At 71.1% G+C, this 56115-nt stretch carries 51 protein-coding genes and 1 pseudogene (1 of these 52 only partly in view); 24 read left to right on the plus strand and 28 right to left on the minus strand.

The genetic code is table 11. The annotated features are described in order from the left end of the window. Positions 1-46 precede the first annotated feature (46 nt). Positions 47-2842 (minus strand): phosphoenolpyruvate carboxylase, encoded by a 2796-nt coding sequence (gene ppc, locus ACFWU9_RS15850; protein ID WP_384318560.1) that lies wholly within the window; start codon positions 2840-2842, stop codon positions 47-49. Positions 2843-3066: 224 nt separating this feature from the next. Between ppc and ACFWU9_RS15855 the strand changes: the two genes are divergently transcribed. Both ACFWU9_RS15855 and ACFWU9_RS15860 read left to right on the plus strand, forming a co-directional pair. Next, positions 3067-4077, plus strand: coding sequence for an acyl-CoA desaturase (locus ACFWU9_RS15855; protein ID WP_384318562.1), 1011 nt, complete (start codon positions 3067-3069; stop codon positions 4075-4077). Beyond that, on the plus strand, positions 4074-4766 hold the full coding sequence (locus ACFWU9_RS15860) for a TetR family transcriptional regulator (RefSeq protein WP_384318564.1): 693 nt from the start codon (positions 4074-4076) through the stop codon (positions 4764-4766). The genes ACFWU9_RS15855 and ACFWU9_RS15860 overlap by 4 nt, the downstream gene beginning before the upstream one ends. Positions 4767-4900: 134 nt before the next feature. Here the strand turns inward: ACFWU9_RS15860 and ACFWU9_RS15865 are convergent, their stop codons facing one another. After that, complete coding sequence (locus ACFWU9_RS15865) at positions 4901-5770, minus strand: trans-aconitate 2-methyltransferase (protein ID WP_384318566.1); 870 nt, start codon at positions 5768-5770, stop codon at positions 4901-4903. Positions 5771-5901: 131 nt separating this feature from the next. Between ACFWU9_RS15865 and ACFWU9_RS15870 the strand changes: the two genes are divergently transcribed. After that, positions 5902-6399: a MarR family winged helix-turn-helix transcriptional regulator gene (locus tag ACFWU9_RS15870; protein ID WP_189109571.1), complete on the plus strand. Its 498-nt coding sequence runs from the start codon at positions 5902-5904 to the stop codon at positions 6397-6399. A 22-nt stretch (positions 6400-6421) separates the two neighbouring features. Here the strand turns inward: ACFWU9_RS15870 and ACFWU9_RS15875 are convergent, their stop codons facing one another. Further along, the gene (locus ACFWU9_RS15875; protein WP_384318569.1) at positions 6422-7198 is read right to left on the minus strand and encodes a LuxR C-terminal-related transcriptional regulator; all 777 of its coding nucleotides are present in this window, start codon (positions 7196-7198) and stop codon (positions 6422-6424) included. Positions 7199-7458: 260 nt separating this feature from the next. Between ACFWU9_RS15875 and ACFWU9_RS15880 the strand changes: the two genes are divergently transcribed. Further along, positions 7459-7902 (plus strand): GNAT family N-acetyltransferase, encoded by a 444-nt coding sequence (locus ACFWU9_RS15880; protein WP_384318571.1) that lies wholly within the window; start codon positions 7459-7461, stop codon positions 7900-7902. A 55-nt stretch (positions 7903-7957) separates the two neighbouring features. Here the strand turns inward: ACFWU9_RS15880 and galK are convergent, their stop codons facing one another. The 3 genes from galK to galT are packed head-to-tail and all read right to left on the minus strand — an operon-like array spanning position 7958 to position 11150. Then, the gene (gene galK, locus ACFWU9_RS15885) at positions 7958-9142 is read right to left on the minus strand and encodes a galactokinase (RefSeq protein WP_384318573.1); all 1185 of its coding nucleotides are present in this window, start codon (positions 9140-9142) and stop codon (positions 7958-7960) included. Continuing rightward, the gene (gene galE, locus ACFWU9_RS15890) at positions 9139-10107 is read right to left on the minus strand and encodes a UDP-glucose 4-epimerase GalE (RefSeq protein ID WP_384318575.1); all 969 of its coding nucleotides are present in this window, start codon (positions 10105-10107) and stop codon (positions 9139-9141) included. Before galE ends, galK begins: the two co-directional genes overlap by 4 nt. After that, positions 10104-11150, minus strand: coding sequence for a galactose-1-phosphate uridylyltransferase (gene galT, locus ACFWU9_RS15895; protein ID WP_384318577.1), 1047 nt, complete (start codon positions 11148-11150; stop codon positions 10104-10106). Before galT ends, galE begins: the two co-directional genes overlap by 4 nt. A gap of 234 nt (positions 11151-11384) precedes the next feature. On the opposite strand from galT, the gene ACFWU9_RS15900 reads away from it, so the two are divergent. Further along, a complete protein-coding gene (locus ACFWU9_RS15900) occupies positions 11385-13067 on the plus strand; it encodes a sodium:solute symporter family protein (protein WP_384318579.1) in 1683 nt (560 codons plus the stop codon). Positions 13068-13087: 20 nt separating this feature from the next. Further along, on the plus strand, positions 13088-13387 hold the full coding sequence (locus ACFWU9_RS15905) for a hypothetical protein (protein ID WP_384318581.1): 300 nt from the start codon (positions 13088-13090) through the stop codon (positions 13385-13387). A 77-nt stretch (positions 13388-13464) separates the two neighbouring features. Here the strand turns inward: ACFWU9_RS15905 and ACFWU9_RS15910 are convergent, their stop codons facing one another. The 4 genes from ACFWU9_RS15910 to ACFWU9_RS15925 all read right to left on the minus strand — a co-directional run bounded on the left by ACFWU9_RS15910 (position 13465) and on the right by ACFWU9_RS15925 (position 20258). Beyond that, on the minus strand, positions 13465-14187 hold the full coding sequence (locus ACFWU9_RS15910) for a LuxR C-terminal-related transcriptional regulator (RefSeq protein ID WP_384318583.1): 723 nt from the start codon (positions 14185-14187) through the stop codon (positions 13465-13467). 247 nt (positions 14188-14434) lie between these two features. Next, complete coding sequence (locus tag ACFWU9_RS15915) at positions 14435-16264, minus strand: PQQ-binding-like beta-propeller repeat protein (RefSeq protein WP_384318585.1); 1830 nt, start codon at positions 16262-16264, stop codon at positions 14435-14437. A 96-nt stretch (positions 16265-16360) separates the two neighbouring features. Then, positions 16361-18178 carry a PQQ-binding-like beta-propeller repeat protein gene (locus ACFWU9_RS15920; RefSeq protein WP_384318587.1) on the minus strand — a complete coding sequence of 606 codons (1818 nt, stop codon included), beginning with the start codon at positions 18176-18178 and terminating at the stop codon, positions 16361-16363. Between the two features lie 259 nt (positions 18179-18437). Continuing rightward, entirely contained in the window at positions 18438-20258 is a 1821-nt protein-coding gene (locus ACFWU9_RS15925) for an ABC-F family ATP-binding cassette domain-containing protein (RefSeq protein ID WP_384318589.1), read from the minus strand. Between the two features lie 287 nt (positions 20259-20545). Between ACFWU9_RS15925 and ACFWU9_RS15930 the strand changes: the two genes are divergently transcribed. From ACFWU9_RS15930 to ACFWU9_RS15945, 4 genes are all read left to right on the plus strand, one after another. Next, the gene (locus ACFWU9_RS15930; RefSeq protein ID WP_384318591.1) at positions 20546-21685 is read left to right on the plus strand and encodes a PQQ-dependent sugar dehydrogenase; all 1140 of its coding nucleotides are present in this window, start codon (positions 20546-20548) and stop codon (positions 21683-21685) included. A gap of 447 nt (positions 21686-22132) precedes the next feature. Beyond that, positions 22133-22333, plus strand: a complete 201-nt coding sequence (locus tag ACFWU9_RS15935) for a DUF397 domain-containing protein (protein WP_384318593.1) — start codon at positions 22133-22135, stop codon at positions 22331-22333. A gap of 119 nt (positions 22334-22452) precedes the next feature. Continuing rightward, on the plus strand, positions 22453-22872 hold the full coding sequence (locus ACFWU9_RS15940) for a YciI family protein (protein ID WP_384318595.1): 420 nt from the start codon (positions 22453-22455) through the stop codon (positions 22870-22872). Then, entirely contained in the window at positions 22869-24011 is a 1143-nt protein-coding gene (locus ACFWU9_RS15945; protein ID WP_384318597.1) for an RNA polymerase sigma factor, read from the plus strand. Before ACFWU9_RS15940 ends, ACFWU9_RS15945 begins: the two co-directional genes overlap by 4 nt. Positions 24012-24213: 202 nt before the next feature. Here the strand turns inward: ACFWU9_RS15945 and ACFWU9_RS15950 are convergent, their stop codons facing one another. Then, a complete protein-coding gene (locus tag ACFWU9_RS15950; RefSeq protein ID WP_384318599.1) occupies positions 24214-24756 on the minus strand; it encodes a YciI family protein in 543 nt (180 codons plus the stop codon). Positions 24757-24864: 108 nt separating this feature from the next. Then, positions 24865-25233, minus strand: a complete 369-nt coding sequence (locus tag ACFWU9_RS15955; protein ID WP_384318602.1) for a nuclear transport factor 2 family protein — start codon at positions 25231-25233, stop codon at positions 24865-24867. Between the two features lie 88 nt (positions 25234-25321). On the opposite strand from ACFWU9_RS15955, the gene ACFWU9_RS15960 reads away from it, so the two are divergent. Beyond that, positions 25322-26113 carry a helix-turn-helix domain-containing protein gene (locus ACFWU9_RS15960; protein ID WP_384318604.1) on the plus strand — a complete coding sequence of 264 codons (792 nt, stop codon included), beginning with the start codon at positions 25322-25324 and terminating at the stop codon, positions 26111-26113. 65 nt (positions 26114-26178) lie between these two features. Here ACFWU9_RS15960 and ACFWU9_RS15965 read toward each other — a convergent pair whose 3' ends face one another. Beyond that, complete coding sequence (locus ACFWU9_RS15965; protein WP_384318606.1) at positions 26179-26880, minus strand: alpha/beta fold hydrolase; 702 nt, start codon at positions 26878-26880, stop codon at positions 26179-26181. Between the two features lie 125 nt (positions 26881-27005). On the opposite strand from ACFWU9_RS15965, the gene ACFWU9_RS15970 reads away from it, so the two are divergent. Then, positions 27006-27542, plus strand: a complete 537-nt coding sequence (locus tag ACFWU9_RS15970) for a GNAT family N-acetyltransferase (protein WP_384318608.1) — start codon at positions 27006-27008, stop codon at positions 27540-27542. Between the two features lie 69 nt (positions 27543-27611). Here the strand turns inward: ACFWU9_RS15970 and ACFWU9_RS15975 are convergent, their stop codons facing one another. The 6 genes from ACFWU9_RS15975 to rsmI form a co-directional block, all read right to left on the minus strand. Next, the gene (locus ACFWU9_RS15975; protein WP_384318610.1) at positions 27612-28562 is read right to left on the minus strand and encodes a 4-(cytidine 5'-diphospho)-2-C-methyl-D-erythritol kinase; all 951 of its coding nucleotides are present in this window, start codon (positions 28560-28562) and stop codon (positions 27612-27614) included. After that, a complete protein-coding gene (gene rsmA, locus ACFWU9_RS15980; protein ID WP_384318805.1) occupies positions 28559-29386 on the minus strand; it encodes a 16S rRNA (adenine(1518)-N(6)/adenine(1519)-N(6))-dimethyltransferase RsmA in 828 nt (275 codons plus the stop codon). The genes ACFWU9_RS15975 and rsmA overlap by 4 nt, the downstream gene beginning before the upstream one ends. A 104-nt stretch (positions 29387-29490) precedes the next feature. Then, on the minus strand, positions 29491-30780 hold the full coding sequence (locus ACFWU9_RS15985) for a ubiquitin-like domain-containing protein (RefSeq protein ID WP_384318612.1): 1290 nt from the start codon (positions 30778-30780) through the stop codon (positions 29491-29493). A 160-nt stretch (positions 30781-30940) separates the two neighbouring features. Continuing rightward, complete coding sequence (locus tag ACFWU9_RS15990; protein ID WP_384318614.1) at positions 30941-31825, minus strand: TatD family hydrolase; 885 nt, start codon at positions 31823-31825, stop codon at positions 30941-30943. 90 nt (positions 31826-31915) lie between these two features. Then, on the minus strand, positions 31916-32398 hold the full coding sequence (locus ACFWU9_RS15995; RefSeq protein ID WP_384318616.1) for a hypothetical protein: 483 nt from the start codon (positions 32396-32398) through the stop codon (positions 31916-31918). 129 nt (positions 32399-32527) lie between these two features. Beyond that, positions 32528-33442 (minus strand): 16S rRNA (cytidine(1402)-2'-O)-methyltransferase, encoded by a 915-nt coding sequence (gene rsmI / locus ACFWU9_RS16000; RefSeq protein ID WP_384318618.1) that lies wholly within the window; start codon positions 33440-33442, stop codon positions 32528-32530. Between the two features lie 97 nt (positions 33443-33539). Here rsmI and ACFWU9_RS16005 point away from each other — a divergent pair, with 97 nt between their 5' ends. Both ACFWU9_RS16005 and ACFWU9_RS16010 read left to right on the plus strand, forming a co-directional pair. After that, on the plus strand, positions 33540-35261 hold the full coding sequence (locus tag ACFWU9_RS16005; RefSeq protein ID WP_384318620.1) for a dolichyl-phosphate-mannose--protein mannosyltransferase: 1722 nt from the start codon (positions 33540-33542) through the stop codon (positions 35259-35261). Positions 35262-35466: 205 nt separating this feature from the next. Next, positions 35467-37107, plus strand: coding sequence for a penicillin-binding transpeptidase domain-containing protein (locus ACFWU9_RS16010; RefSeq protein ID WP_384318622.1), 1641 nt, complete (start codon positions 35467-35469; stop codon positions 37105-37107). 28 nt (positions 37108-37135) lie between these two features. Here ACFWU9_RS16010 and ACFWU9_RS16015 read toward each other — a convergent pair whose 3' ends face one another. Then, positions 37136-38314 carry an epoxide hydrolase family protein gene (locus tag ACFWU9_RS16015; protein WP_384318624.1) on the minus strand — a complete coding sequence of 393 codons (1179 nt, stop codon included), beginning with the start codon at positions 38312-38314 and terminating at the stop codon, positions 37136-37138. A gap of 121 nt (positions 38315-38435) precedes the next feature. Continuing rightward, positions 38436-38897 carry a VOC family protein gene (locus ACFWU9_RS16020; protein WP_384318626.1) on the minus strand — a complete coding sequence of 154 codons (462 nt, stop codon included), beginning with the start codon at positions 38895-38897 and terminating at the stop codon, positions 38436-38438. Between the two features lie 190 nt (positions 38898-39087). On the opposite strand from ACFWU9_RS16020, the gene ACFWU9_RS16025 reads away from it, so the two are divergent. The 4 genes from ACFWU9_RS16025 (at position 39088) to ACFWU9_RS16040 (ending at position 41993) form a co-directional block, all read left to right on the plus strand. After that, entirely contained in the window at positions 39088-39576 is a 489-nt protein-coding gene (locus ACFWU9_RS16025; RefSeq protein ID WP_384318628.1) for a MerR family transcriptional regulator, read from the plus strand. Next, positions 39542-40534 carry an aldo/keto reductase gene (locus ACFWU9_RS16030; protein ID WP_384318630.1) on the plus strand — a complete coding sequence of 331 codons (993 nt, stop codon included), beginning with the start codon at positions 39542-39544 and terminating at the stop codon, positions 40532-40534. The genes ACFWU9_RS16025 and ACFWU9_RS16030 overlap by 35 nt, the downstream gene beginning before the upstream one ends. A 101-nt stretch (positions 40535-40635) precedes the next feature. Next, positions 40636-41145, plus strand: coding sequence for a YbaK/EbsC family protein (locus tag ACFWU9_RS16035; RefSeq protein ID WP_384318633.1), 510 nt, complete (start codon positions 40636-40638; stop codon positions 41143-41145). After that, positions 41142-41993: an EamA family transporter gene (locus ACFWU9_RS16040; RefSeq protein ID WP_384318635.1), complete on the plus strand. Its 852-nt coding sequence runs from the start codon at positions 41142-41144 to the stop codon at positions 41991-41993. Before ACFWU9_RS16035 ends, ACFWU9_RS16040 begins: the two co-directional genes overlap by 4 nt. A 644-nt stretch (positions 41994-42637) precedes the next feature. Here ACFWU9_RS16040 and ACFWU9_RS16045 read toward each other — a convergent pair. Next, positions 42638-43039 carry a hypothetical protein gene (locus ACFWU9_RS16045; RefSeq protein ID WP_384318637.1) on the minus strand — a complete coding sequence of 134 codons (402 nt, stop codon included), beginning with the start codon at positions 43037-43039 and terminating at the stop codon, positions 42638-42640. A 495-nt stretch (positions 43040-43534) separates the two neighbouring features. Here ACFWU9_RS16045 and ACFWU9_RS16050 point away from each other — a divergent pair, with 495 nt between their 5' ends. Further along, a complete protein-coding gene (locus ACFWU9_RS16050) occupies positions 43535-44908 on the plus strand; it encodes a sporulation protein (protein WP_384318639.1) in 1374 nt (457 codons plus the stop codon). A 6-nt stretch (positions 44909-44914) separates the two neighbouring features. Here the strand turns inward: ACFWU9_RS16050 and ACFWU9_RS16055 are convergent, their stop codons facing one another. Then, on the minus strand, positions 44915-45835 hold the full coding sequence (locus ACFWU9_RS16055) for a phosphotransferase enzyme family protein (RefSeq protein WP_384318807.1): 921 nt from the start codon (positions 45833-45835) through the stop codon (positions 44915-44917). A 120-nt stretch (positions 45836-45955) separates the two neighbouring features. Between ACFWU9_RS16055 and ACFWU9_RS16060 the strand changes: the two genes are divergently transcribed. After that, positions 45956-46366: an ankyrin repeat domain-containing protein gene (locus ACFWU9_RS16060; RefSeq protein WP_384318641.1), complete on the plus strand. Its 411-nt coding sequence runs from the start codon at positions 45956-45958 to the stop codon at positions 46364-46366. 13 nt (positions 46367-46379) lie between these two features. On the opposite strand, the gene ACFWU9_RS16065 is transcribed toward ACFWU9_RS16060, so the two are convergent. The 3 genes from ACFWU9_RS16065 to ACFWU9_RS16075 form a co-directional block, all read right to left on the minus strand. After that, positions 46380-47330, minus strand: a complete 951-nt coding sequence (locus ACFWU9_RS16065) for an SDR family NAD(P)-dependent oxidoreductase (protein WP_384318643.1) — start codon at positions 47328-47330, stop codon at positions 46380-46382. Between the two features lie 133 nt (positions 47331-47463). Then, positions 47464-48180 carry a hypothetical protein gene (locus tag ACFWU9_RS16070; RefSeq protein WP_384318645.1) on the minus strand — a complete coding sequence of 239 codons (717 nt, stop codon included), beginning with the start codon at positions 48178-48180 and terminating at the stop codon, positions 47464-47466. Between the two features lie 2 nt (positions 48181-48182). Beyond that, positions 48183-48398: a hypothetical protein gene (locus ACFWU9_RS16075; protein ID WP_384318647.1), complete on the minus strand. Its 216-nt coding sequence runs from the start codon at positions 48396-48398 to the stop codon at positions 48183-48185. 279 nt (positions 48399-48677) lie between these two features. On the opposite strand from ACFWU9_RS16075, the gene ACFWU9_RS16080 reads away from it, so the two are divergent. From ACFWU9_RS16080 to ACFWU9_RS16095, 4 genes are all read left to right on the plus strand, one after another. Next, positions 48678-49727, plus strand: coding sequence for an aldo/keto reductase (locus tag ACFWU9_RS16080; RefSeq protein WP_384318649.1), 1050 nt, complete (start codon positions 48678-48680; stop codon positions 49725-49727). A gap of 364 nt (positions 49728-50091) precedes the next feature. Next, positions 50092-51750, plus strand: a complete 1659-nt coding sequence (locus tag ACFWU9_RS16085; RefSeq protein WP_384318809.1) for a lyase family protein — start codon at positions 50092-50094, stop codon at positions 51748-51750. A 262-nt stretch (positions 51751-52012) separates the two neighbouring features. Next, the gene (locus ACFWU9_RS16090) at positions 52013-53623 is read left to right on the plus strand and encodes an MFS transporter (protein ID WP_384318651.1); all 1611 of its coding nucleotides are present in this window, start codon (positions 52013-52015) and stop codon (positions 53621-53623) included. A 64-nt stretch (positions 53624-53687) separates the two neighbouring features. Continuing rightward, positions 53688-54923, plus strand: coding sequence for a PP2C family protein-serine/threonine phosphatase (locus ACFWU9_RS16095; protein ID WP_384318653.1), 1236 nt, complete (start codon positions 53688-53690; stop codon positions 54921-54923). A gap of 131 nt (positions 54924-55054) precedes the next feature. Here ACFWU9_RS16095 and ACFWU9_RS16100 read toward each other — a convergent pair. Next, positions 55055-55813: pseudogene (locus ACFWU9_RS16100) on the minus strand (SDR family NAD(P)-dependent oxidoreductase); the annotation flags it as partial. Positions 55814-55820: 7 nt separating this feature from the next. Further along, positions 55821-56115, minus strand: partial view of a serine hydrolase domain-containing protein gene (locus ACFWU9_RS16105; protein WP_384318655.1) — the end only. The gene runs 908 nt beyond the window's last position; only the last 295 of its 1203 coding nucleotides appear in the window; the start codon falls outside the window, past its right edge; it ends in the stop codon at positions 55821-55823.

Below are 56115 nucleotides of genomic sequence, written 5' to 3' on the forward strand. Positions count from 1 at the left end.
GGTCCCGGGGACCTGTCCGGCGCTCGTACGTTGTACGGACTCCCGGTCAGCCGGTGTTGCGCAGCCCCGCCGCCACCCCGTTCACGGTCAGCAGCAGCGCCCGCGAGAGCAGCGGGTCCGGTGCCTCCGCGCGGGCCGCCGCCGCGCGCTGGCGCGCGAGCAGCGAGACCTGGAGGTAGGAGATCGGGTCGAGGTAGGCGTCGCGGATGGCGAACGTCTGCCGCAGCACCGGGTTGGAGCCGAGGAGCTTCTCGTTCCCGGTGATGCGCAGGACCTCCTGCACCGTCAGCGCGTGCTCGGTCTCGATGGCGGTGAAGACGTGCTTGAGCTCGTCGGGCACGAGGGTGTCGACGTAGTGCCTGGCGATCCGCAGGTCGGTCTTGGCGAGGGTCATCTCGACGTTGGACAGGAAGTTCTGGAAGAAGTGCCAGTGCTCGTGCATCTCGTCCAGGACCGGGTCGAGACCGGACTCGCGCAGCGCCTTGAGGCCGGAGCCGACCCCGTACCAGCCGGGGACGATCTGCCGGGACTGCGTCCAGCCGAAGACCCAGGGGATGGCGCGCAGCCCGTCGAGTCCGGCGCCGGAGTCCGGGCGCCGGGAGGGGCGTGAGCCCAGGTGCAGGTCGGCGAGCTGGTCGACGGGGGTGGCCGCGAAGAAGTACGCGGGCAGGTCGGGGTCCTCGACGAGACCGCGGTACGCGCTGTGGGCGGCGTCCGAGACGGTGTCCATGGCCGCGTCCCAGCGGGCGAGCGCCTCGTCGGACTGGCGGGGCGCGGTGTGCAGCGCCGACGCCTGGAGGGTGGCGGCGACGGTCAGTTCCAGGTTCTCCCTGGCGAGGGCGGGGATCAGATACTTGTCGGAGATGACCTCGCCCTGCTCGGTCACCTTGATCTCGCCCTCCAGGGTGCCCCAGGGCTGCGCGAGGATCGCGTCGTGCGAGGGGCCGCCGCCGCGGCCGACGGTGCCGCCGCGGCCGTGGAAGAGCCGCAGGCGCACGCCGTAGCGGTGGGCGACGTCGCGGAGCCTGCGCTGGGCGCGGTGGATCTCCCACTGGCTGGTGGTGATGCCGCCGAACTTGGAGGAGTCGGAGTAGCCGAGCATGACCTCCTGGACGTCGCCGCGCAGGGAGACGAGCCTGCGGTAGGAGGGGTCGGCCAGCATCTCGTCGAGGATGACGTCGGCGGCGCGCAGCTCGTCGGTGGTCTCCAGGAGCGGCACGATGCCGATCTTCGCCCAGCCGGCGTGCAGGTCGAGGAGTCCGGCCTCGCGGGCGAGGACGGCGGCGGCGAAGACGTCGTCGGCGCCCTGGCACATGGAGATGATGTAGGACTCGATGACTTCGGGGCCGAAGCGCTCGAAGGCCTGCTTGACGGTGTGGAAGACGCCGAGGGTCTTCTCGCCCGCGGCGTCCAGCGGCGCCGGGGTGGGGGCGAGGGGGCGGCGGGAGCGCAGCTCCTTGGCGAGCAGCTTCTGCCGGTACTCGCGCGGCATGTCCGCGTAGCGCCAGGACTCCTCGCCGAGGCGGTCGAAGAGCTGGCCGAGCGCGTGGTGGTGGGCGTCGGCGTGTTCGCGTACGTCCATGGTGGCGAGCTGGAGCCCGAACGCGGCGAGCGTGCGGATGGTGCGGTCCATGCGGCCGTCGGCGAAGAGTCCGCCGCGGTGGGAGCGCAGGGAGGTCTGGATGAGGGTGAGGTCTTCGAGGAGCTGCGAGGTGCCGAGGTAGTCGCGGCCCGGATTGTGCGCGGTGCCCTTGGCGAGGCGCTCGCGGGTGTTGACGAGCTTCTGCCGGATGCAGGTGGCCTTGAGGCGGTACGGCTCTTCGGCGTTGAGGCGCTTGTAGCGGGGGCTGATCTCGGGGAGCCGGTCCAGGTCGGTGGCGAGCGAGTCCAGGAGTTCCTGGGTGGCGCCGGCGTACCGGATGGAGTTGGAGAGCTGGCCGCGCAGCTGGTCGATGAGTTCCAGCGCGTCGGTGATGCCGTGTTCGTGCTGGAGGATCAGCACTTCCCAGGTGACGGAGGGGGTGACGTTCGGGTTGCCGTCGCGGTCGCCGCCGATCCAGGTGCCGAAGCTGAGGGGGCGGGTGCCGGGGGGCAGTTCGACGCCGACGCGCTCCAGTTCGGCGACGAGGTCCTCCAGGACGTCGCCGACGGCCTCGGCGTGGAGTTCGTCGAGGTAGTAGATGGCGTTGCGGGCCTCGTCGGCGGGCTCGGGCCGTACGACGCGCAGTTCGTCGGTCTGCCAGATCAGGTCGATCGACTCGGCGAGCCGCAGGTCGTGGCGGCGCCGGTCGGCGGCGATGACGGGGGCTTCGAGCAGCTCGGCGATCCGCCGGAGCTTGTTCAGCACCGAGCGGCGCGCGGCCTCGGTGGGGTGCGCGGTGAAGACGGGGCGCACGCTGAGGTTCTTGACGGTGGCGCGCAGATGCTCGGGGTCGGCGTCCTTGAGACGGTCGGCGGTACGGGCGAGGAGCCCGCCCTCGGCGGCCCGGCGCTCGCGCATCTCGCGGCCTCGGTGCACCTGCTCGGTGACGTTGGCGAGGTGGAAGTAGGTGGAGAAGGCGCGGACGAGCTTCGCGGCGGTCTCCAGGTCGGTGTCGCCGAGCAGCGCGGCGGCTGCCTCGCCGTCCTCACGGGTGAGGGCGCGGACACGCTCGACGAGTTCGAGGAGTTCGGGTCCTTCCTGGCGTACGAGTGTCTCGCCCAGGAGGTCGCCGAGCCGGCGGATGTCGGAGCGCAGCTCCACGTTGGCGGTCGTGCTGCTCTCGGTCACGGTGCCCTCGGCGGGGAACGGCCGGTCGGCGGTCGATCCGGCGGCGGTCGGTGTCTGGTCGGCACTGCTCACAGGTGCGGCTCCTTGCAGTGTTCGAGCACGTCGGGAGGAGAGGTTCTGGAGAGATTGTTCGACCGGACCGCGCTGTCCGACGTCACAAGGATAGGTGGCCTTCGCGCGTCGTTATCCACAGGCCCCTTGTCGCGTGCCTTCCCGCTGCCATACTTACGTTGCCGTAAGTTACGCGCCCGTAGACGGGCAGAATGCCGCATTCCACACTTCCAGGGGACACACCCATGTCGACAAGCCCTGACGTTCTCGGCGACTCCTCACAGGCCCAGCCTGCGCCGGACGGTTCCTCCATTCCCTTCGCCGACTCCGTTCCCTCCGCCACGCTCGGCGGGGAGAGCAAACGCTCGCTGGAGCAGATCACGCTCCTGCTCTTCATCGTGGTGCCTTTCCTCGCCCTGCTCGGCGCCGTTCCGCTGGTCTGGGGCTGGGGCGTGAGCTGGCTCGATCTGGGCCTGCTCGTCGCCATGTATTTCATCGGCTGCCACGGCATCACGGTCGGCTTCCACCGCTATTTCACCCATGGTTCCTTCAAGGCGGCGCGTCCGCTGCGGATCGCGCTGGCCGTGGCCGGGTCGATGGCGGTGGAGGGTCCGGTGGTCCGCTGGGTCGCCGATCACCGCAAGCACCACAGGTTCTCGGACGCGGAGGGCGACCCGCACTCGCCGTGGCGGTTCGGCGAGACGCTTCCCGCGCTGCTCAAGGGCCTGTGGTGGGCGCACATCGGCTGGCTTTTCGACGAGGAGCAGACCTCGCAGCAGAAGTACGCGCCGGATCTGATCAGGGACCCGGCGATCCGGCGGGTCTCGAAGCAGTTCCTGCTGTGGGCCTTCGTGTCGCTGGCGCTGCCGCCGCTCGTCGGCGGGCTGGTGACGATGTCGTGGTGGGGCGCGTTCACGGCGTTCTTCTGGGGCTCGCTGGTGCGGGTGGCGCTGCTGCACCATGTCACGTGGTCCATCAACTCGATCTGTCACGCGGTGGGCAAGCGTCCGTTCAAGTCGCGTGACCGGTCGGGCAATGTCTGGTGGCTGGCGGTCTTGTCCTGTGGCGAGTCATGGCACAACCTGCACCATGCGGACCCGACGAGCGCCCGGCACGGAGTGCTGCGGGGTCAGATCGACTCCAGTGCCAGGCTGATCCGGTGGTTCGAGGTGTTCGGCTGGGTGCACAGCGTGCGGTGGCCCGACGCCGGACGGGTGAACGCCCGACGGAAAATTGACCATCCCAACGCGGCATGATTGGCAACGTGGCGATCGACGGCGGTAAGAGCGACACCGACAAGAGCCGGACCTCCGCAGCGCCCAGGCGCTCGCGCCGGGTGCGGATGACCGGCAAGGAGCGTCGCGAGCAACTGCTGGACATCGGCCGCACCCTGTTCGCCGAGAAGGGCTACGAGGGCACGTCGGTGGAGGAGATCGCCTCGAAGGCGGGCGTCTCCAAGCCGGTGGTCTACGAGCACTTCGGCGGCAAGGAGGGGCTGTACGCGGTCGTGGTCGACCGTGAGATGCGCCAGCTGCTCGACATGGTGACGAGTTCGCTCACGGCCGGTCATCCGCGCGAGCTCTGCGAGCAGGCGGCGTTCGCGCTCCTCGACTACATCGAGGAGTACACGGACGGTTTCCGTATCCTGGTCCGCGATTCGCCGGTGGCGCAGTCGACCGGCACGTTCGCCTCACTGATCAGTGACATCGCCACACAGGTCGAGGACATCCTCGGCATGGAGTTCAAGGCCCGCGGCTTCGACGCGAAGCTGGCCCCGCTGTACGCCCACGCCCTGGTGGGGATGGTGGCGCTCACGGGCCAGTGGTGGGTGGACACCCGCCGTCCGAAGAAGAACGAGGTCGCGGCGCATCTGGTGAATCTGGCGTGGCACGGCCTGGGCAATCTGGAGGCCAAGCCGCGGTTGATAGGACACCGCAAGGTCTGAGCCGGGCCCCTGACAGCGGGCGCCCGCCGCGGACGACACCGGGACGCTACGAGACCGTGTCGTCCCGGTGTGTCCGGACCCGCGTGCCGGTCATCGGTGCGAGGTCGTACCGAGGACGCAGGAGCGGGCGGCCGTCACAGCGGCCTTCTCGCCACGGCGAAGATCCGCCGAAACGGGAACACGGTGCCGTGCGGGCCGGGCGGATACGCCTTGCGCAGCAGGTCGCCGTACTGGTCGAGGAATTCCGCCGCCGCCCGCGGGTCGTCGGCGAGCTCCGTGAGGACGGGCCGCAGGGCGGTGCCCTTGACCCAGTCCAGCACGGGGTCCTCGCCGGAGAGCAGTTGGAGATACGTGGTCTCCCAGGCGTCCGTCGTGCAGCCGAGGTCGGTGAGGCGGACCAGATAGTCGGCCGGGTCCAGGATGTGGACGAAGCGCCGGCCGTGGGTGTCGAGGCGGCCGCTCCAGCGCGGGGTCTCGCAGAGTTCGCCCAGCAGCGCGTGGCTGGGGGCGGTGAAGTTGCCGGGGACCTGGAAGGCGAAGGTGCCGCCGGGGGTGAGGGCGTCGATCCAGGCCGGGAAGGATGCGGCGTGGTTCGGGACCCACTGGAGCGCGGCGTTGGAGACGATCAGGTCGTAGGGCTCGTCGGGGGTCCAATCGGCGGCGTCGGCGGGCCGGAAGTCCAGCCGGCCGCCGCCGGGCGTGGGGCCCGCGTACTTCTTCTCCGCCTCGGCCAGCATCTCGGGGGAGAGGTCGAGGCCGGTGATGTGGGCGGTGGGCCACCGGTCGGCGAGGAGCGCCGTGACGTTGCCGGGGCCGCAGCCGATGTCCGCTATCCGTGCGGGCCGGTTCCCGACCGGGAGCTCGGGGATCCGGCCCAGCAGATCCAGGAACGGACGGGTGCGGTGCTGGGAGTGGTGGAGATACTGCCCGGGGTCCCAGGTCGGCGGGGAGGTGGCCGCCCGGCCGGACGCGGGATTCGTCGCCGGACTCGCTGTCGAACGCATGTGTGAAGCCCCTTCGGGATACGGATCGGGAGGGCGGAATGCCGTCCGCGCCCGACCATGCCCAAGCGTGCCTCCAAGTATATCTTGACGTCAAGAGACTTCATGTCGAGGGACCCTTTACACTGATCGTCATGGAGGACGAGGTCGACCGTCTGGTCGCAGCATGGCGCCGGGAGCGCCCGGACCTCGACGTGGAGCCCCTGGAGGTGCTCAGCCGCGTCAGCAGGCTGGCGCGCCATCTCGACCGGGCCCGGCGGCTCGCGTTCTCCGAGCACAGTCTGGAGCCGTGGGAGTTCGACGTCCTCACCTCGCTGCGCCGGGCCGGCGCGCCGTACCAGCTCTCCCCCGGCCAGCTGCTCACCCAGACCCTGGTCACCTCGGGCACGATGACCAACCGCATCGACCGGCTGGCGAAGAAGGACCTGGTCGAGCGGCTGCCCGACCCCAGCGACCGGCGCGGGGTGCTCGTCCGGCTCACCCCCGAGGGGCGCGACCGCGCGGACCAGGCGCTGGCGGGGCTGCTCGCCCAGGAACGGGCGATCCTGGCGGAGCTCTCACGCGGTCAGCGCGGAGAACTGGCCGCGCTGCTGCGCCGGTTGACCGCGCCGTTCGACAACATCCCGGGCTGACACCGGGCCGGTCGCGCCCGCCCTAACCGACCCGTACCGCGTCCGACCCGTCCAGGTCCGCCGGGCCCACTCCGGCACGGCGGGCCAGCGCGACCGCGGCCAGCGTCGAGTGCACGCCCAGCTTTCCGAGCACGTTCTGCATATGCGTACGGACCGTGTGCGGGGAGAGGAAGAGGCGCTCGGCCACCGCCTTGCGCCCCAGGCCCGCCACCATGCAGCGCAGCACTTCCAGTTCGCGTGGTGTCAGCGAGTCGACGAGGCGCTCGCTGTCCGTGCGGTGCTTACGGGCGGCGGTCAGCTCCCGCAGCACCTTCGTGAGCAGCGCGGGCGGCAGATGCGTCTCGTCGCGCAGGACGCCCCTGATCACGGCCAGCAGCCGTTGCAGCGAGCAGTCCTTGGCGACCCAGCCGGACGCGCCGGCCTGGAGCGCGAGTGCCGCGCGGCCCGGGTCGTCCTTCTCCGCGAGGACGACGCAGCGCACGGACGGCTGCCCCGAGCGCACGCCCGCGACCAGCGAGATGCCGTCGACGAGGCCGAGACCGGCGTCGCCGTTGTCCGGGACGGCGCGCGCCACCGGGCCGCCGCCGCTGCCCGGCCCCGCCGCGATGCCGAGATCGGCGTCGACCAGCAGCACGTCGTACTTGCGGCCCTCGGACGCCGCCCGCTCAAGACACCGCAGCGCCGCGGGGCCGCTGCCGGCGGCGGCGACGTCCACGTCCGGCTCCGCCGCGAGGGCGGCTGCCAGCGACTCGGCGAATATGCGGTGGTCGTCCACCACGAGAACTCGGATACGGACCAATTGACACCCCCAGATGTCGGGGCGCGGACGACGCGGGTACGGCGCCCGGAGAGGTCTGGGATCGTGTCGCGTGGACACTGTGCCGCCACGGCCGCCGCCGTGCGGCTGCCCCATCCCACCCCGGGCGTCGTACCCGACTGTCTCGCTTCCCTGATCAGCACCGGCCCCCACCGGTGCTGTGCATCAGCGTACGGGCGGGCGCCGGGAGCGGAAGACTATTTACAGAACTGATCGACGGGCGTCCCGTTAGGGTGAGGCGCATGTTTCGTATCGAGACAGAAGTCGACAAAGAACGACGCGCGTTGCTGGGCGAGCGGATGCGGGAGAACAACACCGTCCGTTCACCGGTCCTTCGGGAGCTCCGGGGGTCCGCCGAGGACGAGGAAGTCCCGCTGCACGTGTGGCTGATGGACGAGTCGACGGGCGCGCTGGCGGGCGGCGTCGCCGCGCACACCTGGGCGCGCTGGCTCCATGTCGACCTGCTCTGGGTCGACGACGCGCACCGCGGCACGGGCCTCGGCACCCGCCTCCTCGCGGAGGCGGAGGTACTGGCCCGCACCCGCGGCTGCCTCCACGCCCGCCTGGAGACCTGGGACTTCCAGGCCCCCGCGTTCTACCGCCGCCAGGGCTACGACCTGGCGGGCCACATCCCGGACTACCCGCCGGGAGTCACGGAGTACCTCTTCACCAAGCGCCTGACCTGACGGACCGGCCGAACCGCCCCGGGTGAGGGCCCCCGGCCGGAGGCCGTGCCGTGTCTCAGGCCAGCCGGTGCGCGCCCCGCGACGGGATCGCCGGGAAGACGCGGGGGGCGGGGTGGGACGCCGTCGCGAAGGACTCCAGAATCGCCTTCGTCACCGTCTCCGCGTCCGCCGTCTCCACCAGGACTATCGCCGAGCCGCCGAAGCCGCCGCCCGTCATCCGGGCGCCGAGCGCGCCCGCCTCGACCGCCGTGGACACCACCAGGTCCAGTTCGTCGCAGGAGACCCGAAGGTCGTCGCGGAGCGAGGTGTGGCCCTCGATCAGGACCGGGCCCACCGCGCGGACCTCGCCCGCGTCGAGCAGGGCCATGACCTGTTCCACCCGGTGGTTGTCGCTCACGACATGGCGGACATAACGTCGTACGTTCGGGGCCTCGCCCGCCAACCGGTCCAGTGCGTCGGGCAGATGCGCGTACTCCACTTCACGCAGCGTGCGCACGCCGAGCGCCCGCGCGCCGGTCTCGCACCCGGCGCGTCGCTCCGCGTACGCGCCGTCTCCCAGGGCGTGCTTCACCCGGGTGTCGACGACGAGCAGTTGGAGTCCGACGGCGGCCAGGTCGAAGGGGACCTGGCGCTGCGAGAGGTCGCTGGTGTCGAGGTGCAGCGCGTGGCCCTCGGTGCAGCAGGCGGACGCCATCTGGTCCATGATCCCGCAGGGGACTCCGACGAAGTCGTTCTCCGCGTGCTGGGCGAGCACCGCCGACTCCGGTGCCGACAGGCCGAGTTCGTACAGGTCGTTGAGCGCGAGCGCGGTCACGACCTCCAGCGCCGCCGACGACGAGAGCCCCGCGCCGGTGGGCACGGTCGAGGTGAGATGGATGTCCGCGCCGGTCGTCACGTGCCCCGCCTCGCGCAGCGCCCAGACCACGCCCGCCGGATACGCGGCCCAGCCCCTGTCGGAGAGCGGCACCAGTTCGTCGGGCGTAAGGCGCACCACTCCGCCGGGCGCGTCCGCCGAGTGCACCCGCAGGACCCCGTCCGTCCGGCGCGACACCGCCGCGACCGCGGTGTGCGGCAGCGCGAGCGGCATCACGAAGCCGTCGTTGAAGTCGGTGTACTCGCCGATCAGGTTCACCCTGCCGGGCGCCGCCCAGACACCCTCGGGCGCCGCGCCGTACAGCTCCTCGAACCGTGCCGCGACCGCCTCGGGCGCGACGGCCGGGCCGCTCTCCGCACTGCTCACCTGTCTGTCTCCTCTCGACGGGCGAACGCCCACGCGTCCGCCACGATCCCCGCCAGGTCGGAGCGGCTCGGGCTCCAGCCCAGCCGCTCGCGGGCCGTCGCGGCGGAGGCGACCAGGACCGCCGGGTCGCCGGGCCGGCGCGCGGCCACGACCTCCGGCACCGGGTGCCCGGTGACCTGACGGACGGTCTCGATGACCTGACGGACGGAGAACCCGCTGCCGTTGCCCAGGTTGCAGATCAGGTGCTCCCCGCCGGCCGCGGCCTTCAGCGCGAGCAGATGGGCGTCGGCGAGGTCGGCGACATGGATGTAGTCGCGCACGCACGTGCCGTCCGGGGTCGGGTAGTCCTCCCCGTACACGGAGATCGACTCCCTCGTCCCGGCGGCGACCTGGAGGACGAGCGGGATCAGATGCGACTCGGGCTCGTGCCGCTCGCCGTAACTCCCGTACGCGCCCGCGACGTTGAAGTACCGCAGCGAGACCGCGGCCAGCCCGTGCGCCACGCACTCGCCGGCGATCATATGGTCGACCGCGAGCTTGCTGGCGCCGTAGGGGCTGGTGGGCGCGGTGGGGTCGGTCTCGGTGATCGGCGAGGAGACGGGCTCGCCGTACGTCGCCGCGGTCGAGGAGAAGACGAGCGTGCGGACCTCGGCCGAACGCATGGCGTCCAGCAGCGCCATCGATCCGCCGACATTGTTGTCCCAGTACTTCTCCGGTCTGGCGACGGACTCGCCGACCTGGGACGACGCGGCGAAGTGCAGGACCGCGTCGTAGGAGGGGTCGAGCCACTTGGCCGCGTCGTGCACCCGTCCCTCGATGAACTCCGCCTCCGCCGGGACCGCTTCGCGGAAGCCGGTGGAGAGGTCGTCGAGCACGGTCACCTCGTGCCCGGCCTCCAGCAGATGCGTGGCGACCACGCTGCCGACGTAACCCGCGCCGCCTGTAACCAGATACTTGCCACTCACGTGCTCGCTACCTCTCGCAGTCTCCGGGCCGCGGTCTCCGGCGGCACGTCGTTGATGAAGACGTCCATGCCCGATTCGGATCCCGCGAGGAACTTCAATTTGCCCGACGTCCGGCGAATGGTGAAAAGTTCCAGGTGGAGGGCGAAGTCCGCCCGTCCGGCGGCACGGAACGGCGCCTGGTGCCAGGCGGAGATGTACGGCGTCGGCGGCTCGCCCTCGCCGAAGATCCGGTCGAAGCGCCGCAGCAGCTCCAGATAGATCCCGGGGAACTCCGCCCGCGCGCCCTCGTCCAGCTCCCGCAGGTCCCGCACCCGCCGCAGCGGGTAGAGGTGCACCTCGTAGGGCCAGTGCGCCGCGTGGGGCACGAAGGCCACCCAGTGCTCGCCCGCCAGGACCACCCGCCGCGCCGCGCGTTCGCGGGCCAGCACGTCGTCGAAGAGGTTGCCCCCGGTCGCCGCCCGGTGCTCTGCCACCGAGCGGAACATCCGTTCGGTTCGGGGCGTGACGAAGGGGTACGCGTAGACCTGCCCGTGCGGATGACCAAGGGTCACCCCGATCTCGGGCCCGCGGTTCTCGAAGCAGAACACCTGCTCCACCTGCGGAAGTTCGGCGAGTTCGGCGGTGCGGTCGGTCCATACGCCAAGGACGAGGGCGGCCTGTTCCGCGGTGAGATCGGCGAAGGAGGAGTCATGGTCCGAGGTGAAGCAGACGACCTCGCAGCGGCCCGCGTCCCCGGCGAGGGACGGGAAGCGGTTCTCGAAGACGACGACGTCGTAGTCGCGGTCGGGGATCTCGCTGAATCTGTCCAGGGCCGCGTCGGTGGGACACAGCGGGCACTGGCCGGCCGGCGGATGGTACGTGCGGCCCTGGCGGTGCGAGGCGATGGCGACCGAGTCGCCGCGGAGCGGGTCGTGCCGGATCTCGGAGGTGGTGGCGACGGGTTCGAGGGGCCGCCGGTCCACGGCCTCGCGCACGGCGTCGTCACGGGAGTCGTAGTAGATCAGCTCCCGGCCGTCGGCGAGCGCCGTCACCGTCTTCTTCATCGATCTTCCTCCGGGCCCGCCCGGACCCTTCGGGTCCGAACCGCATCACCTCAACAGAACTAAACATAACTAACCACGAGCCCACACGCACGTCAACGTGCGCTTCACTCGATCACGATCGAACAAAGAACACCATCAAAAGTGTTCAGTATCTGTAATGACAGGCGTAGTAATGACAGGCGTAAGTTCCGACTGACTTCCGAGTTACGTTCACGCGAAGAAGCGGGTACCCCCATGCAGTCCCCCACGTACTACCTCGCCGAAGGGCTTCGGCTCCCCACCAACGGCCTCGACTACACGATCCTGGCGATCTACTTCATCGTCGTCCTCGGCATCGGCTTCGCCGCCCGGGCCAGCGTCAAGACGAGCCTGGACTTCTTCCTCTCCGGCAGATCACTGCCGGCCTGGGTGACCGGCCTCGCGTTCGTCGCCGCCAACCTCGGCGCGACCGAGATCCTCGGTATGGCCGCGACCGGCGCCCAGTACGGCGTGGCCGTCGTGCACTGGTACTGGATCGGCGCCATCCCCGCCATGGTCTTCCTCGGCCTGGTGATGATGCCGTTCTACTACGGCTCCAAGGTGCGCTCGGTCCCCGAGTTCCTGCTCCAGCGCTTCGACAAATCGGCGCATCTGCTCAGCTCGGTCCTCTTCGCCTTCGCCGCCATCCTGATCGCGGGCGTCAATCTGTACGCCCTGTCGATCGTGGTCGAGGCCCTGCTCGGCTGGCCCCAGTGGGTCTCGATCGTCGTCGCCGGGTTCTTCGTCCTCGCGTACATCACCGTCGGCGGTCTGTCGTCCGCCATCTACAACGAGGTGCTCCAGTTCTTCGTCATCCTCGCCGCGCTCATCCCGCTCACCGTCCTCGGACTCAAGCGGGTCGGCGGCTGGGACGGGCTGAGCGACTCGCTGACCGCGAGCAAGGGTGAGAACTTCCTGAGCGCCTGGGGCGGTACGGGCATCGGCGACGCCAACCCGCTCGGCGCGAACTGGCTGACGATCATCCTCGGACTCGGCTTCGTGCTCTCCTTCGGCTACTGGACGACGAACTTCGCCGAGGTGCAGCGCGCGCTCTCCGCCAAGAACCTCTCGGCCGCCAAGCGCACCCCGCTGATCGCCGCGTTCCCGAAGATCTTCATCGTCTTCCTCGTGATGATCCCGGGCCTGGTCGCCGCCGTGATCGTGCCGAAGATAGGCACGGCGGGCTCAGACCTGACGTACAACGACGCGATCCCCCTGCTGATGCAGGAGTTGCTGCCCAACGGTGTGCTCGGGATCGCCGTCACGGGTCTGATGGCCGCCTTCATGGCCGGCATGGCGGCGAACGTGTCGTCCTTCAACACCGTCTTCACCACCGACATCTGGCAGAAGTACGTGGTGAAGGACCGGGAGGACACCTACTACCTGCGCTTCGGACGGCTGATCACCGCGATCGGTGTACTGGCCTCCATAGGCACGGCGTTCATCGCCGCCAGCTTCTCCAACATCATGAGCTACCTCCAGACCCTGTTCTCCTTCTTCAACGTGCCGATGTTCGTGGTCTTCATCATCGGCATGTTCTGGAAGCGGGCCTCGATGAAGTCCGGCGCCTGGGGGCTGGTCGCCGGGACGACGGCGGCGATGGTCAACTACTTCTGGATCTACAAGCAGGGCGTCATCGACATCCCCAGCGACCAGGGCGCCAACTTCGTCTCCGCGATCGTCGGCTTCGTCGCCGGCGCCGTCGTGATGGTCGCCGTCACCCTGTTCACCGCCCCGAAGCCGGAGGCCGAACTCGCGGGCCTGGTCTACGGGACGACATCGCCCGGCATGTCGGAGGCACCCGCCGAGGGCGACGACGCGTGGTACCGCAAGCCCGCCCTGCTCGGCTGGGGCGCGATCGTCATCGCCGCGCTCTGCTACGTCCCGTACTCCTTCTGACCGAAGCGGAGGCACACACCATGTCCGACCTGCACAAAGAAGTCTCCGAACTGGAAGGCAGGTCCGCCACGGCGGCCCGCCTGTTCGACATCCGTCTCATCATCGGCGGCCTGTTCACGGTGTACGGGGTGATCGTCACCGTCGCCGGTGTCCTCGTCTCCGACGCGGACATGAAGAAGGCCGAGAACGTCAACATCAACCTCTGGACGGGGCTGGCGATGCTGGCGCTCGGCCTGTTCTTCCTCGGCTGGATGAAGCTGCGCCCGGTGGAGATACCCCCGCCGGCCGCCGCGACGGACGGGGCCGGACCCGAGAAGTAGCCGCCGCCCGCGCCGCACTCGGCGAGAAGCCGGGTGAAGGGCGAGGGACGAAGTCTGAGGGGCCGGGCGTCACGTACTCACTCGTACGTGGTGTCCGGCCCCTTCGACGTGTCCGGCGGCCCGTCCGGCAGGACGGTGACGGCCGCCCGGTCCAGCAGCCCCGTCCGCGCGGCCAGCGCCGCTGCCTCCAGCCGGGAGCCGACCCCCAGCTTCATCAGGACCCGCTGCACATGCGTACGCGCGGTGCTCGGCGCGATGCCCATACCGGCGGCGATCAGCCGGGTGTCCTCCCCCTCGGCGACCCGCACCAGCACCTCGATCTCGCGCGGGGTGAGCATCCGCAGCAGCCGCTGCCCCTCGTCGTCCGGCTGGGCCACCGGGTTCAGCAGCTCGGTGAACGCGCCCTGCAACAGCCCCGGCGCCACCGCCGCGTCGCCCGCCCGCGCCTTCACGATGGCCCGCTCGACACCCTCGATGCGCTCGTCGTGCCGTACGTAGCCGCAGGCCCCCGCCGCGAAGGCGGCGGCTATGCCCCGGGGGCTCGGCACCGGCCCCAGCACCAGGACCGCCACCTGCGGCCGTTCGCGCCTGATCCGTACGATCGGGTCGAAGGCGCCGGGCTCGGCGGGCGCGGCGGTCCCCATGAGACACACCTCGGGCGCCCGGCTCACGACCAGGTCGGCGGCGCCCGCCGTGGGCGCCGCGGCGGCGAGCACCCGGTGCCCGCGCAGTTTCAGAGCCGAGGCCAGTGCCTCGGCGAGCAGTCGGTGGTCGTCAACCACCATGAGCCGTACGCCCATCGAGCAACCCCATCCCCGCCGGCTCCGGGCCCCCCGGCCCCCCTTGGGATCAGTCGTCCGGATCTTGCCGGGCTCGATCCGAACGCAGACCCTGACCCGGCAAGCTACACGCTCGGCCGTGGTCGCGAACCCCCATACGTGCAAGAAGACGCCCACTTGTCGAATTCGCCGCTTATTCGGCGCGTCCCCGCCACAGGTGGACGCCGGGCGGGCTCTCCCGGAGCCCGCCCGGCGTCGAAGGATCCGGCTAGTTCGTGGTGAACGCCACCACGAGGTACTCCTTGCGGTCCTTGCTGTACTCGCTCGGCTCGCTGATCAGCGTCTCCGACGTGTACATCCGGCCACCGCCGTAACGGACCTCGGCGCCGTCCAGCGAGAAGCTGGTCTCGGCCTCGCGGACGGACTCCTCGCTCGGGTTCTCCATCAGCAGCGTCTCCTTGAAGGAGCCGCCGTCGATGGAGACGATCTGTCCGCCCTTGTCGTAGGGGGGCCACTTGTACGCGATGATGTTCGACCCGTCCATGCGCAGCGGGTACATCGCGTAACGCTCACCCGCGTCGGCCCGGTCGGTGGTGGCCTTGCCCGTCGCGAGGTCGAAGGAGACGATCTCGTTGGTCTGGCCGTAGTCGTCGCCGGTGCCCTCGTGCTCCTCGGTCGGCACATAGATCCGGTCGTTGCCGACGGCGAGCTTGCTGCACTGCTCGACCTCCGTGGAACCGCACCGGCCCGCGTACCTGTCCGCGTCCACGGGGATCTTGGCGCGCAGCTTGCCGGTCTTCTCGTCGATGGAGAAGAAGTCCGAGATACCACTGCCGTCACCGGCGGTGTCGCCGACGTCGGCCGCGACGACGAGCGGCTTGGTGGAGACGACCGACACGTACTCGACGCCCGCGGGCATCTTGAACTCGGAGATCGGCGCCCCGTCGGCCGGGTTCACGTTCTGGATGAGCACCGTCGGGTCGTCGTACGAGCCGCACTTGCGGGCCGCGACGAGCCCGGGGCCGCCGCCGTACCCCATGTCGTAGCAGCCCTCGGCGTTGACCTCGGGCTTCCACAGGTTGTCGCCGGAGGTGAGGTCCCAGGCCGCGCCGCCGTCGGTGCCGCCGACGGCGACGGTCTTCCCGCTGAGGGTGACCTCGTTGAAGCTGGCCTTGTCGTCACCGGCGTTGCCGCCCGTCGCCGACTTGGTCCAGAGCAGCTTGCCGGCGTCGAGGTCGACCGCGCCGACCTCGGTGCAGGAGACGTACTTGTCCGCGGCGGTCGGCTTGCTCGCGGCGAAGAGGACGGCCGTCTTGTCGTCCTCGGTGGTGTGCCGGGAGGCGGCGCAGACCTGGCCGGGCAGCGGGATGGTCCAGAGCTGCTTGCCCATGTCCGGGTCGTAGCCGACGATCTGGTTCACACCGGTCTTGACGTACGCCTTGTCGGTGATCCACGAGCCCGACACATCGGTGATGTCGCCGACCTTGGGCTGCGGCAGCTGGAAGGCGACCTTCGACTTGGTGTTGGACGGCGGCTTCTCGTCACCGCCCCCGAGGGACTTCTCGTCCTTGTCGCCGCCCTTGCCGTCGGACGTCTTTGCCTCGTCCTTCTTGTCGTCACCGCTGGAGGCGACGTAGACGCCACCGCCGACGATCAGGACGACGGCGACGACCGCGGCGATGATGATCCGCGCCTGTGTGCTGATCTTCTTGCCGCCGGGGGCACCGGGCCCGCCGGGACCGGGCTGGAACGGCTGGCCCGGCTGCTGCGGGTACCCGTACTGGGGCTGGCCCTGCTGCGGATACCCGTACTGCGGCTGTCCCGGGGGCTGTTGCGGCTGGCCGTAACCGGGCTGGCCCGGTGGCTGCTGCGGATAGCCGTACTGCGGCTGGCCGGGCGGCTGCTGCGGGTAGCCGTAACCGGGCTGCTGGGGCGGCGGCGTCGGGGCGCCGAAGCCACCGGGGGGCGGCTCGGTCGGGGCGCCGAAGCCACCGGGGGGCGGCTCGGTCGGCGCGCCGAAGCCACCGGCCGGCGGCTCCTGCGGCTGGCCGAACCCTCCCTGCGGGGGCTCGTTGGGCGGCTGGGGTGGCTGGGTCATGGCGTGCTTACCTCGAAATGAGTGCGAGTACGGAGGGGGAGACGGAGGCGGCCGGAAGGCGCGTCGCCCGGAGGCGGCTCAGCTGCGAGAAGCTCATCACTTGCCGAACGCCATCATGGTCTTCGTCTCCATCTCGGCCTTGTCGTCGGTGGCGCTGACCCGGCTGCTGGTGACGTAGAACCGCCCGTCCACGTAGTCCAGTTCGGAGGAGTAGAAGGAGTTCTCGATCTCTGACGTGGACTCGGGATTCTGCAGGAGCACCTTGGGCGAGCCTCCGGTCGGGGCCAGGGTCGCGATCGCGCCGCCCTTGTCGTACGACGGCTCGAAGTAGAGGACCACATTGGCACCCTCCATCCGCAGCGGCGTCATGACGCGCTCGGACGGAGCCTTGGCACGCCATTTGGCCTTGCCGGTCGCGAGGTTGAAGGCGATGACCTCGTTGGTGCCGGCCGAGCCCGTCTCGCTCGGCTCGGTCGCCATGTAGAAGGTGTCGGCGTCGGCGGCGATACCGGTGCAGCCGTCCAGGTTGGCGCCGAAGACGATGAAGCTTCCACCGCAGTTGGGCTGGAACTTGTCCTTGCCGCCGTCGATCTGCGAGCGCACCGTGCCGTTGTCGTTGAGCGCGACGATGGCCCAGGACTTCTTGTCGGGCTCGGTCAGCGACAGGACGATCGGGTTGCTCGAATAGACCTTGTCGAGCTCCCAGTTCGTCTTGAGCTTGTACGTCCACCGGGCCTTGCCGGTGGCCGGGTCGAGCTCCTGCACCTGGTTCTGCTGCTTGTCGATGTCACCGCCGGGGCACGTCTCGGCGGCGATCATCCGGGGGCCGCTGGCGATGGCGTTGGGCTGGCAGTTGCCGGGCACCTCGTCGAAGAGCTCCTTGCCGTCGCTCATCCGGTAGGCGTTGACATGGCCGGTACGGGCCGCGGTCACCGTGGAGCCGTTGATCGCGAGGGTGATGTCGGAGAGGAAGTCCCAGTTGCCCGCCTGCTTGACCTCCTGCTTCCAGCCGCCCTTGCCGGTCTTGAGGTCGACCTGCTGGAGGACGTTGCAGTCGGCCTTCTCCGAGACCCCGTCCTTGATCGCGATGACGATCTTGCCGTCGTCCGTGGGCAGCGAGGGCGCGGCACACGCCTCGGCGGGCAGGGTGAGGCTCCACTTCTGCTTACCGTCGGCGGCGCCGTAGCCGACCATCTTCTTGTACATGGCCTTGACGACGACATCGCCGGCGAACCACGGCCCGTACACGTCGGCGCCGTTCTTCGGCAGGTCGACATCGTTCTTCTGGAGCCAGAGGACCCTCGACTCGCCGTCCTTGCGCCCGGCGTTGAGGTCGTCCTGCGCCTCGCGTCCGCCGCCGGTGCCGTCGCCGTCGTCCGGGACTGACTCACCGGTGGGCTTGGCGTCCTTCTCCTTGCTGACGTTCTTCTTCCCACCGCCCTCGTCGTCACCGCTGAGGGCGAACCAGGTGCCGCCGCCGACGACGAGCAGGCCCGCGACGGCCGCCGCGATGACGATGCCGGGCTTGCGCCGGAAGAAGTTGCCGCCGCCGCTGCCGCCGCCCGGGGGCGGGACGGGCGCGCCGGGGAACTGCTGGGGCGGGTAGCCGCCGCCACCGCCGCCGTACGGGTTGGGCTGGGAGCCGTAGGGACCGGGCTGCTGACCGTAGGGGCCGGGCTGGTTGTACGGGCCGGGCTGCTGACCGTAGGGACCGGGCTGGCCCGGCTGGGGAGCGTACGGACCGGGCTGGTTGTAGGGGCCCGGCTGCGTCGGCGGCTGTCCCGGGACCGGCGGTGTCTGCTGCGGATACCCGTACCCGGGCTCGCTCTGCGGCGGTCCCTGCGGGTAGCCGTATCCCGGCTGTTGGCCCGGCTGCTGTCCCGGCGGCGGTGGCTGGCTGGGCGGCTGGGTCATCAGCGCTTCCCCCTTGTCGTACGGTCCCTTCGTCCGGTCGGTCTCCCCCGCGATTCCGGCGGACGGCCCGGCGCCGGCAGTCGAGAGCCGGCCGGGGCCACCGGAAGGAGCGATTCGGGCTTGGGATCCGCAGTGTCACGTCAGTCGAGCGGGGCTTCTTTGTATCACTCGCACCCCTGTACGGGAGGGGCCGGTCCGCCCCTGTTCCCAAGGGAGGACCGGCCCGTGATGCTGTTGTTACGAGGTCTGTACCGGACCTCTACGCGTCCTCGGCGAGCTCCATCCAGCGCATCTCCAACTCATCGCGCTGGGCGACGAGTTCACGCAGCTCGCTGTCGAGTTTCGCCACCTTGTCGAAGTCCGTGGCACTTTCGGCGATCTGTCCGTGAAGGGCGGTCTCACGCGTCGACATCTTGTCCAGCTGCCGCTCGATCCGCTGGAGTTCCTTCTTCGCGGCGCGGTTGTCCTTCGCGGACGCGGCGGGCGCGGCGGCGGCCGGCGCCGGCGTTCCGCCCGGGCGCGCGGGGGCGGGGGCCGCCGACTCGACGACCTGGCGCCTGCGTTCGAGGTACTCGTCGATACCGCGCGGCAGATGGCGCAGGGCGGCGTCGCCGAGGAGCGCGTACACCTTGTCCGTCGTCCGCTCGATGAAGAACCGGTCGTGGCTGATGACGACCATCGAGCCGGGCCAGCCGTCGAGCAGGTCCTCCAGCTGGGTGAGCGTCTCGATGTCGAGGTCGTTCGTCGGCTCGTCCAGGAAGAGGACGTTGGGCTCGTCCATCAGCAGCCGCAGGATCTGGAGCCTGCGCCGCTCACCGCCGGAGAGATCGCCCACCGGCGTCCACTGCTTCTCCTTGCCGAAGCCGAACTGCTCGCAGAGCTGGCCGGCCGTCATCTCCCGCCCCTTGCCGAGGTCGACCCGGTCGCGGATCTGCTGGACGGCCTCCAACACACGCAGGGTGGGCTTGAGTTCACCGACCTCCTGCGACAGATACGCCAGCTTGACGGTCCGTCCGACGACCACCTTCCCGGCCGTCGGCTGGACCTCGCCCTGGGTACGGGCAGCCTCGGCGAGCGCGCGCAGCAGGGAGGTCTTGCCCGCGCCGTTGACGCCGACGAGACCGATCCGGTCGCCGGGGCCGAGCTGCCAGGTCAGATGTTTGAGCAGCACCTTCGGCCCGGCCTGGACGGTCACGTCCTCCAGGTCGAACACGGTCTTGCCGAGGCGCGCGTTGGCGAACTTCATCAGCGCGGAGGTGTCGCGGGGCGGCGGCACGTCCGCGATCAGCTCGTTGGCGGCCTCGATGCGGTAGCGCGGCTTGGAGGTACGGGCCGGCGGGCCGCGGCGCAGCCAGGCCAGCTCCTTGCGCACCAGGTTCTGCCGCTTGGACTCCTCGGTGGCGGCGATGCGCTCACGTTCGGCGCGGGCGAAGACGTAGTCGGAGTAGCCGCCCTCGTACTCGTGCACCGCGCCGCGCTGTACGTCCCACATCCGCGTACAGACCTGGTCCAGGAACCACCGGTCGTGGGTCACGACGACGAGCGCGGACCGGCGCTCGCGCAGATGCCGGGCGAGCCAGGAGATGCCCTCGACGTCGAGGTGGTTCGTCGGCTCGTCGAGGACGATCACGTCCTGCTCGGCGATGAGCAGCTTGGCGAGCGCGATCCGGCGGCGCTCGCCACCGGAGAGCGGGCCGATGACCGTGTCGAGCCCCTGGGGGAACCCGGCCATGTCCAGCCCGCCGAACAGCCCGGTGAGCACGTCGCGGATCTTGGCGTCACCGGCCCACTCGTGGTCCGCGAGATCGCCGATGACCTCGTGCCGGACGGTGGCCTCGGGATCGAGCGAGTCGTGCTGGGTGAGCACTCCGAGCCGGAGCCCGCCACTGTGCGTGACGCGTCCGGTATCGGCCTCCTCCAGTTTGGCGAGCATCCGGATGAGGGTGGTCTTGCCGTCTCCGTTGCGTCCGACGACCCCGATCCGGTCCCCCTCGGAGACACCGAGGGAGACACCGTCGAGCAGCGCACGGGTGCCGTACACCTTGGTGACTGCCTCGACATTGACCAGATTGACGGCCATTTCACTCCTGCTGCGGGACGGATACGTCGACCTCCCAGGGTAGTGGGCGCGGGGGTGGGGTGCGGGGGCGGTCCGGGTGGTGGGCGCGGGAGGGGCCCGTCGGCCAGGGGCGGAGAACAAAAGAACCGGTATTGGTCTAGGCCAGAACACTCCTGTCTCTGTAGCCTCGTGCGTGGCCAGTGGCACTCAATCCCCCCACCCAGGTTGCGTGCTGGCCGGGCGACACCCTTGACAACTCTGTCCAAGCAGCCTGGTTTCCCCCCATTCGCCGCCTCCAGGAGGTCACGGTGAAAGTACGCACCAGAAGCTCGGCGATCCTCGGCACCATCTGCCTCATCGGTTCCCTCGCCCTGGGCTCGGCGTCCGCCGACGAGCCCACCGCCCCGCGTCAGACGGCCGCCGAGGTCGTGCTGACGGAAGTGGCGACGGCCCAGAACCCCACCGCCGGCGCCGCCGGTCCCAACGACACGGTCTGGATAGCCGAACGCGCGGGCACCGTACGGGTCCTGAACGACCAGGGGCTCGGCGAGACCGTCCTCGACATCTCCGACGAGACCACGACCGACGGCGAACGCGGCCTGCTGGGCATCGCGTTCGACAAGGAGTTCGCGCACTTCTACCTCTCGTTCACGAATCTTGAGGGCACCACCACCATCGACGAGATCGCCGTGGAGAACGGCGAACTCCGGCCGGACACACGGCGCACGGTCATCACGCAGACGCAGCCGTTCGAGAACCACAACGGCGGTGACATCAAGTTCGGCCCCGACGGTTATCTGTACATCGCGCTCGGCGACGGCGGCTCGGGCGGCGACCCGCAGGGCAACGGCCAGAACCTCGACACCCTGCTCGGCAAGATCCTCCGGATCGACCCGACCGGCGGCGAGCCCTACGCGATCCCCTCCGACAACCCGTTCGTGGACGACCCGAACGCGAAGGACGAGATCTGGGCGTACGGGCTCCGCAACCCGTGGCGCTTCTCCTTCGACTCGGGCACGGGCGACATGCTGATCGGCGACGTCGGCCAGAGCGACTGGGAGGAGATCGACTGGGCCTCCGCGAACAGCGGCGGCGGCGAGAACTACGGCTGGGCCTCGATGGAGGGCACCCACCCCTTCCGCGGCGGCACGGAGCCCGCGAACCACGTCCCGCCGGTGCACGAGTACGACCGCAACGGCCTGGGCTGCTCGGTCACCGGCGGATTCGTCTACCGGGGCGACGCGATCCCCGACCTCCAGGGGCAGTACGTCTACAGCGACTACTGCGACGGCACGGTCCGCACCCTGAAGATCGAGAACGGCGCCGTCACCGGCCAGGGCGACCTCGGGGTCAACGGCGGCGAGGTCATCTCGTTCGTCCAGGGCGGCGACGGTGAGCTGTACGTGCTCGCCCTCGGCGGCAGCATCGCGCGTATCGACGCGGCGTAACTCCCTCTCGGCACGATCCCGGGCCCGGCGCCTCTCCACTCGGCGCCGGGCCCGGTCCATGTCCTGACCGGCCCACGGCTTCGCCATGCCCGGTTGGTGAGATCCACTGCTCGTGCCGGCGGGTCACGTACCGTTCACCCTGCGCCACGGGCCCGGACATCGAGAGGGCCGGGCGCCACTCGGCACGTACCCCTGCCGAGGCGATCCGACAGACCCGGGTCATCCATCCGGGACCTCGCGTCCACGCTGCCATCCAGCGAGCAGAGACGCGCCCCCAGTTGGGCCCTCGGCCGGGCCCTCGGTCAGGCCGAAGGCGGCGGCGCCCGGCGGGAGTGGACCGCCCACCCGCATCACATGTTCCACGCCCCTCTGCGCGCCGACTCGCCCTCGTACCGCACCGAACGCACCCCACACACCGCGACACTCAGAGAAGGCGAGCCACCGATCATGAGCAGCCCCATCAACTGGCAGAAGTCCTCGTTCTCGGGATCCGACGCCGAGATCCAGTGCGTCGAACTGGCCGCCGTCGACGGCCGGATCCTGCTCCGCGAGAGCGAGGCGCCGGAGACCGTCGTCGCCACCGACCGCGACAAGCTGCGCGCGTTCCTGCTCGGCGTGAAGGCCGGCGAGTTCGACCACCTGGTCTGAGCCGGGGGCCGTGACATCCCCGCGGAGAAAAGTTCCGCGGGGATGTCGAGAAGGTGGGGCCGGCTCCGTCCCTGGTGGGAACGCGGTCAGAATGGGCCGCACCAGTGAGGAGAGACACCATGGCCAAGTACCTGCTGCTCAAGCACTACCGTGGCGCCCCCGCGGCGGTCAACGACGTCCCCATGGACAAGTGGACCCCCGAGGAGATCACCGCGCACGTGACGTACATGAGCGACTTCGCCGCGCGGCTCGAAGAGACCGGCGAGTTCGTCGACAGCAAGGCGCTCGCCCCCGAGGGGACGTTCGTCCGGTACGACGGCGAGGGCCGCCCGCCGGTCACCGACGGGCCGTTCGCCGAGACCAAGGACGTCATCGCCGGCTGGATGATCATCGACGTCGACAGCTACGAGCGCGCCGTCGAGCTGGCCGGGGAGCTGTCGGCCGCCCCCGGCGCGGGTGGCAGGCCGATCCACGAGTGGCTGGAGCTGCGTCCGTTCCTGGCCGAGCACCCCACCGTCACGGAGTGCCCGCATCGATGAACGAGGCCCTGGTCCGGAGCCTCACGCCGAGTGTGCTCGCCGTCCTCGTCCGCCGCGGAGCCGACTTCGCGGCGGCGGAGGACGCCGTACAGGACGCGCTGCTCCAGGCGGCGGTGGTCTGGCCGGACAACCCTCCGCGGGACGCGAAGGGCTGGCTGGTCACCGTGGCCTGGCACCGGTTCCTCGACGCGACCCGGGCGGACACCGCGCGCCGCCGCCGTGAGGAGGTCGTCGAGGAGGAGCCCGCGCCCGGGCCGGCGTCCGAGGTGGACGACACGCTCCAGCTCTACTTCCTGTGCGCGCACCCGTCGTTGACCCCGGCGTCCGCCGTCGCCCTCACGCTGCGCGCCGTCGGCGGTCTCACCACCCGCCAGATCGCCGCCGCGTACCTGGTGCCCGAGGCGACCATGGCGCAGCGCATCAGCCGCGCCAAGCGGACCGTCTCGGGGGTGCGGTTCGACCGGCCCGGCGACGTCGCGACCGTGCTGCGCGTGCTGTACCTGGTCTTCAACGAGGGCTACTCCGGCGACGTCGACCTCTCGGCGGAGGCCATCCGGCTCACCCGGCAGCTGGCCGCCGCGATCGACCACCCCGAGGTCTCGGGACTGCTCGCGCTGATGCTGCTCCACCACGCCCGGCGGGAGGCGAGGACCGCGTCCGACGGGAGTCTGGTGCCGCTGGCCGAGCAGGACCGGGCCCGGTGGGACACCAGGGCGATCGCGGAGGGGGTCGCGATCCTCCAGGCGGCACTCGCCCGCGACCGGCTGGGCGAGTTCCAGGCGCAGGCCGCGATCGCGGCGCTGCACGCGGACGCGCAGCGCGCGGAGGAGACGGACTGGGTGCAGATCGTCGAGTGGTACGACGAGCTCACGCGCCTCACCGACAACCCGGTCGTCCGGCTCAACCGCGCGGTGGCGGTGGGCGAGGCCGACGGGCCGCGCGCCGGTCTGGTGGCGCTCGCCGCCCTCGACGACTCCCTGCCCCGGCACACCGCCGTGGCGGCGTACCTCCACGAGCGGGACGGCGACCTGGCGTTGGCCGCGCGGCTGTACGCGGAGGCGGCCCGGGGGGCGCCCAACCTGGCCGAACGCGACCATCTGACCCGCAAGGCGGCCCGCCTCAACGCGCGCCGGGGCTAGGGCGTGTCCGCGGGCCCCCTCCGGCGGATCCTCGTGGATCGGCCCGGGGGCGTCCGGTGCGGCGCGGTGCGTCGCGAGGCGGAGGACCGTCCTCGTAACGGACGTGACCGGACGCGTCCGACAACGCGGCGAAGTGCGGTGGCGGGCGTTCCGGCCCCGCGAAGATCCGCCGGAGCGGCCTCGGGCCCGGCTTCGGCCCCGGTCAGGAACGGCCGCCGAACTGCCACCGGTGGACCTCGATGTCCGCGTAGCCGTCCGGGGTGAGGACCGCGCGGGCCGTGGCCGCGTCGGGGGCGCGCAGCAGCGCGGCCGTACCCAGCCACGTGCTGTCGTCGTCGGACATCAGCGGGCCGTACGCGATCAGTTCGGGGTTGGCCGGGACTGCCAGGTCGACGGCCGGGCCACCGCCGAGGCCGAGCACCAGAAACCGGTGGCCCTCCTCGGGGCCGCCGGCGAACTCCCACATGGTGCGGCCCAGCGCGTTGTGCCACCGGCGCAGCAGCACGTCCCGGTAGACACCGGCCTGGTAGCCGGGCTCGTCGAAGGCGAAGGCGCGGGCGGCGGCCGGGCCGGGCAGATCGAGGATGTGCACGCTGCCGCTGCACGTCTCGTCGTCCACGAGCGTGGGACCGCGGGCGATCATCTCCTCGGCGTACCCGTCCATGTAGGTCCAGTGCGCCTCCAGCAGCTCGTCGCGCAGGGGCATCGATCCGGGGCGGTCGCGGTGGTAGCAGAGGAACTCCATGGCCTTCAGTCTTCACCACCGGCCGAGGGCGCCCGTTCTCGGCCCCGGCCCCGTCCTTGTGCGGCAGCGCCGGCCCCGTCCTCGTGCGGCGGGGCCGGGGCCGTTCGCTCACAGGGTCGCCACCGGATTCGGAGCCTGCGGCGGGATCGGTTCGACGACCTCCCAGCGCTCCGCGATCAGACCGCCCTCGATACGGAAGACGTCGGCGACCGCGATGTCGAGACCGGCCGCGGGCAGCCACCGCCGGGAGAACATCGTCACGTGGTCGCCCTCGGCCAGCAGACGACGGATGTCGATCCGCAGCTCGGCGAGGGGCAGTTTCCGCGCCTTCGCCAGCCAGTCCGCCCTCGTGGCGGTCCGGAACGGCAGCCCGTGATCGACGTAGTCGTCGCGCAGCAGAGGTACGACCGCGTCGAGGTCGCCCTTCCCGTACAGCTCGACGCAGGTGAGGACCAGCTTCTTGTTCTCGGTGCTCATGTCCCGAAGTGTCCGGGCGGGATCGCGGACTGTCGATGAACTCCCGCTTCATGGACCGGGGTCGAGGCGCCTGACTAGGGTCGCCGGCATGGAAACAGTAGGTCGCCTGCTGCGCGGGTGGCGGCACGGTCGACAGCTCAGCCAGCTCGATCTCGCGCTGGCTGCGGGCGTCTCCCCTCGCTACGTCAGCCTGGTCGAGACGGGCAGGTCCCGGCCGAGCGCCGACATGGTGCTACGGCTCGCGAACCAGCTCGACGTGCCGTTGCGGCATCGCAACCGTCTGCTGGTGGCGGCCGGTTTCGCGCCGAGGTACCGCGAACGGCCCCTCGACGAACCGGACATGGCGGCGGTCCGCGACGCGGTCCTCCGGGTGCTGCGGGCCCACGAGCCCTATCCGGCGCTGGTCGTGGACCAGCGCTGGAACATCGTGATGACCAACGGCGCGGTCGAGCTCTTCCTCGGGGACGTCCATCCCTCGCTGCTCGAACCACCGGTCAACATGATCCGGCTCGGACTCGACCCCCGGGGCCTGGCGCCCCGGATGGTCAATCTGGCCGAGGTCCGCGCGCTGATGCGCACCCGGCTGGCACGTCAGGTCGCCAGGACCGGTGATCCGGTGGTGGCCGCCCTGTACGAGGAGTTCTTCGCGGACCACGAACCCGAGGGACCCCCGCCGGGGGTGGAGTCGGAGGTGGCGACCCCGATGATCTTCCAGGTGGAGGGGAGGCGGCTGAGCCTGTTCTCGACCGTCACGACGTTCGGCACCCCGCAGGACATCACGCTCGAAGAGATCTCGATCGAGTCGTACTACCCGGCGGACGCGGAGAGCGCCGCGCTCCTGAGGGGCTTCGTGCAGCGCGGGGGCGGATCTCGGCCGTGATGCCGCCCGGGCGCGCGTTCAGGCGGGCCGTTCGGCCGGCGGCGGGCGGGCGGGCGTCGACGGGGTCAGGAGTCGAGCAGGATCCGGGCCAGTTCGCGGGGCTGGGAGAACATCGGCCAGTGGCCCGTGTCCATCTCCACCAGGCGCCACGTGTCGCTCTTCATCAGCGCGGCCACGTCCGGCGAGAGCTCCGGCCAGTCCAGCAGGCACTTGATGTAGGTCGCGGGAAGGTCGCCGAGGGGGCGCTCCAGCCTGGCGGGCCCGGTCAGGGTCGCGCCAGGGTGCGGTGTCGAGCCGGCCACGATACGGGCGATCTGCTCGTCGGTGAGGCCCTGCCCCTCGTACTCCTCCGCCGTCAGGGGCATCCAGAAGCCGCCGTTCCCGTCGATCGACGCCTTGAGCTCCGCCGCGCGCTCCGCCCATGAGGAAACGAACGACTCGCCGTCCGTCGGCACGTTCGAGTCGACGAACACGACGCGGGTCAGCCGGTCCCCGATGCGCTCGGCGGCCTGACCGACCGGGATGCCCGAGTAGCTGTGTCCTACCAGGACGACCTCCCGCAGATCGTGACGCTCGACGGCGCCCACGATGTCCTGGACGTGCGTCTCCTGGTCGACGGCCGTGTCCGGCCGCTCACCGCGTCTGTCGGCGAGTCCGGACAGCGTCAGCGCGTGGGCCCCGTGCCCGGCGGCCCGCAGCTCGGCCACCACCTCGTCCCACGCCCACGATCCCAGCCACGCCCCTGCCACAAGTACGTATTGAGTCATGGCGGGAACCTAGCGCAGGGGTCTGACAATCCGGTGTCCCCGGACGGGGCCGCCGCCCGACCGGCACGGGCCCGGAGCTAGGTTTGTCGTCAGGCATGTGCGCGCGGAGCGAACAGGAGCGGCCCGTGACCGTCGAACTGCGGGTCGGTCCGACCCCCACCGGGGCGCCCGCCCTCGATCTCCGTCCCTGGGACGACGCCGGCGTCAAACCGCTGATCGACATCTACCGCGACCCCGCGCTGCGCCGCTGGACCCGCGTTCCCGTCACCGGGATCGAGGAGGCGCACCGGTGGCTGGAGCTCCAGCGGGACGGCTGGCGGACCGGGGAGCGGCTCAGTTTCGCCGTCTGGGAGACGGACCGGATCGTGGGCCATGTCGTCGTCAAACGCACGGCGGGGCAGGCCGACCGCGCGGAGGTCGGGTACTGGACGGCCGCCGAGGTACGGGGGCGGGGAATCGCGTCGCGGGCCCTGGAGACGCTGAGCGGCTGGGCGTTCGCCACCCTCACCGGTGTCACCCGGCTCGAACTGCTGCACCAGGTCGACAACATCGCCTCCTGCCGCGTCGCGGAGAAGACGGGCTACGTCTACCAGCAGACCCTGCCCGCCCGGCCGCCGTTCCCCCTGGACGGTCACCAGCACCTGCGGCGGGCGCCGCGGTAGGGCGGGCCCGTCCGTACGTACGTCCCTACCGCCGCGCCCGCCGTACGTACGTCCAGCCGCGCCCACCCGTCAGGACACCACCCGTGCCCCCGGCGCCGGGGACGAGGTCACCCTCGCCGTGCGGCAGTTGGCCGAGGTCAGCAGGGCGTCGGCCACCTTCGCCGCCGACCGCTCGTCCTTCGTCAGGAACGCCGTCGTCGGGCCCGAACCCGAGACCAGGGACGCCAGCGCGCCCGCCGCCATGCCCGTGGCGAGCGTCGTCGCCAGCGACGGGCGCAGGGAGAGGGCCGCGGGCTGGAGGTCGTTGGTGAGGGTGGCCGCCAGGGCCGTCGCGTCGCCCGTGCTGAGGGCCGCGAGCAGGGCGGGGTCGGCGGTGGGGGCCGGGACCTCCGCCGCCGCGTTGAGGCGGTCGAACTCCGCGTACACAGCGGGGGTCGACAACCCGCCGTCGGCGACCGCGAACACCCAGTGGAAGGTGCCGCCCACCTCCAGCGCGGTCAGCCGCTCCCCGCGCCCGACGCCGAGCGCCGCGCCGCCCAGCAGGCTGAACGGGACGTCGCTGCCCAACTCGGCGCAGATGGCGAGCAGTTCGGCCTGGGACGAGCCCAGCGACCAGAGCGCGTCGCAGGCGAGCAGGGCGCCCGCGCCGTCCGCGCTGCCGCCCGCCATCCCGCCCGCGACGGGGATGTCCTTGTCGATGTGGATATGGACGCGCGGCTCGATCCCGTGCCGGCGCGCGAGCGCGACGGCCGCCCGCGCGGCGAGGTTCGTGGTGTCCAGGGGCACCTGGTGGGCGTCCGGTCCGGCGCAGGTGACGCGCAGTTCGTCGGCCGGGGTCACGGTGATCTCGTCGTGGAGCCCCACGGCGAGAAAGACATTGGCCAGGTCGTGGAAGCCGTCGGGGCGCGCCGCGCCGACCGCGAGCTGGACGTTGACCTTGGCCGGTACCCGTACGGTCACCGCGCTCCCCCGCGACTCGTCGCCGCCCACGCCGGTCCCCCTCACCTCGGTGCCACTCACGCGTGCGCTCCCTTCGACTCCGCGATACGTGCGAACTCCTCCACCGTCAGAGACTCCCCACGCGCCCGCGGTGAGATTCCCGCCGCGACCAGTGCGGTCTCCGCCGCCGGGGCGGACCCGGCCCAGCCCGCGAGCGCGGCCCGCAGCGTCTTGCGGCGCTGCGCGAAGGCCGCGTCCACGACCGCGAAGACCTCGGTGCGGGACGCGGTGGTGGTGAGGGGCTCGGTGCGGCGGACGAGGGAGACGAGGCCCGAGTCGACGTTCGGGGCGGGCCAGAACACGTTGCGGCCGATGGCGCCCGCGCGCTTCACCTCCGCGTACCAGTTGGCCTTGACCGACGGCACGCCGTACACCTTGTTGCCGGGCGCCGCCGCGAGCCGGTCCGCGACCTCCGCCTGGACCATGATCAGGGTGCGTTCGATGGTCGGGAAGTGCTCCAGCATATGGAGCAGGACGGGTACGGCGACGTTGTACGGCAGGTTCGCCACCAGCGCCGTGGGCGTCGGCCCCGGCAGCTCCTGCACCCGCATCGCGTCGGCGTGCACCAGTGAGAAGTGGGCGGCGCGGTCCGGCATCCGGGCCTCCACCGTGCGCGGCAGCGCGGCGGCGAGGATGTCGTCGATCTCGACGGCCGTCACATGCCTTGCCGCCTCCAGCAGCGCCAGCGTCAGCGAGCCGAGCCCGGGGCCGACCTCCACGACCACGTCGTCGGGCCGCACCCCCGCCGTGCGGACGATCCGGCGGACGGTGTTGGCGTCGATGACGAAGTTCTGGCCGCGCTGCTTCGTGGGACGTACGCCCAGTGCGGCGGCCAGCTCGCGGATGTCCGCGGGGCCGAGGAGATCGTCGGAGGCACGGGTCGCCGCGGCGGGGCCGGGACCGTCCGAGGCGTCGGGGACGTCGGGGACGTCGGGGGGCTCTGTGGTGCTCACCCGTGCAGCCTACGGCCGCAGTGCGGCCACGGACTCGCCCCCCTTTGCACGTAGAGCCTCTTCGCCCGCATCGTCTGCTCGCCCGCCGACGCGTCCTGCGGTCGTCCGCTGCCGCCGAGGGCCCGCCAGGTGCCGGTGTCGAACTGGTAGAGCCCGCCGTACGTCCCCGAGGGGTCGACCGCGTTCGGCCTGCCGCCCGACTCGCAAGCGGCGAGCGCGGCCCAGTCCAGTCCGTCGGCGCCCGCGACGGAGGCGGGGCGCCGCTTCGTACCGACCCTGACCCGCTGGGTGACGGGCGCGCGGACGATCGCCTCGGAGATCTTGCGGGGCTTCTGCCTCACCCCGTTGACGGCGCGCACGGCGTAGGTGAGACGCCGCGTCCCCTGCTCGCCCCGGCGCGTGACCACCTCCGTGCCGGTGAAGAGCGTGGGGTCCTCGATCCGTTCGGTGTCGTACGCGATCGCCTCGTCGCGGACGATCTCGTCGCGGGTGATACGCATCACCGTGATGGTCTGGCCGTCGCGCGGAAAGCTCTCGGGCCGTACGGAGGTGGTGTCCTGGCCGTGCAGCGTCAGCCCGGCGTCGGCCAGGGCCTCGCGTACGGTCGCGGCGTTCGTACGGACGGTGCGCTCGCGCCCGTCGGCCATGAACGTGACGGTGCGCTCCGTCAGGACGTCGAGGGCCAGCCCGCCGCGGGGGATCGCGGACGAGCGCGACACGGACAGCACGGCGCCCTCCGCGCGTACGCCGAGCTGCCGCAGTGCGCCGTCGACGGTCTCGGCGGTCGTCCAGATCTGGCGGCGCCGGCCGTCGACGGTGAGCATGACGGGGCGGCCGTGGCAGACGACGACGGTGTCGCCGTCGTCGAGTTCGGCGCCCCGCCCGGGGGCGACGAGGTCGTGCTCGCCGATCCTGACGCCCTCGTCGGCGAGGAGTTCGTCCACGTCGTCGGCGAAGGTGTGGAGGGTGCGCGGTGCGCCGTCGACGCTGAGTTCGACGGCCTTGTCGTCGGCGACGAAGGCGGAGGTGCCGCCGGCCAGGAAGGCGACGACGAGTGCCTGCGGGACGAGACGGCGCCGGGAGCCCCTGCCGGGGGCGGGGTCCGCACCGGGCCCGGGGGCGGGGGCGGGCTCCGGCGCCGTCGGCGGCTGGTGGCGTGGGACCGGCACGGTCTCCGGCGAGACGAACCACGGCACGGTGGGCGCCGGTTCGGGACGCGGCCCCACCTCGCGATGCCCGCCGCGCCCGCCGCGTCCGGCACGGTGACTGCCCTGCGCACTGCTCATGACGCTCGACGCTCCACAAGTCCGGTCCGGCCCCACCCGATGCCCGGCGGAGACTAGCCCAGCGACCGTCACTCTCCAAAGTCGCAGGACTACACGGCGTAGCTGTTCGAGCGCCACCGGCCACTGCGCGAGCGGGGGGGACCGGCCAGGACCGGCCGTCTCAGTAGCCGAAAGCCCGCGCCGTGTTGGCCGAAATCGCCGTCGCCATCGCGTCCTCGTCGATCCCGCGCACCTCCGCCATCGCGCGCACCGTGACCGGAATCAGATACGGCGCATTGGGCCGTCCTCGGTACGGAACGGGCGTCAGAAAAGGCGCGTCCGTCTCGACCAGCACGAGTTCGAGCGGAGCGACGGCCAACGCCTCACGCAGCGGACGCGCGTTCTTGAACGTCATATTTCCCGCGAAGGACATGAAGTAGCCGCCGGCCGCACAGATTTCGGCCATTTCCGCATCGCCCGAATAGCAGTGGAAAATGGTCCGATCCGGAGCGCCTTCGTCCTTGAGAACACGGAACACATCGGCGTGCGCCTCACGGTCATGGATCACGAGCGCTTTTCCACGGCGTTTGGCGATCTCGATATGCGCGCGGAAGGAGCGTTCCTGCGCGGCCATTCCGTCGGGGCCCGTACGGAAGAAGTCGAGCCCGGTCTCACCGACGGCCAGCACCTGGCCGAGCGCGGCCAGCCGGTCGATCTCGCCGAGCGCGTCGTCCAGGGCCGCCTCACCGCCGGCCTTCCGCGCGCCCTGGCGCGACCAGCCGTCGGGGTCGCCGTGGACGATGCGCGGGGCCTCGTTGGGATGAAGGGCGACGGCCGCGTGCACGGACGCGTGCGCGGCGGCCGTCTCGGCCGCCCAGCGGGAGCCCTGCACATCACAGCCCACCTGGACGACGGTCGGCACTCCTACGGAGGCGGCCTTGGCGAGGGCCTCCGCGACGGTGCCGCTCTGCATGTCCAGGTGGGTGTGCGAATCGGCGACCGGTACCCGCAGCGGTTCGGGTGCCGGCGGCGCTTCGTCGGAGCGTGTGGCGCTTCTCGGGCTCATGGGCACGATCGTACGAGGACCGTGCCCGCCGGTCCCGGGCAGCCGGGCGCTGTCCGGTGCCGGGAGGGCCTACCTGCGGTGGAAGACGGCCTACCTGCGGTGGAAGGGGTGGAGAAGGTCGGAGAGATGCCAGTGGTGGGCCGGCTTCACCCGCGCGTGGTCGGCCACGGCGGAGACGGCCGCCCCGCCCGCCTCGTTCGTCACCGGTATCGGCTCGGCCGGCTTCGGCTCCTTCCTGGACGCCTTCGTTGCCTTGGCCGCCTTGGGCGCTTTGGGCGCCTTCGGCGGCCTCGGCGTCGCGGCGCTCTCCCGCTCCCGGTTCATCAGGGCGTGCACCGAGGACACCTGTCCCGAGCGCATGATGCGCACGACGTGGTGTCCGCAGTTGACGCACGTCGGGCTCGACAGCGGTGAGGGAACCCGCAGTCCGTCCGCCTTGTACACGACGAATTCCTGACCGGAACCGTCCTTGTGGTGCTCTATGTCGTACGCCTGCTCCCACCCGTGACCGCATCGCATACAGCAGAACGCATATGCCTCGTGGGCGACGGCGTTGCCCGTGATCTCACTCATGCCCTGCTCCTCTCCACTCGACCCAGTGGACGCCTATTCGGGCGGGAGCGCATCAACGCTGTCGATTAATGGCAGGCTCTTGGCCTCCTCATGCCGAAAGGGCCCGGCACCCGGTCTGCGCTTTGCTTTTCAAGAGAGTCCTTTACCGTCCCGGGGGGTGATGTGCCCGGCATTCTTTGCCGCGACGACCGCGTCGAAGACATCGCGTTTGGGCACCCCGCCTTCCAGGGCGACCGCGGCGATCGCCTCTTTCCTGCGCTCCCCCGCCTCCTCCCTCACCCGCACCCTGCGCACCAGCTCCTCGGGGTCGGTGACGGGCGCCCGTTCCGGGGCTCCCTCGACCACGACGGTGATCTCCCCGCGTACGCCGCCGGCCGCCCACTCGGCCAGTTCGCCGAGACCGCCCCGCCTCACCTCTTCGTACGTCTTGGTCAACTCGCGGCAGACGGCGGCCCTGCGCCCGGCGCCGAAGACCTCGGCCATCGCCGTGAGGGTGTCGTCGAGCCGGTGCGGCGCCTCGAAGTAGACGAGGGTGCGGCGCTCGTCGGCGGCCTCGCGGAGCTTCGCCAGCCGTTCGCCCGCCTTCCGCGGCAGGAACCCCTCGAAGCAGAAGCGGTCGACGGGCAGACCGGAGAGCGCCAGCGCGGTCAGTACGGCGGACGGGCCCGGCACCGCCGTCACCCTGATGTCGCGCTCGACGGCCGCCGCGACGAGCCGGTAGCCGGGGTCGGAGACGGACGGCATCCCCGCGTCCGTCACGAGGAGCACGCGCGCGCCACCGGCCAGCGCCTCCACGAGCTCCGGCGTACGGGCGCTCTCGTTGCCCTCGAAGTACGACACGACGCGCCCCGTGGTCTGCACACCGAGCGCCTGGGTGAGCCTGCGCAGCCGCCGGGTGTCCTCGGCGGCGACGACGTCCGCCGCCGCCAGCTCGGAAGCCAGGCGCGGCGGTGCGTCGGAGGTGTCGCCGATGGGGGTCCCGGCGAGGACGAGAACGCCGGCCGGGGCTGCGGGGGCCGTTCCCCTGGAGGGCACAGTAGTCACGTACGCCATCCTCGCAGGGCGGCCCGGGCACCCGGTCCGCCGCCGTGTCCAGGGCGGTGTGCCCACGACCCACAGCCGCGTTCCCTACGATGGCGCGGTGACCAGTACTGCGCCAGAAGCCCTCCAGGGTCGGGACGCCGAGGACAGGCCGCCGTCGTGGCCCCAGCGCCTGCGGCGGTTCGGCTATGCGCCGAGACCGGTGATCGGGCTGCGCGAGCGGCTGGTCCCGCCGTACACGGCGCCCTCGACACGCTTCTGGGTCGTCCTCGGCGTACGGCCGCTGCTCGCCGAGCAGTTGATCCGCCGGTCCGCGTGGGGCGGTCCGCTGCTGGTGGCGCTGGTCGCGGGGCTGATGCGGTTCTGGCACCTGGGCAGCCCCAAGGCGGTGATATTCGACGAGACGTACTACGCGAAGGACTCGTGGGCGCTCGTCAAGCAGGGGTACGAGGGCAGCTGGCCCAAGGACGTCGACAAGCTGATCCTGGCCGACCCCTCGCAGGTGCCGGTGCCGACGGACCCCGGCTATGTGGTGCACCCGCCGGTGGGCAAGTGGATCATCGGGCTCGGCGAGCTGATGTTCGGCTTCGACCCGTTCGGCTGGCGCTTCATGGTGGCGGTCCTCGGCACGCTCTCCGTACTGATGCTGTGCCGCATCGGCCGGCGGCTGTTCCGCTCGACGTTCCTGGGCTGTCTGGCGGGCGGACTGCTCGCCGTCGACGGACTGCACTTCGTGATGAGCCGTACGGCCCTGCTCGACCTGGTCCTGATGTTCTTCGTGCTGGCCGCGTTCGGCTGTCTGCTGCTCGACAGGGACTGGGCGCGAAGGCGGTTCGCCGACGCGCTGCCGGTGGACGGGGACGGGGTGCTGCGCCCGGACGCCGCCGTCGGCGGGGGGCTGCGGCTGGGCTGGCGGCCCTGGCGTATCGCCGCCGGTCTGATGCTGGGGCTCGCGTTCGCGACGAAGTGGAACGGCCTCTACATCCTGGCCGCCTTCGGTCTGCTGACGATCTTCTGGGACGTGGGCGCGCGGCGCACGGCGGGCGCCGTGAGCCCGTATCTCGCCGTCCTCAAGCGCGATCTGCTGCCGGCCTTCGTCTCGACGGTCCCGGTCGCGCTCGTCACCTACGTCGCCTCCTGGACCGGCTGGATCGTCACCGACAAGGGCTACTTCCGGGACTGGGCCGCGACCGAGGGCCGGGGCGGCATGTGGTCCTGGCTGCCGGACTGGCTGCGCAGCCTGTGGCACTACGAGACCGAGGTCTACAGCTTCCATGTCAATCTGACCTCCGGCCACACCTATCAGTCCAACCCCTGGAGCTGGATCGTCCTGGGCCGCCCGGTCTCGTACTTCTACGAGGATCCGAGGGGCGGGACGGAGGGCTGCACGGTGGCGCCCGCGGACAAGTGCGCCCAGGAGGTCCTGGCGATCGGCACGCCCCTGCTCTGGTGGGCGGCGTGCTTCGCGCTCCTGTACGTGCTGTGGCGCTGGTTCTTCCGCCGCGACTGGCGCGCGGGCGCCATCGCCTGCGGGGTCGCGGCGGGCTGGGTGCCGTGGTTCTTCTACCAGGAACGCACGATCTTCCTCTTCTACGCGGTGGTCTTCGTCCCGTTCCTCTGTCTGGCGGTCTCGATGATGATCGGCGCCATGCTGGGCCCGGCGGGCTCCGACGAGAGACGCAGGACGATCGGCGCGGTCGGGGCGGGCGTGCTGGTGCTGCTCATCGTGTGGAACTTCATCTATTTCTGGCCGGTCTTCACGGGCGGGACGATCCCGGTCGGGGAGTGGCAGGACCGGATGTGGTTCGACACCTGGGTGTAGTCCCCCGGGGTGGTCCCTGGTGCAGCCCCTGGGTGGTCCCTGGGCGCGGTCCCGGCCTGACGCGAGGGCGGGACCGCGACGGTGCGTCGCGGTCCGATAACAGCCGCTCCTTCGTTCACTCATGTCCCGTAGAGTGCGGAATCATCGCTCCTTGAACACGTTCAAAACGTGGTCGGGAGCGCTCCTGGGGGAGGGGACCGCGCTCATGCGCAGTGGAACGAAGGTCGCGATCGTCGGCGGGGCGTTCATCGTCGTCGCCGGTGGGGTCGGGTACGGGGCGTACAACGTCATCGGCGGGGGCGACGGGGGAAGTACGGACACCCGGCCGGCGTCGGCCGAGGTCAGAACCGGGCCGCCGAGCGCGGAGGAGATCAAGAACACCGCCGAGGAGTTCCTCGCCGCGTGGGCCGACGGCAAGGATCCCGGGCTGGCCGCCGCCTACACCAACAACGCCGCCGCCGCGGAGGAAGCCGTCGCCGGTTTCGGCGAGCAGGCGCACATCACCGGCGCGGTGATCACTCCGGGGCCGGCGACGGGCGCGAAGGTGCCCTTCACGGTCAAGGCGACGGTGAAGTACAAGGGGCTGAGCAAGCCCCTGTCGTACGCCTCCGAGCTGACGGTCGTGCGCGGGGTGACCACGGGGAAGCCGCTGGTCGACTGGGCGCCGACGGTCATCCATCCGAAGCTGACCAAGAACACCAGCCTGGTCACCGGCGAGGCGCCCACCCCGCCGATCAAGGCGGTCGACCGCGACGGGGTCGAGCTGACGGCCGAGAAGTACCCGTCGCTGGCGCCGGTGCTCGACCAGTTGCGGGACAAGTACGGCGAGAAGGCGGGCGGCGAGTCCGGGGTCGAGACCTGGATCCAGACGGACGGCGAGGCCGCGGGCGCGGGAACGGCGCGCAGGACGCTGCTGACGCTCTCCAAGGGCAAGAGCGGCGAGCTGAGGACGACGCTCGACGCGAAGGTGCAGGCGGCGGCCGAGCAGGCGGTGAAGAAGTTCGGCGAGGCGTCGGTGGCGGCCGTGAAGCCGAGCACCGGAGAGATCATCGCCGTCGCCAACAACCGCGAGGACGGCTTCAACGCGGCGATGCTCGGCAAGCAGGCGCCGGGCTCCACGATGAAGATCGTGACGGCGGCGATGCTGCTGGAGAAGGGCCTGGTCGGCGCGGACCGGCCGGCCGAGTGCCCCAAGACGGTGCTCTACCAGGGCACGTCGTTCCACAACCTGGACAACTTCGACATCCAGGGTGGCACGTTCACACAGAGCTTCGCCCGGTCCTGCAACACCGCGTTCATCAAGCTGATCGACGACACGAAGGACGACCACGCGCTGCCCGCGGTGGCGCGGCAGGTCTTCGGTCTCGGGCTGAACTGGCAGACGGGCGTCGCCTCCGCGGACGGCAGCGTCCCGGAGTCGGCCGGGGGCGGGGCGGCGGCGCAGTACATCGGCCAGGGCACGGTCCAGATGAACGTACTGAACATCGCGTCCGTCACGGCCACCACGAAGGACGGCACCTTCCGCCAGCCGGTCATCGTCCCGCGCGAGCTGGACGACCGCGAACTGGCCGTCGCCGAGAGGCGGTTGTCCGATGAGGTGGGCCGGCAACTGCGCGACATGATGCGGGAGACGGCCTCGTGGGGCACGGGCAAGGCGGCGATGGCCGGGCTCGGCGGCGACAAGGGCGCGAAGACGGGCTCCGCCGAGGTGGACGGCCAGGCCACGTCGAACAGCTGGTTCACCGCTTTCCAGGACGACCTGGCCGCAGCGGCAAGCGTCGAATCGGGCGGCCACGGCGGCGACGCGGCGGGCCCGGTGGTGGCGGCGGTGCTGGGGGCGGGGTGAGGGGGGCGGGCCGGGGCACCCCGGCGGTTCAGCCCAGGGCCGCCGGGCGGTAGGGGCGGAAGAACGCGCGCAGTTCCTCCGCGTACAGCTCCGGCTCCTCGAAGGGCGCGAAGTGGCCGCCGCGTGGTGGCTCGGTCAAATGCACGACGTTCGCCGTGCGTTCGAGCCAGGCGCGCGGCGGGCGGGCGATGTCCCCGGGGAAGAGCGAGAAGCCGGACGGCACCTCGACCCGGCGGGCGAGCTGCGCGGGCGGGATCGCGGCGTTCGCGCCGTACATCCGCATCGACGAGGCGATCGTGCCGGTGAGCCAGTACATCGTGACGTTCGTGAGGATCTCGTCCTTCGTGAAGCTCCGCTCGACATGGCCGTCGCAGTCGCTCCACGCCCGCATCTTCTCGACGATCCACGCGGCGAGACCCGCCGGTGAGTCCGTGAGCCCGAACGCGGCGGTCTGGGGTTTCGTACGGTGCATCGCGGCGTACGCGCCCTCGGTCGCGCCCCAGGCCGCCACGCTGTCGAACCAGGCGAGTTCCTCGGGGGCGAGGTCGGCCGGGTCGCCGGTGAAGACGGGCACGCCCGCGTCCGTACGGTGCACGGCCACGATCCGGTCCGGGTGGTCGAGCGCGAGGTAGCGGCTCACATGGCTGCCGATGTCGCCGCCCGCCGCGCCGAACCGGTCGTACCCGAGGACGCCCATCAGCTCCGCCCACAGGCCGGCGACGGCGATGGAGTTGAGGGGCGGGCCGGTGGGGCGGTCGGAGTACCCGTAGCCCGGCATGTCGGGCACGACCACGTCGAACGCGTCGGCGGGGTCGGCTCCGTGCGCGCCGGGATCGGTCAGGAGCGGGATGACCTTCGCGTACCGCCAGAACGAGTCCGGCCAGCCGTGGCTGAGGACCAGCGGCAGCACGGGCCCGGTCGTGTCCTTCGCCCGTACGTGCGCGAAGTGGATCCCGAGGCCGCCGAGCCGGAGCCGGTAGCGGGGGAAGCGGGCGAGTGCCGCCTCCTGCGCCGGCCAGTCGAACCGGTCCGTCCAGTGGGCGACGAGCTCGCGGTGGTAGGCGAGGTCCGTGCCGAGCGACCAGCCGGCGTCCTCGGGCGCGTCCGGCCAGCGCGTGGCGCGCAGCCGTGCGCGGAGGTCCTCCAGCGCCGCGGGAGAGGTCCGCGCGGTGAACGGCTCGGGGCGGGGCGGGGCGGCGTCCGGCATGGCACGCATCCTACGGACCGGGCCCGGCCGGACCGGGCGGACCCACGCCGCGCCGCGCCGCCCGAGACGAACCGAGACGAACCGAGACGAGCCAAACCGATTCGCGCCACCCCAGGCCCCCTCAGTCCAGACAGAACTCGTTCCCCTCGGGGTCCTGCATCACGATGTACCCCGCGCTCATCGGCGGCGCCGGCTCGTCCCGCCGCAGCCGCCTCGCCCCCAGCGCCACCAGCCGCTCGCACTCCGCCTCCAGCGCCGCCATCCGCTCGTCCCCCTCCAGCCCCGGCGCCGCCCGCACATCGAGGTGGACCCGGTTCTTGGCGACCTTGTCCTCCGGCACCCGCTGGAAGAACAACCGTGGGCCCAGCCCGTCCGGGTCCTCCAGGGCGGACTTGCTGTTGCGCTCCTCCTCCGGCACGCCCACCCGCGCCAGGAAGTCGTCCCACGCGGCCAGCGGGTCGGCGCCCTCGGGCAGGTCGACCCCGGGCGGGCCCGGGTGCACGTACCCCATGACCTCGCTCCAGAAGGACGACAGGGCCTGCGGATCGTGGGCGTCGAAGGTGATCTGGATGTGGCGGCTCATCGGTCGCTCCGTTCGTTCGTCTCGTCCATCTCGGTCGTCTCGTCCATCTCGTTCATCTCTGTCGTCTCGTTCGTCCGACTCCGTCTCTCCTCCCCACCCTGGCACCCGACGCGGACAGAACCTGTCCGCCATCTCCGCGCCGGGCACGTCGTTTGACCTGTAGCGCGCTACAGGTTGCACGATGAACGGCATGAGCGGACCCCTGCTTCCCGACGTTCCCCGCGACATCCCGCCGGACGGACTCTCGATCGGCGAGACGGCCGCCCTGACCGGACTCGCCGTCGAGACCCTGCGCTACTACGAGCGCGAGGGGCTGCTGCTCGACCCGGCGCCGCGCGACTCCGGAGGACGCCGCCGCTACCGCGCGAACGACATCGCCTGGATCGCCGGGCTGGTCATGCTCCGGGAGACGGGGATGCCGATCGCGGACATGCGGGTCATGGCCGATCTCAGCCGCCGCCCCGGTACCGACGCCGAACGTCTGGAGTTCCTGGAGCGCCACCGCGAACGCGTCGTCGAGGCGATGGCACGCACCCGACAGCATCTGTACGCCATCGACCAGAAGATCGACGCGTACCGGCGAGCCGCGAACCCCGACGCGAACCCCGCCGCGAAACAAGCCTCAGAAGAAGGAGAGAGACGGAATGGGAACGACGATGAGGACCACGGCGCTCGGTGACGGGCTGCGGGTCTCCGCGATCGGCCTCGGTGCCATGGGCATGAGCGCCTTCTACGGCACCAGTGACGAGAAGGAGTCGATCGCGACGCTGCGGCACGCCGTGGACCGGGGCGTCACCTTCATCGACACGGCTGAGGCGTACGGCCCGTTCGAGAACGAGAAGCTGATCGCCCGCGCCCTGGGCGACCGCCGTGCCGAGGTCACCCTGGCGACGAAGGCCTCGTCGGAGACGGACGACGACGGCACGGTGCACGGCCGCAACGGCACCCCCGCGTACATACGCCGCGCCGCCGACAGGTCCCTGCGGCATCTGGGTACCGACGTCATCGACCTGTACTACCTGCACCGCGTGGACCCGGACGTGCCGATCGAGGAGTCCGTCGGCGCGATGTCGGAACTGGTCGCGGCGGGCAAGGTCCGCCACATCGGACTCTCCGAGGCATCGGCGGAGACGATCCGCCGCGCGCACGCGGTCCATCCGCTGGCGGCCGTCCAGTCGGAGTTCTCCCTCTTCTCGCGGGACGTGCTGGAGAACGGCGAGAAGGCCGTGATGGACGAGCTGGGCATCGGCTTCGTCGCTTTCTCACCACTCGGGCGCGGGGTCCTCACCGGCGGCGTACGGAGTCTCGACGACCTCGACGCGGACGACGCCCGCCGTGGTCTGCCCCGCTTCCAGCCGGAGGCCTTCGCCGCGAACCGCGCACTTGTCGGACGCGTCGAAGCGATCGCGGCGGAGAAGGGTGTCGGCGTCGCCCAGGTGGCACTCGCCTGGCTGCTGCACCAGGGGGTCGTCCCCATACCCGGCACGCGCCACCGCTCCCGGCTCGACGAGAACGCCGCCGCGGCGGATGTCGTCCTGTCGCGGGACGAGCACCGGCGGTTGACGGAGGCGCTGCCCGCCGCCGAGATCGTGGGCGGGCGTCACTCCGCCCCCGTGGCCGAGGGGAAGGACCGCTGAGCGCGGGCGCATGAGCGCCCCCGCGCCCGTGGGCGGGCACGGCATTTCGGCCGGTGAAACAGGTTCGCCCTCACGCTGTCGATGCCGCTAGCGTGCCCGCCATGAGCGATTCCGGCGGCACGCCTGACACCCCGGCCCATCCTCGTTTCGTCGAGGCCCTGCGCGACCTGGGCATCGACGATCTCGTCGGCGAGGTGCGCAGCTTCCCCGACGCCACCCGTACGGCGGCCGAGGCCGCCGCCGCCATCGGCTGCGGGCTCGGCGAGATCGTCAAGTCGCTGGTCTTCGAGGCCGACGGCGTCCCGGTCCTGGTGCTGATGGACGGCGCCTCGCGCGTCGATGTGGAGCGCGTACGGCAGGAGTTGGGCGCCGGGAAGGTCACGCGGGCGCGCGCCGATCTCGTACGGGAGACGACCGGGTACGCCATCGGAGGCGTACCCCCCTTCGGCCACCGCACCAGGACACGCGTGCTGGCCGACCGGGGTCTGCTCGACCACGACGTGGTGTGGGCGGCGGCCGGTACCCCGCACACCGTCTTCCCGATGGATCCCAAGAGCGTGGTCGCGTACGCGGACGGCACCCTGGTGGACGTCCGCGAGCGCATGGCGTGACGCCGGCCGTCGCCGCCGCCGTCCTCCTGGCGGCCGTCACCCACGCCACCTGGAACGCGATCGCGCACACCATCAAGGACCAGCTGGTCGCCTTCACCCTGATCGCCGGCGGCGGCACCGTGCTCGGCGCGCTCGCCGCCTGCTTCGCGCCCTTCCCGGCCGCCGCCGCGTGGCCGTATCTGATCGCCTCCGCCGTACTGCACGTCGGCTACCAGTCCCTGCTGATGCGCTCGTTCAGCCTCGGCGACTTCGGCCAGATGTATCCGATCGCGCGCGGTACGGCGCCCCTGCTGGTGACCGTCCTGGCGGCGGTCTTCGTGCACGAGTCGCTGGACCGCTGGCAGGCGACAGGGGTCGCGGTCGCCTCGGCGGGGCTGGTCGGCGTGGCCCTGTGGGGCATGCGGAAGGCGGACAGCGCACCGCAGTGGCCCGCGCTGCTGGCCGCGCTCGCGACGGGGGTGTCGATCGCCGCGTACACCGTGGTGGACGGGGTGGGCGTACGCGAGTCGGGCACCCCTCTCGGCTACATCGGCTGGCTGATGATCCTCCAGGGCTCACTGATCCCGCTCTACGCCCTGCACGCCCACCGCGCCGGCCTCTTCGCCCGCCTGCGCCCCCACATCGGCCTCGGCCTGCTCGGCGCGACACTCTCGGTCGGCGCGTACGCCCTGGTGCTGTGGGCCCAGACCCGCGCCCCACTCGCCCCGATCGCGGCGCTGCGTGAGTCGTCGATCATCGTGGGGGCGGCGATAGGAGCCCTGTTCTTCAAGGAACGCTTCGGCACCCCCCGCATCGCGGCGGCGGGCCTGATGGTGCTCGGCATCGGCCTGATGCTGCACACGAGCTGAGAAAGGCACCTGGGTGGTGCCGCTGGCCGGTGCGGGTCGCGGACACGGCGGATGGGCAGGGTCTGGTCCCTCCCGGTTCTCTGGTGCGGGTGAGGCCGGACATGAACCAGTTCCCGAGGCCAACTGCGATGAAGAGCACCGAACAGGGTGAGCGGTACAACTTCCCACCACCGCGCCACATCGACGGGGTGAGCCAGCCCATTGTCCGCAAGGCCATCGCGGACTACGCGCAGAAGGGCTCATCGAACTCATCCACGCCAAGGGCAGCTACGTCCGGACCGTGCCCGCCCCAGCCACTTTGAGGCGAGCCTCGAAGATCATGGCCCCAACGTTGTGCTTCAACGAGCAGGTTCTCAGACGGCCCGACGCGCCGCACGCTTACGGGGCCATGATCACTTGCCCCGAAGCAACTCCAACCCAAAGCCGCTCCACATCGAACCCGCGTCCCGGTGCTGTTGATGTCCGCAAGTCCCCTTCCCCGCAGGCCGGCTGACCTTTGGCCTTGTCTGGCCACGCCGATGAGAGCCCGACGACGCCGGTGCCATTGGCGCCGGGGTTCGTGATCGTTCGAGACCGATCCGCGACCGGGACCACCCCAGTTGCTTCCAGGGCCGGGGCGGTCCGGTGTTGTGTGAGTGGTGGGCTTACGGGTCGGGGATCGGGTGGGAACCGGGGCGGGCTGGTGTTTCGGGGGTGCGTGCGTGGCCGGGATCGGCGGGGTGGGCCCCTGTTGCCGGCACCGCCTCATCCAGCTCGGCATCCTCGTCCGGTGATCCGAGGCGTGATCCTCTGCTCTCGGCCACTCGTAGCGCGTCGCGTAGGGCCTCGCACAGTCGGGTGCTGAGGAAGCGCAGTTCGCGGGCGCTGACCTTGTCCTCCTTGAGCATCGCCGCAGCATGATCGAGCAGGGTGTCGGCTGTACGGAGCTGGATCTGTTCCATCTCGTTGGCCAGTGTGGACAGGTAGCTGTGGCCGTCGTCGGTGACGAGGTAGGAGCGTTGTCCGTCCTCGCCCGGCCAGGGGAGCAGTCGTGCTTGTGTGCTCACGTCGACACCGCCAAACAGTGCACTGCGCACCGCAGTCCTGCTTGGCAGCGGCATTCGTGTCGCTCGAGCCGGTGCTCGTGCGCCAGGACGTGGGGCCGGATGAGTCCGGCATCTTCGCCGCTCGTCATGGGCCAGACGTATGGGTCGCGTACGCGAGGCGATGCCATCGTCGGTACGTCTGTTAGATCGCTGTCGTCGCCGGGCCGGGGCAGTAACAGGCTGATCAGCCGCTCGAGAACCCTGCCGATGCTGTTCCGCATGTCGACCTGCTTTCACCCGGTGGGCCATGCCCCGGGGTGCCGTCACGCACCGCCGGGGTGTCTTGTCTCGACAGTCAACGACCCTCCTTGAACGGGCGGCAGCGTTCACAAGGGGGTTCGTGTGCACGCCGGGGTTCGGGAGGTTCGCTCCAGGGGGTTCACGGTGAACCCCCTGGAGCGAAAACCGCTGTGACAGGATGAACACTTGGAGTGATGCCGGGGGTGAGAGCAGGGCGTGCGCAAAGACCCGAACCATCAGCTGGCCGCTGTCATGGCGGAGGCCGGAGCTTCAAACAAAGGCCTGGCCAGGAGAGTTCGCGAAGTGGCTCAGCGGCACGGCGACCACTTAGGTACCACGCATGTCGCTGTTCAGCGGTGGTTGGACGGTGGCGGGATTCAGCGTCAGACCGCCGGATACGTCGCCGAAGCACTGGGCGACAAACTGCGGCGGAGGATCACGCCGAACGATCTGGGCTTCCCGGTTGCGGCGCCGGCCCGGATGCCCGTAGGTACCACCCTCTATGGCGGTTCCCTCGCCGAGACTCTCCGCACCCTGGAAACCCTCACACATCAGCGCCCGGAGGACGGGCCGGGTGACGAACTCCCTTTGCCCGAAAGCGATGTGCACTCAGCCGCGCTGTCGTGGCTCGTCTCGCGCCCGGACGGCTTGCCCACGCATGCGCCTGCCGCACGCCGAGTCGGTATGCGTGACGTCGCCGCGATCCGCACCGCCGCCGGGTTCTTCATGCAGTTGGACTTCCAGTTCGGTGGTGGCCACGCGCACAAGGCGTTTCGTCACTACTTCCGTGAAGACGTACTGCCTCTGCTGAGCGCCAGCTACAGCGCGAAGGTCGGGGAAGCTCTGTTCCAGGCCGCATCTGAGATGTCCCAGCTCCTCGCGTGGAGCGCGTACGACAGCGGCAACCACGCCTTGTCCGGCCGCTACATGATGTCGACGCTCCGTCTGACGCAGATCATCGGTGACCGTGTGATGGGCGCCCGCATCCTGACGAACATGAGTCACCAGGCCAACTACCTGGGCCAGGCATCTCGCGCCGTCATGCTCGCGCGCGCCTCCGTAGAAGGGGCGCGAGCCACCGCAACACCACGTGCCATGGTCCTGTTCTCCGCCCACGAGGCTCGCGCGCTCTCCACCTCGGGGGATCGGAAGGGCGCCGGTCGTGCGATGAACGAGGCAGAGCGGTTCTTCCAGAGCGCCGACAGCGCCGAGGACCCCGAGTGGCTGGCCTACATGGACGAAGCGGAGTTGATCGGTGAGTTCTGCCACTGCTTCCGTGATCTCGGACAAGGGCCCGACGCTGTTCGGTTCGCGGAGCGGGCCGTTGAGCTCACCGATCCCAAGTACGCCCGGACACTCGGCTTCTGTCGCATGGTTCTCGCCCAGAGCCACCTGCTCGATGGCGACCTTGAAGCCGCCGTCGCGACTGCCGGACTCGCGGTCGAAGAAGGGGATGCTCTGCAGTCCGCTCGCTTTCAGCGCTACGTCGGTGACTTCCAGCGTGAGGTCTCGGTCCACGCGCACAATCCCGTCGTCCAGCAGTTCAACAGGGACGTACAAGCCGCGATGCAGCGCCTGAACGACGAGTAAGCAGGCTCAGCCCGGGCTCCAGTCGCGCGGCGCGTCCTCATCGCGGAGCGAGGCGATACGGCGGGTGTACTCCGCTGCTGTCCGGTCGCTCTCCGAGACGTTCTGCATCAGCCACGTCGTCATGTTGAACTCCTGCAACGACCGCAAGGTGGGGAACCCCGCCCACGAGCGCAGATCCCGGCCGTAGGCGCCGACGAACGCCCCGTACTCCTCCCGAGTCTGCCAGCCCAAGCTGTGATGCTCGGTGGCCGTGACCATCAGGTCCCACTCCGGGTGGTCGTGACTGAATCTCTCCAAATCGATCAGGATCACCCGGTCAGTGCGGTCCACCATGAGGTTCTGTACGTGAGCGTCCCCGTGTACGGGGCCCTTCCGCGACTCGAAGCGCAACTCCCCCACCCGGCAGCGGAGTTCACGTGCGCGCTTGTGCAGGAACGCGCGGTCGTCCTCCGGTATGCCGGTCGCCGCTCTGATGCGTCGGTCTGTCCGGTCCAGCACCGGGTATGGGGGGAGACACAAGGAAGCAGGCAGGTTGAGCGAGTGGAGATCGCGGAGGACGGCCCCCAGCTCGCCGTACGTCGGCTTGCGGTCGCTCTCCTCGATCAGGTGCCAGAACGTCACCGGGTGACCGTCGACGACCACCGGTTGCTCCAGATCATCCAGAACCCTCGTCGCCGGGAAGCCCTCACCGGCCAGCCAGCGCGATACGGCGACCTCACCCCGGGCGGACTCCAGATACTCAATCGACCGAGCGACCCGGACCACCACCGGATGCGCCTCCAAGCGGAACAGAGCGTTCTCACCCAGGCGGATCAAACGGGCGCCGTCACCATCAAGCCCCACCTGCCGACATGCCGCAGCCACCACCCGCGTAGCGACGGCCGAGGTGAAGCCTTCTCCCGCGCTCCGCTCAGCACCAGACGGCATGCCCCTACCAACTCCCTCGGATCCACGGACCTGCCATGCGACCACCGCGCACAGTCACGGCAGAATCCATACTGGTAGAACCGAGCCGCAGACCACGACAAACAAGAAGCCGGGACCCCGATGAACAACCGACGGCGCAAGAAGCTGGCACGGCGGCTGGTGTGGGCGGGTCGGCTCGGGCGGACGGCGGAGGTCCGGGCCCTACTCCGGGCCGGTGCGCCCGCGCAGGCGTGCGACTCCGAGGGGTCGACTCCCCTGTACGCGGCGTCCGTTCACGGTGACGCCGAGTCCGTACGCCTGCTGCTGGCCGCGGGCGCGCTGCCCGACACCGAGAGCGGGGACGGCACCGAGGGCACGCCGCTCTGCGGGGCCGCGTGCTGGGGACATGACGACGCTGTACGCGAACTGCTGGCGTACGGCGCCGATCCGCGGCTGCGCGAGGACGGCGGCACCGGCCGCTCGCCGCTGGAGTGGGCCAGGACCGGTCCGTACCCGGAGACCGTACGACTGCTGAAGGACGCCGGCGCCTGAACCGACGGACCCGTCACCCCCGCTCCGCCGCCGCCAGCATGTCGAGCGAGACCTGCCACAACCGCTCGGCCGCCGACGGGTCCTGGGCGTGGGGGGCCACTCCGCCGGAGGTGCCCTCGCGGTGGGGGTGGGCCTCGTTGCAGTCCTCGAAGTAGCGGCCGCCGATGCCTTCGAGGCCCGGCCATGTCGCCACCAGCACGGAGGTCGCCGCGCCCTGCTGGGGGGTCTTGAACGAGTAGCCGGAGGCCACCGCCTTGTCGAGTTCCTCCCGGCTCATGTGGCGGGACAGATTCGTCATGACCGCGCCGGGATGGACGGCGTTGGCGGTGATGCCGTCGGCCGCCCAGCGGCGGTTCGCCTCGATGGTGAAGAGGACGACCGCCGTCTTGGACTGGCCGTAGGCGAGTCGGGTGTCGAACACGCCCTCCCGGAAGTCGATGTCGTCGAACCTCATCCCCTGGAGCAGATGCCCCACCGAGGTGAGCGCGACGATCCGGGCCCGGTCCGCGTCGGCGAGCGCCCCGTGCAGGCCGGTGGCGAGCGCGAAGTGGCCGAGGTGGTTCGTCGCGAACTGGAGCTCCCAGCCCTCCGGTGTGCGCACCTCGGGCGTGTACATCACACCGGCGTTGTTGATCAGGATGTGCAGCGGCCCCTCCCACGCGGCGACGAAGTCGGCGACCGACCGCCGGTCGGCGAGGTCGAGCGGTACGACGGACAGTCGTCTGCTGCCGGTGGTGCCGGTGATGTCCTCGGCGACGCGCTCGCCGGTGTGCGTGTCCCGTACGGCCAGGGTGACCTCGGCGCCCGCGCCGGCGAGGGCGCGGGCGGTCTCGACGCCGATGCCGGAGGAGGCCCCGGTCACCACGGCGCGGCGGCCGGTGAGGTCGATACCGGCGACGACCTCGGCGGCCGTGGACCCGGCGTCGAAGGGGGTGGTGATGGGGCTGGTGGGGTCGGTGGTCATGGGGGGACTGCCTCTCTGCGGTCTCTGGGGGCGTCGCCGAAACCGGTCACCGCTTCTCGGCCGACGCCTCTCAAGCCAACCACCGGGCAGGCGTCGTTCGGCGGAGGCCGCGAAGCCCGTTTCCAGCTGCCCGTCAGGCGCCCGGCGGAGGGGGCGCGGGCAGCCGCCAGTACTGGCGTTTCCTCTCGTCGCGGATCGCCAGGCCCAGACCGTTCAGTTCGTCGCGCAGTGCCCGTACGTCCTCCGCCGTGCCGGTCTTGCCCATGGCGTGCGCGCGGGCGCTCAGCAGGGCGTTCGCGCCCACCGGGAGACCGGGGGTGTCGGGGACCCAGAGATGGAACTCGGCCTTGTGCGGGTCCTCCGGGGCCCAGTTCCAGCCGTGGGCGGTGAAGGCGGCGGCCAGGTCGGCGCGCTCCAGGTCGCAGGGCTCGCGGGCCGCCTCCTCGGTGTGACGGCCGAGCAGTACGAGGGACTTGGCGTCCAGGAAGACCGCGTCGACATCGGCGCGGCGCAGTTCGCGGGTCTCGTCGCGGATCGTCAGCGTCACCCGGGTGTCCGACACCCGTACGGTCAGCGACTCGTGCAGCGCGATGAACCCCACCAGCGTCCCGAGCAACGCGCCCGCCGTCAGCGCGACGACGGTGAGCCAGGGCTCGGGGACGGAGTCCAGCAGTTTCGCCGGGGCCTTCAGCGGGGCCCAGCCCAGGGTCACCAAGCGGTCGGCGAGCAGTTTGGCCAGCCAGCCGGCGACCACCCCCACCGCGGCGAACGCCGGGACCAGCCAGGCCGGTTGGGTCAGGACGGTGACCTCGGCCGACTCGGAGGGCCTCGGTCCTTTGGCCAGATCCATGCTCAGACGGCCACGTGCTTCTTGACGACGTCGGACAGGAGGCCCGCGCCGACCCCGAGCAGTGTGATCACGACGTAGCCGAGGACCTCGTGTCCGTCGGGAATGACGAAACGGGAGAAGCCGAAGAACGTCGGCATCCAGTCGACCCACTGGTGGAGCAGGCCGGTGACGCCGGACGCGACCAGTACGAAACTGATGAATCCCAGAATTGCCTTCATGTGCCGAGGCTAGGAAAACGGCGTCCGGGGCGGCATCGGCCGAAGGGATTCGCGGGGGTGACCAAAGTATCGGCCGCGCGGGGCGGGTGGGGCTGACGCCTGGGACCTTCCCGCCGCACCGGGCGCACCGGGCGCACCGGGCGCACCGGGCGCACCGGGCCGCCGTACGCGCCGGGCGGGCCGGGCGGGCCACCCGTGGCGCTTGCCTTCGACCGCACTCGAAGTCCTAGAGTGCCCGCGTACGGCCCGACGGGGGTCTGACCAGCGAGGGAGTACCACATGCGTTACCGCACGCTCGGCGGCACCGGTATCGAGGTGAGCGCCCACTGCCTCGGCGCGATGATGTTCGGTCTGGTCGGCAACGGTGACCACGACGACTGCGTACGCATCATCCACTCGGCGCTCGACCGGGGCGTCAACTTCGTCGACACGGCGGACATGTACTCCACCGGTGAGTCCGAGGAGATCGTCGGCAAGGCACTCAAGGGCCGGCGCGACGACGTCGTCCTCGCGACCAAGGTGCACTTCCCGATGGGCGAGGGGCGCAACCGGGGCGGCAACTCACGGCGCTGGATCATCAAGGAGGTCGAGGAGAGCCTGCGTCGGCTGGACACGGAGTGGATCGACCTCTACCAGATCCACCGGCCCGACCACAGGACGGACATCGAGGAGACCCTCTCCGCGCTGACCGATCTGGTGGCACAGGGCAAGATCCGGGCCTTCGGCTGCTCGACGTTCCCCGCCGAGGAGATCGTGGAGTCGCATGTGGTGGCCGATCGCCGCGCGCTCCACCGGTTCCGGACCGAACAGCCGCCGTACTCGATCCTGGCGCGCGGCATCGAGACGTCCGTGCTGCCGGTCTGTCAGCGGTACGGGATGGGCGTACTGACGTGGAGTCCGCTCGCGTCGGGCTTCCTCACCGGCAAGTACCGCAAGGGCGGCGCCATCGACCTGACCTCGGGCCGCGCCGCGCTCACCCCGGCCCGGTTCGATCCCACGTCGCCGGTGACCATCGCCAAGCTGGAGATCGTGGAGGAGCTGGCCGCGCTGGCGGAGAGCATCGGCTGCTCGCTGCCGGACCTGGCGGTCGCGTTCACCCTCGCGCATCCGGCGGTGACCTCGGTCATCATCGGCCCGCGCACGATGGAGCAGCTGGACGGGCTGCTGGCGGGCGCCTCGCTCATCCTGGACGACGCGACACTCGACCGTATCGACGAGATCGTGGCACCGGGAACGAACGTCTACCACCCGGACGGCGCCTGGACGGCCCCGGTGCTCGCGGACCCGTCACTCCGCCGCCGCCCACTGGCGGACCGCGCGGCGGCGTAGCCACGGGTTGCGCCCGGCGCACGCGCCCGTTCGGCCTGCGGGCGGGCCCGTTCCGGCGATAGCCGCCCGTGGGAGCTGAGAGCCGGCTTCACTCCGCGCCGCCCCGCCGCGTAAGCCCGAGCGCGCTCGCCCCCGCCCCCCTCGCCCTTCGCGTGGCTGGACGCGCTTTCGCGGGGGATTCTGGGGGTGAAGGCCCGCACGTGTCGGTGTGATGGTGGGCGTCGTCGTGACGAGGAGACGGTTGTCCTTGACTGCTGATTCCGCGGGTTCCGGTTCTCCCTCCCCCGACGCCGGGCTGCTCTCGCCCGGCCCGGCGGGGTCCGCCGCCGAGGCGGCGACCGGCGATGTCTCCTTCCTCCGGGCCATGCTCGACGCCGAGGCGGCGCTGGCCCGCGCGCAGGCGGCGGTCGGTCTCACCCCGACGGCCGCGGCCGAGGTGATCACGGCGGCGGCGGGGGCGGCCGAGCGGTTCGACGTACGGGACGTGGCGCTGCGGGCGCGCGCCGGGGGCAATCCGGTGGCTCCCCTGGTGGCGGATCTGACGGCTGCCGTGGACGCCGAGGACACCGGTACGGGGAGTCCCACGGACGCGGCGCGGTACGTCCACCGGGGCGCGACCAGCCAGGACATCGTGGACACGGCGATGATGCTGGTAGCCACCCGCACGCTGCCGCTGATCCTGGCGGATCTGGACCGTACGGCGGACACGCTCGCCGTCCTCGCCACGGCGCACCGCACGACCCCGATGGCGGGGCGCGCCCTCACGCAGCACGCGGTCCCGACGACGTTCGGGCTGAAGGCGGCGGGCTGGCTCTCGTCGGTACGGGACGCCCGTACCCGGTTGGCGGCGGTCCGGCCGCCGGTCCAACTGGGCGGTTCGGCGGGCACGTTGGCGGCCTTCGCCCCCGTCGGGGACGCGGTGGACGGCCGGCCGGAGAGGACCTCCACCGCCGGGTCCCCCGAGCCCGTCTACGACCTGACCGGTGCGCTGGACAGCTCGGTGGACAGCCCGCCCGAGCCGTTGCCGGACTATCCGGCCGGCCCCGACCACGTGTTCGAGCCGGGGCCGGGGACCGGCCCCCCGCCCGAGGAACCGGTCTACGACCTCGCGGGCGCGGCACCCGCCCTCTCCAACGGCGGGCCCGAGGCGGCGACCCCGGACAGAGCCCCGGCCCCCGGCGCCTCCGGAAGCGACCCCGGCGTACGGCTTCTCGCCGCCTACGCCGATCAGCTCCCCCTCGCCGAACCGACCCTGCCGTGGCACACCCTGCGTACCCCCGTCGCCGATCTCGGCGCGGCCCTCGCCTTCACGGCGGGCGCGCTCGGGAAGGTGGCCGCCGATGTGCTCGTGCTGTCCCGGACCGAGATCGGGGAGGTGGCCGAGGCGCGCGGCGGCGACCCGTCCGCGATGCCGCACGAGCGGAACCCGGTGCGGGCCACCCTGATCGCCGCCGCCGCGCGGCAGGCGCCCGCGCTCGCCGCCGTACTGCTGGGCGCCCTCGTCGCCGAGGACGAACGCCCCGCCGGCCCCTGGCACGCCGAGTGGCAGCCGCTGCGCGAGCTGCTGCGGCTGACCGGCGCGGCCGCCCACGACGCCGCCGAACTCATCCGCGGCCTGCGTGTCTTCCCCGACCGGATGCGGGACAACCTCGGGCTCACCCGCGGCCGGCTCGTCGGCGAACGGCTCATGGCGGCCCTGGTCCCGGCCGTCGGCGAGACCCGCGCGAAGGAAGTGGTCGGCGCCGCGGCCCGCCTCTCGGCGGGTGCCGGTATCCCGCTCGCGCAGGCGCTGACGGAGACCGACCCGGCGGTCGCCGAGCTGATCGGGGAGGAGCGGCTGCGCGCCCTCACGGACCCGGCCGGTTATACGGGCTCCGCCCCGGCCCTCGTGGACCGCGCCCTCGCGGAACACGCCGCCGCCACGAGCGCGTCGGCCGAGGCCGCCCTCACCGAGACCGCGCTCACCGAGGGCGAAGGCGAGGGCGAGGGCCCGTCGGCCGGTCCCGCGGCGGCGCCCCGATGACCGGCGGAGGCGGAGGGTCCGGGCGCTGCTCCGTACGGACGCGTCCGGCCGGCTCCGGCGTCGGCGTCGTGCAGTCGGAACGCTCCTGACGGAGGGCCACGCCCGGCGCCCTCCCGGCAAGGACCGGTCGGGCGTCGCCTGACGCGGCGTGACCCGGCGGTCGACTCGCGAGTCCGGTTCGTCCCACTTAGAGTCAGATCCGGGTGAGCGGTGGCGTTCCCTGTCCGAGGGCGCGCACCACCCCGCTCACCACCCCCCACCTATGACTGATTCACAGCCCACACCGCCGAACCCGCCCGGCCCTCCGTCGAACACGCCGCCCGGCACACCCCCGAACACGCCGGACGCGGGGAAGGCCGGCACCGCTCCCGACGGAGAAGGCGGCCACGGCATCGCGCTGGCCATCATCGCGTCCTGCCAGCTGATGGTCGTTCTCGACATCACCATCGTGAACATCGCGCTCCCCCACATCCAGAGCGCCCTGGGCTTCTCGACCCAGAATCTCTCGTGGGTCGTCAACGCGTACACCATCACCTTCGGCGGACTGCTGCTGCTCGGCGGGCGGCTCGGCGACATCCTGGGACGGCGCCGGGTCTTCATCTTCGGCGTGGCGCTCTTCGCCTTCGCCTCGCTGCTCTGCGGTCTCGCGCAGGACGCCTGGCAACTGCTGGCCGCCCGTGCGCTCCAGGGCGTCGGCGGCGCCATCGCCTCCCCGACGGCGCTGTCGCTGATCACCACCACGTTCCGCGAAGGGCCCGCGCGCAACAGGGCGTTCGGCGTGTTCGCGGCCGTCTCCGCGGGCGGCAGCGCGATCGGGCTGCTGCTCGGCGGCATCCTGGTGGAGTGGCTCGACTGGCGGTGGATCTTCTTCGTCAACGTACCGATCGGGCTGCTGATCATCGCCCTGACCCCCCGCTTCATCAAGGAGTCCGAGCCGCGCCCCGGTCATTTCGACATCGTCGGGGCGCTCACCGCGACGCTGGGCATGGTGGGTCTGGTCTACGGCTTCATCCGGGCGTCCGAGGACGGCTGGACGGACGGTCTGACGCTGGGGTCGTTCGGCGCGGCGGTGGTGCTCCTGTTCCTCTTCATCGTCATCGAGCGCCGCTCGCGACAGCCGATCACGCCGCTGTGGATGTTCCGCGACCGCAACCGCGCGGGCGTGTACGGGATGATGCTGAGCCTCTCCGCGGCGCTGTTCGGCATGTTCTTCTTCCTCACGCTCTTCACGCAGGAGGTCCTGGACTTCAGCCCGCTCCGTACCGGTCTCGCCTTCCTCCCGGTGAGCGTGGTCATCGCGATCGGTTCGGGGGTCGCCTCGCAGCTGCTGCCGCGCTGGGGTCCGAAACCGTTCATGGTGACCGGTGCGGTCCTGGCCACCGCCGGCCTCGCCTGGCTGACGCTGACGAACGTCCACAGCACCTACGCGGGCAGTCTGCTGGGCCCGGTGCTGGTCTTCGGCCTCGGCATGGGTTTCCAGTTCGTGTCCCTGACCCTGATGGCGGTCTCGGGCGTGGACCCGAAGGAGGCCGGCGCCGCCTCCGGCATCCTCAACGCGACGCAGCAGGTGGGCGGTTCGCTCGGGCTCTCCATCCTGGTGACGGTGTTCGGCACGGCCACCAGGGACGAGGCGAAGACCCAGACCCGTGACTTCCTGGCCCACGCGACCCCGGCCCAGAAGCTGACCTTCCAGAAGACACGGTCGCTGCCGAAGCCGTGGAGCGACGAGGTGCTGGCCGCGGGTGTCTCGAACGCGTTCATCGTGGCCGCGGTGCTGGCCGGCGTGTCGGCCGTGATCGCGCTGTTCGTGATCCAGGTCCGGGCGTCGGACCTGGAGCGCCTCAAGGGAGGTGTTCCGACGCCGGGCGCGTGACGGATCGGCCCGTTGTAGTCTCGTAACAATCCAGGAAAATGCCGCATTACTGGAAAGTACTGGCGTGAGGGATCGGGACAACACGGGCGAGAGACTGTTCGCGGGGTTGCTGAGCGTCATCGGCAACACCTCGTTCGACGACCTTCCGGACACGGTGAGCGAGCAGGCCGGGCCCGCGGGCTTCACCGAGGTACGTCTCTATCTCGGCGACGTCGAGCGCCGCGCGCTCCATCTGCTCGCCGGCGCGCGCACAGGGGCGTCGGTGGACCGGGTCCTGAGCATCCGGGACACCGAGGCGGGCCGCGCGTACCAGTACGGCCAGGTGCTCGCCGCCGACCCGCCCTCGTCGGGCGGAGCCGCGTACTGGGTGCCTCTGTTCAACGGCAACGAACGCATCGGAATCATGTTCGTCGCCGCCGCGCGGGACGGCGACACCGTCCGCGAGGACGCCACGGGCCTGGCGTCCCTGGTGGCGCTGGCCATCTCCACCAAACGCGGGCACAGCGACACGTACGCGCATCTGAACCGGACCCAGCCGATGAACGTGGCCGCCGAGGCCCAGTGGCACCTGATGCCGCCCCGTACCTACACCGACTCGCGGGTGGCCATCTGCGCCACGCTGGAGCCGTCGTACTGGATCAGCGGGGACGCCTACGACTACGCGACGGCCGGCACCCAGGTCCATCTGGCGATCTTCGACGCCATGGGCCACGACACCGCGGCGGGCCAGACGGCCGCCCTGGCCGTCTCCGCCGCCCGCAGCGCCCGCCGCCGCGGGGCCGGGATCGCCGAGACGGGAGGGGCCATCGAGGACGAGCTGAACCGGGTGTACGACGACCGGTACGTCACGGCTCTCCTCATCTCCCTGGACACCCGCTCCGGGCTGCTGCACTGGGCGAGCTTCGGACACCACCCCCCGCTCGTCCTGCGCCGGGGCGACGCGCTCCGCCTGTCGTGCACGCCCGCGTACCCCCTCGGCACCGGCCTGGGCGACCTGGAACCCACGGTGTGCCGACAGCAGCTGGAGCCGGGGGACCGGATCGTGCTCTACACCGACGGCATCACGGAGGCGCGGCGCGCCCACGGCGCGGAGTTCGGGCTCGACCGCTTCATCTCCGTGCTCACCCAGTACCCCGCCGGCCGGCTGAGCCCTCAGGAGACCGTCCGGCGCTTCGTCCACACGTTCCTCGACTACCACCACGGCCATCTGGAGGACGACGCGACCGTACTCCTGTGCGACTGGCTGGGGCCGGGGCCGCCCATGGGGACCGGGGCGTCCGAGGGTGGCTGGCACTCCTAGCGCGGCCGACCGAGACGGCCGGACGGCGAGGCGGCCACACGCCCAGGCGGCTGGGCCCCGTCCGACAACGGCGCCGGTGCCGGCACCGGAGCCCCGTCCGACACCGAGGCCGGCCCGGGCACCGGCGCCCCCGCCAGTGCCTGTCGCAGCCCCACGTTCGCCGTCAGAATCCCGCCGTCCACCGGCAGCGTCGCCCCCGTGATCCACCCCGCGTCCGACGACGCCAGGAACGCCACCGCCGACGCGACGTCGTCCGGCCGCCCCACCCGGCCCGCCGGGTAGTGCGGGGCCGCGCGCTCCAGGTTGGCCTCGCGGCCGGTCCAGCTCTCGGTGCGGATCGTGCCGGGCGCGACCAGGTTGACGCGGACCCCGCGCGGCGCCGCGTGACCCGCCAGGGTGCGGGTCAGGCTCGCCAGGCCGGCCTTCGCCGCGCTGTAGGCGTGGTTGCCGAAGTCCTGCTCGCCGTTGACCGAGCCGATGTTCACGATCGCGCCGTGTCCGGAGGCCGCCAGGTGCGGCAGCGCCGCCCGCGCGCAGCGGAACGCCCCGGTGAGGGTCAGATCGAGGTCGCGGGCCCAGTGCTCGTCCGTTTCGTCCTCGAAGAGCGGCGCGTCCGGGGTGCAGGAGTACGCGTTGTTGACCAGGACGTCCAGCGAGCCGAAGCGCTCGACGGCGTACGCCACGGCCGCCTCGACCGAGGCGCGGTCGCCCACGTCGCACCCGTACGGCTCCGCGCCGTCGATCAACTCGGCGGCGCGTGCGGCCCGTTCACCGTCCACGTCCGTGAGCAGCACCCGCGCTCCCTCGGCGGCGAGCCGCCTGGCGATGGCCTCGCCGATGCCGCGTCCGGCTCCCGTGATCAGTACGCCGTGGTCCTCGTATCGCCTCATGCGCCGATCATGCGGCCGAGCGGACGGCCCGCACCAGGGCCTGGGCCCGGGGATCCGCCGTCACGCCCTTGCGCATGCCGTTGGTGACATAGCCGAAGGCGATGCCCGACTCGGGGTCGGCGAAGCCGAGCGAGCCGCCGCGTCCCGGGTGCCCGAAGGAGCCGGGCCCCAGCAGCGGCGCGCCCGAACCGTGCAGCATGAAGCCCAGCCCGAAGCGGGTGCCGACGACCAGCACCCGGTCGGGGCCGGCCGACTCCTCGGTACGGGCCAGGGTCAGCGTGGCCGGGGCGAACAGCCGCTCC

The organism is Streptomyces sp. NPDC058653, from assembly GCF_042716895.1.
Taxonomy (GTDB): Bacteria; Actinomycetota; Actinomycetes; order Streptomycetales; family Streptomycetaceae; genus Streptomyces.

Bases quoted from the DNA above. Each gene is read 5' to 3' on its own strand.
- ACFWU9_RS15855 (WP_384318562.1), top strand. From the start codon at position 3,067: ATGTCGACAAGCCCTGACGTTCTCGGCGACTCCTCACAGGCCCAGCCT.
- ACFWU9_RS15860 (WP_384318564.1), top strand. From the start codon at position 4,074: ATGATTGGCAACGTGGCGATCGACGGCGGTAAGAGCGACACCGACAAG.
- ACFWU9_RS15865 (WP_384318566.1), bottom strand. From the start codon at position 5,770: ATGCGTTCGACAGCGAGTCCGGCGACGAATCCCGCGTCCGGCCGGGCG.
- ACFWU9_RS15870 (WP_189109571.1), top strand. From the start codon at position 5,902: ATGGAGGACGAGGTCGACCGTCTGGTCGCAGCATGGCGCCGGGAGCGC.
- ACFWU9_RS15880 (WP_384318571.1), top strand. From the start codon at position 7,459: ATGTTTCGTATCGAGACAGAAGTCGACAAAGAACGACGCGCGTTGCTG.
- galT (WP_384318577.1), bottom strand. From the start codon at position 11,150: ATGAAGAAGACGGTGACGGCGCTCGCCGACGGCCGGGAGCTGATCTAC.
- ACFWU9_RS15900 (WP_384318579.1), top strand. From the start codon at position 11,385: ATGCAGTCCCCCACGTACTACCTCGCCGAAGGGCTTCGGCTCCCCACC.
- ACFWU9_RS15905 (WP_384318581.1), top strand. From the start codon at position 13,088: ATGTCCGACCTGCACAAAGAAGTCTCCGAACTGGAAGGCAGGTCCGCC.
- ACFWU9_RS15910 (WP_384318583.1), bottom strand. From the start codon at position 14,187: ATGGGCGTACGGCTCATGGTGGTTGACGACCACCGACTGCTCGCCGAG.
- ACFWU9_RS15915 (WP_384318585.1), bottom strand. From the start codon at position 16,264: ATGACCCAGCCACCCCAGCCGCCCAACGAGCCCCCGCAGGGAGGGTTC.
- ACFWU9_RS15920 (WP_384318587.1), bottom strand. From the start codon at position 18,178: ATGACCCAGCCGCCCAGCCAGCCACCGCCGCCGGGACAGCAGCCGGGC.
- ACFWU9_RS15925 (WP_384318589.1), bottom strand. From the start codon at position 20,258: ATGGCCGTCAATCTGGTCAATGTCGAGGCAGTCACCAAGGTGTACGGC.
- ACFWU9_RS15935 (WP_384318593.1), top strand. From the start codon at position 22,133: ATGAGCAGCCCCATCAACTGGCAGAAGTCCTCGTTCTCGGGATCCGAC.
- ACFWU9_RS15940 (WP_384318595.1), top strand. From the start codon at position 22,453: ATGGCCAAGTACCTGCTGCTCAAGCACTACCGTGGCGCCCCCGCGGCG.
- ACFWU9_RS15945 (WP_384318597.1), top strand. From the start codon at position 22,869: ATGAACGAGGCCCTGGTCCGGAGCCTCACGCCGAGTGTGCTCGCCGTC.
- ACFWU9_RS15950 (WP_384318599.1), bottom strand. From the start codon at position 24,756: ATGGAGTTCCTCTGCTACCACCGCGACCGCCCCGGATCGATGCCCCTG.
- ACFWU9_RS15955 (WP_384318602.1), bottom strand. From the start codon at position 25,233: ATGAGCACCGAGAACAAGAAGCTGGTCCTCACCTGCGTCGAGCTGTAC.
- ACFWU9_RS15960 (WP_384318604.1), top strand. From the start codon at position 25,322: ATGGAAACAGTAGGTCGCCTGCTGCGCGGGTGGCGGCACGGTCGACAG.
- ACFWU9_RS15965 (WP_384318606.1), bottom strand. From the start codon at position 26,880: ATGACTCAATACGTACTTGTGGCAGGGGCGTGGCTGGGATCGTGGGCG.
- ACFWU9_RS15985 (WP_384318612.1), bottom strand. From the start codon at position 30,780: ATGAGCAGTGCGCAGGGCAGTCACCGTGCCGGACGCGGCGGGCGCGGC.
- ACFWU9_RS15990 (WP_384318614.1), bottom strand. From the start codon at position 31,825: ATGAGCCCGAGAAGCGCCACACGCTCCGACGAAGCGCCGCCGGCACCC.
- ACFWU9_RS15995 (WP_384318616.1), bottom strand. From the start codon at position 32,398: ATGAGTGAGATCACGGGCAACGCCGTCGCCCACGAGGCATATGCGTTC.
- ACFWU9_RS16010 (WP_384318622.1), top strand. From the start codon at position 35,467: ATGCGCAGTGGAACGAAGGTCGCGATCGTCGGCGGGGCGTTCATCGTC.
- ACFWU9_RS16015 (WP_384318624.1), bottom strand. From the start codon at position 38,314: ATGCCGGACGCCGCCCCGCCCCGCCCCGAGCCGTTCACCGCGCGGACC.
- ACFWU9_RS16020 (WP_384318626.1), bottom strand. From the start codon at position 38,897: ATGAGCCGCCACATCCAGATCACCTTCGACGCCCACGATCCGCAGGCC.
- ACFWU9_RS16025 (WP_384318628.1), top strand. From the start codon at position 39,088: ATGAGCGGACCCCTGCTTCCCGACGTTCCCCGCGACATCCCGCCGGAC.
- ACFWU9_RS16030 (WP_384318630.1), top strand. From the start codon at position 39,542: ATGGGAACGACGATGAGGACCACGGCGCTCGGTGACGGGCTGCGGGTC.
- ACFWU9_RS16035 (WP_384318633.1), top strand. From the start codon at position 40,636: ATGAGCGATTCCGGCGGCACGCCTGACACCCCGGCCCATCCTCGTTTC.
- ACFWU9_RS16055 (WP_384318807.1), bottom strand. From the start codon at position 45,835: ATGCCGTCTGGTGCTGAGCGGAGCGCGGGAGAAGGCTTCACCTCGGCC.
- ACFWU9_RS16060 (WP_384318641.1), top strand. From the start codon at position 45,956: ATGAACAACCGACGGCGCAAGAAGCTGGCACGGCGGCTGGTGTGGGCG.
- ACFWU9_RS16065 (WP_384318643.1), bottom strand. From the start codon at position 47,330: ATGACCACCGACCCCACCAGCCCCATCACCACCCCCTTCGACGCCGGG.
- ACFWU9_RS16070 (WP_384318645.1), bottom strand. From the start codon at position 48,180: ATGGATCTGGCCAAAGGACCGAGGCCCTCCGAGTCGGCCGAGGTCACC.
- ACFWU9_RS16075 (WP_384318647.1), bottom strand. From the start codon at position 48,398: ATGAAGGCAATTCTGGGATTCATCAGTTTCGTACTGGTCGCGTCCGGC.
- ACFWU9_RS16080 (WP_384318649.1), top strand. From the start codon at position 48,678: ATGCGTTACCGCACGCTCGGCGGCACCGGTATCGAGGTGAGCGCCCAC.
- ACFWU9_RS16085 (WP_384318809.1), top strand. From the start codon at position 50,092: ATGCTCGACGCCGAGGCGGCGCTGGCCCGCGCGCAGGCGGCGGTCGGT.
- ACFWU9_RS16090 (WP_384318651.1), top strand. From the start codon at position 52,013: ATGACTGATTCACAGCCCACACCGCCGAACCCGCCCGGCCCTCCGTCG.